The sequence below is a fragment of the Microbacterium sp. 2FI genome (genome assembly GCF_005502885.1).
In the GTDB taxonomy this organism is placed as follows: Bacteria; Actinomycetota; Actinomycetes; order Actinomycetales; family Microbacteriaceae; genus Microbacterium.
Genome location: NZ_SCMR01000009.1, coordinates 56,417 through 114,087 on the forward strand (window position 1 = coordinate 56,417; position 57,671 = coordinate 114,087).

Sequence of the window (57,671 nt, forward strand, 5' to 3'; positions counted from 1 at the left end):
CGCGCAGTTGCCCGACGGCTACGCCCTCGACTACGTCCGCGCGACGATGGGCCAGTCGAAGATCGAGGTGTTCACGCACCTCGCCGGCGGCGACCGGGCGAAGGCGGAGGAGGCCACTGCCGCCTTCGAGGCCGCCTACGAAGCACTGATCGCAGAAGAGGGCGTGGAGGCGATCCCGGGCGCGGCCGAGACACTGCATATCCTCCGTGATCGCGGCATCCGCATCGTCTTCACGACGGGGTTCTCGCCGGTGACGCGCGACGCGATCCTCGATGCGCTGGACTGGCACGGACTGGCCGACACGGCGCTGTCTCCTGCGGATGTCGGTCGCGGCCGACCCGCACCCGACCTCGTGCTCGCCGCGGCGATCCGCGCGCGCGTGTCGTCGATGAGCGCGGTCGTCGTGGTGGGCGACACCGCCAGCGATGTCGCGTCGGGTCTCGCGGCGCGGGCAGGTCTCGTGGTGGGCGTGCTCACCGGCGCGCACGACGAGGCGACACTGTCTGCCGCCGGCGCCCACGCCGTGATCGCCTCCGTCCGCGGGCTGCCTGAGCTGCTCGGCCTCGATGCCTGACGTGCCGACGGTCACGGCGCCCGGTGCTGTCGGCACGCCCGTTCGCATCGACCTCGACCCGCCCGCCGTCGCGATGGTATGGCTCGGCGCCGACCGTCCCCACGAAGTCGTGGCAGTGCCGCGAGTCGCCCTCGCACCCGGCGAAGCGCTGGTGGCGATCGAGCTCGCGACGATCTGCGGATCGGATGTGCACACCACCGCCGGCCGCAGGCGCGCGCCCGTGCCGCTGGTGCTCGGACACGAGTACGTCGGGCGAATCGTCGCGACCGGCGGAGACGTCCGGGCGATCGACGGATCGCTGCTGTTTCACGGCGACCGCGTGGTGTGGTCGATCATGGCCGGGTGCGGCACGTGCGACCGCTGTCGGCGCGGCATACCGCAGAAGTGTCGCGCACTCGTGAAGTACGGTCACGAGCGCCTCGAGCCGCGGTGGGAGCTGACCGGCGGGTTCGCGTCGCATGTGCACCTGAGGCGCGGGACCGCGATGCTCCGGGTGTCGGAGTCGGTGCCGGCCGAGGTCCTCGCGCCCGCGTCGTGTGGCACAGCAACCGCCTGGGCCGCGGTCGAGCGCGCCGACGACACCACCGACATCGATGACGCCGTCGTGCTCGTCCTCGGCGCGGGCCTCATCGGGCTCACCGCAGCCGCGATCGCGGCAGACCGCGGCGCGCGCGTCATCGTCGCCGATCCCGACGCCCGCCGCCGCGACCTCGCGCTGCGGTTCGGCGCGGCCGCAGCGGTCGACCCGCTCGATCCGTCGGCGCGAGAAGCCGCCCTGGCTGACCTCGGCCGAGCAGAGATCGACGTGGTGATCGAGGCGTCGGGTTCAGCCGCGGCGGTCGCCTCCGCGATCGATGCGGTCGGGGTGGGCGGAATCGTGGTGCTGGTCGGAAGCGTCTTCCCCGGCGGTTCTCTGACCGTCGACCCCGAGCGGCTCGTCCGCAACCTCGTGACGATCAGCGGCGTGCACAACTACACCCCGCACGACCTGCACGCCGCGGTCCGGTTCCTGCACGCGCGACACACCCGGTACCCCTTCGACGAGCTCGTCGGTGCACGGATGCCGCTCGCCGACGTCGATGCCGCGCTGGAGCTTGCCCGCAGCGGCGATTCGGTGCGGGTGGGGCTGGTCCCCTAGGCAGCGACGCGCGTCGATCCGCGGTCGCGAGGCGTCAGGAGCCGTCGCGGTAGTCGGTCGGGATCTCGAGGTCGAAGACGATCTCGTCGAACACGACCTCGAACGCTCCGCCCATCGGGGACTGTGCCATGAAGCCGACAGTCACGGGCAGCTCAGGCTCGAAGCGGAAGAGCCGCACGAAGTCCCAGACCTCCCCGTCGGCCGACGAGTGGAACGCCCAGACGTGTCCGTCCCTGACCACGCGCAAGAGCACCGACCCGGCTGCGACGACCGGCCCGTTGCAGTCGTCGGAGAAGCGGTCGGTGACGACGGACACCACCATGTCGGTTCCCTGCGGAGACCGCTCGAAGCACAGCTTCGCCCAGTGGTCGGGCGAAGCCCACAGCGACAGGCTCGGCGCGTCGAAGGTCGTGCGAGGGCCCTCGACCGATGCACGTGCCGACAGCGAGAACCGATCAGGAGCGGTGAACCCGAGCAGGGCGGCGTCGTGCTGGCGGGCCGTACCGAACGCGTCGTTGGACCAGTCACTGCCGGGGGCGGCGACGAGCGTCAGCCGCCCCGACGTGTCTCCCGAGGACTCGCCGGGCAGCGGCATCCAATCGAGTGCGGGGAGGGGGATGCCCATCTCTCCTGCTCCTTCTTTACGTTGCGAGGATGCCGATCACGCCCGACCCGACGAGATAGAGGCCGACGGCCGCGCCGATCCACCACATCATGATGCGCGCGGGCGATGGTGCGGTGCGCTTGCCGACGGGCCCGCCCGCGCCGTCAGTTGCCGGCACGACGCTTGTTGTACACGTCGAAGGCGACCGCGAGGAGCAGCACGAGACCCTTGACAGCCTGCTGCCATTCGATCCCGATGCCCATGATCGACATGCCGTTGTTCAGGACGCCGATGATGAGGCCGCCGATGATCGCGCCGGCGATGGTTCCGACGCCACCCTGAACGGCTGCGCCGCCGATGAACGCTGCCGAGATGGCCTCGAGCTCGAAGCCGTCACCCGCCTTCGGGCCGGCCAGGTTCAGCCGCGCCGTGAAGATGAGTCCGGCGAGCGCCGCGAGGAAGCCCATGTTCACGAACAGCCAGAAGTCGATGCGACGGGTCTTGATGCCCGAGAGCTCCGCCGCGTGACGATTGCCGCCGATCGCGTAGATGTGGCGGCCGAACACCGAACGGTTCATCACGACGCCGTAGACCAGCACCAGCACGGCGAGGATCACGAGCGTCACCGGGATGCCCTTGTAAGACGCGAGTGCCCACGCGAAGAAGCCGATCGCTGCCGAAGCCAGGATGAGCTTCGCGATGAACCAGCCGAACGGCTCGACCTCTTGCCCGTACTGCGCGCGACCGCGGCGGGTGCGCACCTGCTGAATGCAGAGCGCGACGATGGCCGCCGCGCCGAGGAGCAGTGTGAACAGGTCGGGAACGCCCTCGCCGAGAACGCCCGAGAGGAAGCCGTTGCCGAGCGCACGGTACTCCGCCGGGAACGACCCGATGTTGGAGTTGCCGAGCACCGCGAGGGCGAGACCGCGGAAGACGAGCATGCCGGCGAGGGTCACGATGAAGGCGGGGATGCCGACGAACGCGATCCAGAATCCCTGCCATGCGCCGACCAGGGCTCCGATGACGAGCGAGAGGACGACGGCGAGCCACCAGGGCAGCCCGACCTCGACGGTCAGCACCCCCGAGACGGCGCCGATGAAGGCCGCCACCGAGCCGACCGAGAGGTCGATGTGGCCGGCGATGATGACCATCACCATCCCGATGGCGAGCACCAGGATGTAGCCGTTCTGGACGACGAGGTTGGAGATGTTCTGCGGCCGGAGCAGGATCCCGTCGGTCAGCACGGTGAACAGCGCGACGACGGCGACGAGCGCGAGGAAGATCCCGTTGCGTCCGAGGTCGGCGAGGACGTGCGTGAGCCTGCGGGTGAAGGCGTTGTCGGTGGGATTGATGGCGGCGCCGACGGCGTGCGGTTCGCCGCCGGGCGGGATGTCGTTCGACATGGTGGCTTCTTTCGTGCGCAGCCCTCAGCGGGGCTTGTCCATGGTCATGAGCTTGAGAACGGCCTCGGGAGTGGCCTCGGCGATGGGCAGCTCGCCTGTGATGCGCCCTTCGCTGAGCGCATAGATGCGGTCGGAGATCCCCAGCAGCTCGGGCAGTTCGGATGAGATCACGACGATGCCTTTGCCGGATGCCGCGAGCTCGTTGATGATCGTGTAGATCTCGTACTTCGCGCCGACGTCGATCCCGCGGGTGGGTTCGTCGAGGATCAGCACGTCGGGGTCGGAGTAGATCCACTTCGACAGGACGACCTTCTGCTGGTTGCCGCCCGACAGCTTGCCGGTGCGCACGAGCACGCTCGGCGCCTTGATGTTCATGCTGCGGCGGAACGTGTTCGCCGTGGCGAACTCCTCGTTGTCGTCGACCAGACCCCAGCGGGTGAGCTTGCGGAGGGACACCATCGAGATATTCCGCTTGATGTCTTCGATGAGGTTCAGCCCGAACGTCTTGCGGTCCTCGGTGGCATACGCCAGTCCGCTGCGGATCGCCTCGGCCACGGTGCGCGTCTTGATCTCGTCGCCCCGCATGTAGGCGCGACCCGAGATGCGGCTGCCGTAGCTGCGACCGAACAGGCTCATGGCGAACTCGGTTCGCCCCGCTCCCATGAGGCCGGCGATGCCCACGACCTCGCCGGCTCGCACCGAGAGCGAAACGTTGTCGACCATCACGCGGGTGGAATCCTGCGGGTGGTGGGCGGTCCAGTCCTCGACCCGGAGCAGCTCGTCGCCGATGTGCGACTCGCGCGACGGATACCGGTGCTCGAGGTCGCGTCCGACCATGCCTCGGATGATGCGGTCCTCGGTGACGTCGACACGATCGATCGTCTCGATCGTCTTCCCGTCGCGGATGATCGTGACGGTATCGGCGATCTTCTCTATCTCGTTGAGTTTGTGGCTGATGATGATCGCGGTGACACCCTGGTCGCGCAGGCTCGAGATCAGCGTCAGCAGGTGATCGGAATCCTCGTCGTTGAGCGCCGCCGTGGGCTCGTCGAGGATCAGAAGCTCGACGTCTTTCGACAGCGCTTTGGCGATCTCGACCAGCTGCTGCTTGCCGACGCCGATCCGGTTCACGGCGGTCGCGGGGTTCTCGTGGAGTCCGACGCGGTCGAGGAGCCTCCGTGCCTCGAGGTTCGTGCGATTCCAGTCGATGAGGCCCGCGCGATCCCGGCGCTCGTTGTTCAGGAAGATGTTCTCGGCGATCGACAGGTACGGGCTGAGCGCCAGCTCCTGGTGGATGATCACGATGCCCTTGGCCTCGCTGTCGCGAAGGCTGCGGAAGGCGACCTGCTCGCCGTCGAACTCGATGTCGCCCTCGAAGCCGCCGCTCGGATACACACCCGAGAGCACCTTCATCAGCGTCGACTTGCCGGCGCCGTTCTCACCGCAGATGGCGTGGATCTCGCCGCGTGCGACGGAGAAGGTCACGTCCGAGAGTGCGGTGACACCGGGGAACTTCTTCGTGATCCCCCGCATCCGGAGAATGTCGTCGACCATCCTGGCTCCTCTTCATGAGGTGCCCCGGCCGGGCATCGAACCGCCCGGCCGGGACACGCGGTGTGTCAGTCGGCGATCTCGGCGTCGGTCCAGTAGCCACTGTCGACGAGGACTGCCTGGATGTTCTCCTTGACGACGATCTGCGATTCGAGCAGGTACGACGGCACGACCTTCACGCCGTTGTCGTAGTCGGTGGTGTTGTTCACCTCGGGCTCTTCGTCGTTCAGCAGCGCGACAGCCATCGCGACGGCGACCTCGGCGAGGTTGCGCGTGTCCTTGAAGATGGTGGCGTACTGCTCGCCGCGGTTGATGGCCTTCACCGAGTCGAGCTCGGCATCCTGGCCCGAGATGATCGGCCACTCGTCGCCGACCTCGTAGCCGGCGTCGGTGAGAGCCGAGATGATGCCGCGCGAGATGCCGTCGTACGGCGAGAGCACGGCGTCGACCTGCGTGCCGTCGGAGTAGTCGGCGGTGAGGATGTCTTCCATGCGGCTCTGAGCGGCTTCGCCGTCCCAGCGCAGAGTCGCCACCTGCTCGATGTCGGTCTGCCCCGACTGCACGACGAGGACCCCGTCGTCGATGAGCGGCTCGAGCACGCTCATGGCACCGTCGAAGAAGAAGAACGCGTTGTTGTCGTCGAGCGACCCCGCGAACAGCTCCACGTTGAACGGGCCGACAGGCGCGTCGGCCACCGGCTCGCCCTCCAGGTCGACCAGGCCCAGCCCGTTCAGCAGCGAGTTCGCCTGCTGGATGCCGACCTTGAAGTTGTCGAACGACGCGTAGTAGTCGACGTTCTCGGTGTCGCGGATCAGTCGGTCGTACGCGATGACGGGAATGTCGGCGTCGGCCGCGGTCTGCAGCACCTCCGACAGCGTCGTGCCGTCGATCGACGCGATGATGAGCGCTTCCGCCCCCTTGGTGATCATGTTCTCGATCTGCGCGACCTGGGTGGGGATGTCGTCTTCGGCGTACTGCAGGTCGACCGTGAAGCCTTCGCCCTCGAGCTGGGCCTTGACGGCGTCGCCGTCCTGGATCCAGCGCTCGGAGCTCTTCGTCGGCATCGCGACGCCGATGAGTCCGCCCTCGCCGGCGCCTTCTGCGCCGGGCTCCGCGGCCCCGGAGCTGCAGGCCGAGAGCAGCAGTGCTCCGGCGGTGATCGCGGCCAGGAGTGTCTTCTTGCCCTTCACAATGTGTCCTTTCGTCGAGATGAGGTGGTGCAGAGGTGGTGGTGCCGTGCTGGATGTTCAGTTGTGGGAGGGATGCTGCGAGGGGCGCGTGGGCGCGCCGATCACCGCTGCCGCACAGCGCGCGGCAGTGGAGAGGGGAGGTGCGACTACTCCTCTGTGGGACCGAGGATCAGGCCGGAGCGGAAGCGCGCCGCCGCACGCGAGACGGCATCGAGCTCGACGATGACGATCAGGTTCTTGCCGACACGGGTCGCCGGCGCCGGCACATAGAGGGTCCGCTGGGGGCCGTTGGACCAGTACCTGCCGAGGAAGAAGCCGTTGACGAACGCATAGCCCTTGCCCCAGCCGCGGGTGTCGAGGAACAGATCGCGCTGCTCGGCGAGGTCGAAGTCGCCGCGGAGTGCGACCGGCCCGACATGCGGCGCCGAGCCGGCCGGCTCGATCGTGGGCTTCAGCGCGGCGCGAGCGGCCGTGCACGCGATCGACTGCAGATCGACAGGACTCGCCGTCCAAGCCGTCAGGGCCCGGCCCGCGAGGAGAGGCTGACCGATGAGACCCTTGAGCTCGCCGATCCGCGAGTCGTAGTTCACCCGCCCCTGCTCCTCGACGAGGATCCTCACGCTCTCACCGCGCGGGATCACGAGGGATCGCTCATGAAGCGTGCGCGAAAGCGTGCCGATCCGGCGCCCGTCGACGCTCACCCACGCGCGGTCGCGCACCTCGCCCAGCTCCAGGAGCAGGCTGTCTGCGCCGTCGAAAGCCTCGGCCGGCAGCGGCGCCTCGTAGATGATCAGGGCACCGTCGTGGCCGAGCTGCTCGAACGTCGGCGGCGCGTCGTGCACGCGGCCATCCGACCGCGCGCTCCACTGCCAGTCACCGGCCCGCGTGAGCGGCACGTCGAACTCGCGGGCGGGCTCGGCGGCCTCGGGCCGCTCGTCGGGAAGGTCGACGTAGCGGCCGATGACATCGCGCAGCGCCCAGTACTTCTGTGTGGGGTTGCCGGCCTCATCGAGCGGGGCGTCGTAGTCGTACGACGTGACCAGCGGAAGGTAGCGGCCCTTGTCGTTGGCACCGTTGGTGAGACCGAAGTTGGTGCCGCCGTGGAACATGTAGATGTTCACCGACGCGCCGGCCGCGAGGAGGGCGTCGAGCTCCTCGGCCGCGACGTGGGGGTCGGTCGTGTGATGGAATCCGCCCCACCAGTCGAACCAGCCGTCCCAGAACTCCGAGCACATCAGCGGGCCGGTCTGCTGGTGCGCGCGCAGCGTGGCGAGGCGCTCGGTCGAGCGCGAGCCGAACGAGGCGGTCGCGAGGACGTCGGGAAGGCTGCCGTGATCGAGGTGATCGTGCATCGGCTGGTCGACGGTCGATAGCGGCACGGTGACGCCGGCGCCGCGGGTGACCTCGACCAGTTCGCGCAGATACTCCTCGTCGTCGCCGTACGCGCCGTACTCGTTCTCGATCTGGACGAGCACGACGTTGCCGCCGTGGTCGATCTGACGCGGCACGACGATCTCGTACACCCGCTCGAGATAGCGGGTGACCTCCGCCATGTAGACGGGGTCCGCGGTGCGGAGGCGCACACCGGGGATGCTGGTCAGCCAGACGGGGAATCCGCCGTTGTGCCACTCGGCGCAGATGTACGGCCCCGGGCGCACGATCGCGTGCATGCCCTCCGCAGCGATGAGGTCGAGGAACCGCCCGAGGTCGTTCCAACCGGTGGAGTTCCACTCCCCGCGACGCGGTTCGTGGGCGTTCCAGGCGACGTAGGTCTCGATGGTGTTGAGCCCCATGAGTCGCGCCTTGCGGATGCGGTCGGCCCACTGATCGGGGTGCACGCGGAAGTAGTGGATCGCCCCGGCGATGATGCGGTGGGGCTGACCGTCGAGGAGGAAGTCGGTCTCGCCGATCGAGAACGTTGCCACGGGAACTGCTTTCTGACGCGGGTGGAGAGGGGCGATCGGCCGAGCCGACCGCCCCTCTGCCGATTGCTACTTGACGGTGAAGCCCTGCGAGTTGCCGTACTCGACCAACGCGTCCTGCCACGCCACGAGGCCCTCGTTCAGGTCGCTCTTGTTCTCGTACGACTGCCCGACGGTGTCTCCGAAGATGCTGTTGCCGTAGACCTGGAACGGCAGGTACTGCCAGCCCGGCACGACCGAATCGGCTGCCGCGGCGAGCACCTCGTTGATCTTCTGGCCGCCGAAGTACTCCGGCTCGGCACCCAGGAACTCGTCCGAGGTGAGGTGTGCCGTGGTGGACGGGAACCCGCCACCGGCGAGGAACGTGTCGACGCTCTCGTCGCTGTTGTTGAGCCACCAGAGGAACCCGGCCGCCAGCGCGGGGTTCTCGCTCTGCTTCGTCACGGCCTGACCGCCGCCGCCGTTCTCGGCGGACGCAGGCTGTCCGTCGTAGGACGGCATCGGCGCCACACGCCAGTCCCCGGCGCCGTCGGGCGCACCCGACTCGAGGTTGCCCGGCATCCAGGCGCCGATGACGAGGGTCGCGAGGCTTCCGTTGCCGAGGCCCTGGAACCATTCGTCGCTCCAGCTGCCGTACGGGGCGACGAGCTCGCTCTCGACGAGCCGGTTCCACGTGTCGGCCCACTTCTTCGAGCCCTCGTCCTGCAGATCGATCGTGACGTCGGTGCCCGCCGACTGGAACGGCTGACCGCCCGCCTGCCAGATCATGCTGGTGGTGAAGCCGGCATCGCCGATGTCGTTGGTGATGTACTTCGTCGGGTCGGCGGCGTGCAGCTTCTCAGCCGCCGCGATGTAGTCGTCCCACGTGACGGGCACCTCGATGCCGAACTCGTCGAACACCGTCTTGTTGTAGAACAGCGCCATGGGCCCGGAGTCCTGCGGAAGGCCGTAGATGGCGTCGTCGACGGTCACCGAACCCCACGTCGAGGCGGTGTAGTCACCCTCGTAGTCTCCGAAGCCGTACGGCGCCAGGTCGAGGAGCGAATCGGTGAGCGCGAACTGCGGGAACGCGTAGTACTCGATCTGCACGACGTCGGGTGCGCCGGATCCTGCCTTGATCGCGTTCTGCAGCTTGGTGTACTGGTCGTTGCCGGTGCCGGCGTTGACGAGGTTGACCGTGACGTTCGGGTAGGCGTCCTCGAAGGCTGCGACCTGGGCCTCGGCCTGCGGAGTCCACGTCCAGTACGTGATCTCGCCGCCCTCTTCGAGCGCTGCCTCGATCGCCTCGATGCCTTCTTCGGGAGCGGTCGATTCGCCACCGGAGGTGCCGCCTGCGCACCCCGCGAGCGTCAGCGCGGCGATCGCGCCCATGCCCGCGACCGCGGCGAGGCGGCGGCGAGCTCCTGACATGTGCTTCATTGCTGTGTCCTTTCGGGTACTCCGGGTCGCGGGCGCGAGCCGGCCGGGTGGGTCGTCATCGGATGCAGTTCCCGGATCACTGCTTGACGCTTCCCGCGCTCAGCCCCGACTGCCAGAACCGCTGCAGCAGGAGGAACGCGATGACGATGGGGACGATCGTGAGGAGGGATCCCATGATCACGAGGTTGTAGATCGGCTCGGAGCCCGCGCCGATCGACTGCGCACTCCACTGGTTGAGCCCAACGGTGAGGGGGTACCAGGCCGGATCGCTGAGCATGATGAGCGGCAGGAAGTAGTTGTTCCAGGTCGCCACCACCGTGAACAGCAGCACGGTGACGATGCCGGGCACCAGCAGTCGGATCGAGATCGTGAAGAATGTGCGGAACTCGCCCGCGCCGTCCATGCGCGCAGCCTCGAGCAGTTCGGTCGGCACGGCATCCGAGGCGTAGACCCACACGAGATAGAGGCCGAACGGCGTCACGAGTGAGGGGATGATCACCGACCACGGGGTATTGGTGAGACCGAGCTCACTGAAGAGGAGGAAGGTCGGAACGGCCAGCGCCGTGCCGGGCACGGCCACCGCACCCAGGACGATCGCGAAGATCGCGCGCCGGCCGGGGAACGAGTACTTCGCCAGTCCGTACCCGGCGAGGGTGGCCAGCAGGGTCGCGCCCCCCGCGCCGACGACGACGTAGAGGAGGGTGTTGCCGAGCCAGCGGAGGAAGATGCCGTCCTGGTACGTCAGGGTCGCGACCAGGTTGTCGAAGAAGGCGAAGTCGCCGGCGAACCACAGGCCGAAGCTCGAGAAGAGCCCCGCCTGCGACTTCGTGGAGTTGACGACCAGCCAGACCAGCGGCACCAGGGTGTAGATGCCGTAGAGGACCATGACCAGGAGCAGGATCTTCGAGTTGCGCGGCTTCAGCGGCGAGCGGCGCTCGAAGGCGGGAGCAGCCATCAGCGCACCTCCGCCCGCGAGCCGCGCAGCTGCACGACGTAGGCGATGACGGCGGTGATGATGCCCATGATGATCGCGACGGTGGCGGCGTAGTTGAACTGCTGCCCCGCGAACGAGAGGTTGTACGCGTACATGTTGGGGGTGAAGTAGGTGGTGATCACGTTGGGAGCGAGGGGCCTCAGGATGTTGGGCTCGTTGAAGAGCTGGAAGCTGCCGATGATCGAGAAGATCGTCGCGATGACGATGGCACCGCGCAGCGCCGGGATCTTGATGGAGAAGACGGTGCGCCAGGCTCCTGCCCCGTCGATGGCGGAGGCTTCGTAGAGCTCACCCGGAACGGTCTTCAGCGCCGAGTAGAAGATCAGCATGTTGTAGCCGACGAACTCCCACGTGACGATGTTGCCGATCGCGACCAGCATCCATTCCCGCGCGAACGGGGTGATCAGCTCGAACCCGACCCACCCGTTGATGTCGGCAGTGAGGCCGAACTGGTCGCCGTAGATGAAGCCCCACATGAGCACCGCCACCACCGCGGGCACGGCGTACGGGAGAAAAAGGGTGATGCGGAAGAACGACGCCCCGCGGAGCCGCGCGCTGTCGATGGCGAGCGCCGCGCCCAGGGCGAGCGTGAGCATGATCGGGACCTGAACGATCAAGAACACGAAGACGCGGCCGAAGGCGTCCCAGAACTGCGGGTCGGTGAGGGCGCGCAGGTAGTTCTCGAGCCCGACGAAGGTCGTTCCACCGACGAGCTGGTCGCGGAAGAGACTCAGGTACAGGGCGTAGGCCAGCGGTGCGAGGAACACCACCGCGAAGACCACCATGAAGGGAGCGACGAAGCCCCAGCCGCGCCAGTCGCGGCGGTCGCGTCGGGGTGACGCGGTGGGGTGATGGGTGGTCGACATTGACGTGCCTCAGAAGATCGATTCGGAACTGTTTACGCAAACACTATCCACGCTCACCCTAGAATGTCAACGCAAACAATTTCTGGATGGTGACATGTTCGAGGACTCCCCCCCGCCTCAGCCCCGCCGCGAGCCGTCGATGGCCGACGTCGCTCTCGCCGCCGGCGTCTCCGGTCAGACGGTATCCCGCGTCGCGACCGGCAAGGGCGTGGTGAAGGAGTCCACGCGGCGCCGTGTCGTCGCCGCGATGCAGGAACTCGGCTACCGGCCCAACAGCGCAGCCCGCGCGCTGAAGTTCGGCCGCTACCGGAGCATCGGCGTGATCATGTTCTCGCTGTCGAGCTTCGGGAACATGCGCACGCTCGACGCCATCGCCACCGACGCCTCGGCGGCGGGGTACTCGATCAATCTCATCCCGCTGAGAACCGCGACGCAGTCCAGCGTCTCAGGCGCGTTCGCCCGTCTGAACGAGCAGGCCGTCGACGGCATCATCATCGTCATCGAGGCGCACCGGCTCGCCGACAGCGAGATCGAGCTGCCCGCAGAACTCCCGGTCGTCGTCATCGACTCCGACGACCGCTACCACTATCCCGTTGTGGACACCGATCAGGCCCAGGGTGCACGGCTGGCGACGGAGCACCTCCTCGACCTCGGCCACAAGACCGTGTGGCACGTGGCGGGGCCCGAGGAATCGTACTCGGCCCATCGGCGACGGCAGTCCTGGGAGCGCACGCTTCGGGAGCGCGGTGCGACCGTGCCCGAAGTGATCGTCGGGGACTGGAGCGCAGAATCCGGCCACCGCGCCGGCGCGTGGCTCGCGCAGCAGCAGGAAGTGACCGCGGTGTTCGCCGCGAACGATCAGATGGCGCTCGGCATCCTGCGGGCCCTTCACGAAGCGGGCCGACGGGTACCCGACGAGATCAGCGTGGTCGGCTTCGACGACATGGCCGAGTCCGCGGAGTTCTGGCCGCCGCTGACCACGATCCGCCAGCACTTCGATCAGGTCGGCGCACTGGCGCTGCGCAGCCTCGTCGCCACGATCGAACGCCACGACATCGAACCGGCCGAGCTCGTCCAGACCGAGCTCATCGTCCGCGCGAGCACCGCCTCACCGCCGGCAGCGGACGCCTGACCTCGGCGGTCACATCCCTCGCTGCGCCTCCCGGCGACCCTGAGCTCGCGCATCCGCGACGAGTCGCTCGAGCTCGGCGGCACGACGGCGGCGGCCCCACAGGAGACCGAGGGCGACCAGTCCGAGCGCGACGACGCAGACGAGCTGCGGCCACGGGATCGCCCAGATCCAGACCGTCTGCTCGACGGCATCCATCCTGAGCAGTGTGCCGTCGGGCATGACGATGGACTGCTCGACCACGAGCGGAAGCGCGATCAGGCCGAGGGGCCAGACGTCCGGGACCCGCAGCTGCGCGGTTCGGCGGTCGCCGGGCAGGAGCTCGGTCGGTGCCGCGCCCTCGCCGTCATCGGCAATCGCGGCACCGCCCCACTCAGTGCCTGTCGCGACCTCCAGTCTCACGTTGCCGGAGTTCTCGAGGTCATAGGCGAGCACGACATCGCCCGGGGCGAGAGGATTCCAGGCGGTGAGGTAGGCCCCGGAACCCTCGACACCCAGCGACGGCTGCACCTCGCCGTCGACGCGGACCATGACGCGGAATCCCACTCTGCTCTCCACGGCGACCTTCGCGCCCGCGTCCGTCCCCTCGGAGAAGATCGAGGCGGCGATTCCCGCGGCGTGGTCGCCGGGGGTCGCATCCATGGGGACCGTGATGGTGAACGGCACGATCGCCGTCTGCCCGGCGGCGACCGCGATCGTTGGCGCCACGTCGATCCAGGTGCCGGCATCCACCGATTCCCGATCGGACGCCAGCATGGTGAATCGGCCGGCCGGAGTGAAGTACCCGTCAGCGGCGGTGACCGCGAACGTGACATCCGTCTCACCCAGGTTGCGGACGGCGAGGTGCTCCGTCGCCACGCTCCCGGGCTCGGCCTCCTGTTCGACCCACGACCTGCCGTCTGCCGCGGCGGCATCCGCAGGCCGCACCGACCACGTGACCGGCGCTTCGCCCTCGGCCGACACCGACGCCCAAGCGCCCGGCGCCGACAAGATGCCCGCGCCGAGCGCTGCGAGCAGCGCGACGAGGGCAGAGCCGACCCGCACTCGGCGGGGAAGCGTCTCCATGTCGTCCTCGCTCTCCCAAGTCTCCGAAGTGGTACGGGGCCGTGATCGGGAGGCTCATCGATCACGGCCCCGGGTCCTGTCGTCACTCACATGTCGTGGCCGGGTACGGCGCATCCACCGCGAGAGTGACCGGAGCGCCGCCGATCTGCGCCTGCACCTGCACCGTGACCGCGCCGGCCGCGATGGCGACCTTGCGCGTGCTGAAAGCGTGCGTCACACCCGCGCCCGGCGCCACCGAACTGACCGACTTCGAGCCGTACGCCGACGTGAACACGACCGAGATGGGCACCTGCTCATCGTTCCTCGCCTGCACCGTCACCACAGCCTTCTTGGCGACGCACCTCGTGCTGGCGACGATCGTCACATCCAGCGCGGGAGCCGCCGGCTCGTCGAGCACGACCACCAGCCAGCTGAGCTGGACGTCCGGGCCGCGGGTCGGGCTCAGCGTGAGGGAGATCTCGCCGCCGGTGCCGACGGTGACGTCTCCGTAGGTCGCGGTGCTGTCGGCGGCGCCGTACACGTGCTCGGTCTCGACGACGCTGCCGTTGATGCTCACGCTCGCCGAACGGTCGTCCCACTGATCCCACGGATCGGCGTAGCCGGCGTAGACGGTGTAGGTGCCGGCCTCGAGACCGCCGAAGCGATACTGCAGGTCGTTGCCGTCCACGGCGTACCGAAGGGTCGAGAACATGTTCCCGTCCACCGTGCCGTGCGGCCGGCTGCCCTCACTCACGTAGCCCCACGGCTTCGCCGTGCCGGGATCCGCCCCGTACGCCTGGTCCGGTCGACTGTTGAGCACCGGCGCGCTCTGCTCCGCGGCATTCAGGAAGGCCGTCCAGTCGTCGGTGGGGATTCCGCCCGCGTTGACGACGTACTGCACCCCCTCAGGAACGACGGCGACGGTGCGGGTGAACGCGCGGTCGCCGAAGCCGGGCAGGGTTCCCGTGACGTTCACGACACCGGGGGTGTCGAGCGAGCCGTCGATCTCCCACGTGACCGCCTGGGTCGACGACTGCCCGTTCTGCGTGACGGTGACGGTCGGAACATCGAAGTCGTCGCCGAGAGCGATGCTCTCGGGCACGCCGGTGACGTCCCACACCGCCCACTGGTCGAGATCCTCGAGCGTCCATTCGTCCCACACCTCGACCGCGAGCGAGTCGCCGCCCTCGCCCATGTTGAGCGGCAGCCACACCATCTGGGCGTTCTTGAGGTCGCCGCCGCCGTTCCAGCGGTCGCCCATGTAGATGTACTTCCCGTTCTCGCGGTCGAGTGGGATCACCGACGACGGCTGCGAGTTCCAGGAGTTCTGGGTCCACCACGGGAACGGGTCGTCCTTCTCGGTCCACGTGCCCATGAGGTCGACCGATGTGGCCCAACGCGAGGGGTTGGGCGACCAGCCGGTCGTGCCGGAGGTGATCAGGAAGTAGCGCTCGTCGTGCTTGAAGATCGCCGGAGACTCCCGCGACTCTCCCACGAAGATGCGGTTGTAGTCCACGCCCAGCACAGCGTCGTCGGGAGACGTCTCGAGGTAGGTGTATTCCTCATCCAGCTTCGAGATGTACATCGTCGCGTTGCCTTCGCTCGAGTAGATGATGTACCCGGTGCCGTCGTCGTCGACGAAGAGATTCATGTCGCGCGCCATGCCCGGTGTATCCCAGCCGTCCGGTGAGTGGTGGAGGTAGTAGCTGTCGATGTAGCGGAACGGCCCGAAGGGGGAATCCGCGATCGCCACGCCGGCCTTCGCCTTGGCGTACTGGGCGGACGAGGTCTCGCTCGGTCCGTCCATGTGGGCCCACATGACCCACTTGCCGGTGGACTCGTTGTAGATGACCTTGGGTCGCTCGATGATCGGCGGCGTGATGCCGGGAACCGGCACTGTGCCGAGGTCGCGGTACACCGCGTCCTTCTGAGCCTGCGTGTAGTCGCCGTAGAGCGCGTCGAAGTACGGCTCGTCGAACTGCGCCGTCGACGACAGCGCCCGCAGAGCCACCCCGCGATCCGTCCAGTTGTAGAGGTCGTACGAGCTGTACACGTGGACACCCGGCGCCGAGTGGTAGCCGTAGGTGCGGTCTTCGCCGTAGAGGTAGTAGATCGTCTCGCCTTCGTCATCGGTCGACGTCACGACCTGACCGCCGTGGGCCTGGATCACGTTCCCTGTGGTGTCGAGCCACTCCTGACCGGGGTGGAACGACGTGTATCCCGCCGGCACCTCGTCGTCACCGTGCTCGGCCAGCGTCCACAGCTGGTTGGCGCCCCAGTTGGATCCCCAGAGGCCGACGGTCGCGCCTGTGCCGGTGGCCTGTCCCGCCACATCGAGCACGTCCTCGCGCTCGGCGTTGAGCAGATTGAACGTCTGCCCGTCCGTCGAGTTGACGAGCCAGTGGGCCGTGTTGTCGCCGACCGCCTGCTCGTCGGTCAGCGTCTTGAAGGTGGTGCTGCCGCCGTTCGAGGCGAGGGTGCGACCATCTTCGAGGCGCAGGGCGAAGCGATCCCGCGAGGTTCCCGGCTCGTCGATCAGAAGCGTGGCTTCCCACGTCTGCGCCGCGGTCGTGCTGCCGGCCGTCCCGAGGACGGCCGTCGACGACCCGGCGGCAAGCGGCTTTCCACTCTGCACGCCGATGATCGTGTAGGCCTCGCCGTCGCGCAGCGCGGGGGCGGATGCCGCGACGCCCGACACCTCCGAGACCACGAAGGTGGTCACCGACTTCGCGGGCACCGTGAGGGTCGCCGACTTCGCGACCGCGTCCACGGCGACGGCACTGCCCTGCACGAGAGCGTTCGCGGTGCGGTCGTGGTCCGGCGACTCCGTGGTGACGATCGGGGTCACCGTCGCGCCGGGTCCGATCTCAGCGAAGTGCGACAGGTCGATCTCGACGGTGCGGGCACTGCTGCCCGTGTTGGTGTAGACGAGCGTCGCGCCTGAACCGTCGGCGTCGAGTGCTGCGGTGGTGTCGTTGTCGTTCACCGCGACCAGCTGGTCGCCCGGTTCGATGTAGTGGGTGAAGTTGCGCAGTGTGTTGTACTTCGAGTTGACCTGGATGCCGCACGACGGGTCTGCGTCGCCGTCGGCGATCCGGCGCACCGAGTCGCCCTGCGCGTTGCAGTCGAGGTCGATGAAGATCGACCCCCAGTTCTTCTTCTCGACCTTCTCCATGTTGTAGAGGTCTTCGACCGGCTGCCACAGCACCCACGCCTCCGACTCGAGTTCGCGCAGGTCCGCCGTGACGAGCGAGGCGATGCCGAGGCCGTTCTCCATGGAGTTCGGATTCCACCAGTCGCCGCCCCAGTTGCCCTCGACCTCGCTCATCCACAGTGGCTTGCCGCTCGCCTTGGCGATGTCGCGGGCGCGGTTGCGGTCGCCCGTCGCGTACGTGTGGACGTTCAGCTGGTCGACGATGCCCTGTGTCGCCTCGTCCCAGCCGTACCAGTCGTCACGGAAGCGGCTCGGGTGGGTCTCGTCGGGTCCTGAGATCTCGGCCTGCGTGGTCGTCCCGGGCTCGGCGAGCTCGGCGTCGAGCGCCTTGATGACCTCGGACTGCAGCCAGGGCCCGGCGTGCGCACCCTCCTGCCGGCTCGCCGTCGTCGGCCAGCCGTTGCCGCCGAGCGCGGTGCCCCAGTAGTTCGTGTTCGGCTCGTTGAGGGGGTTGATCGTGTCGAACTCGATGCCGTGGGCGGACTCGACGTGCTCGACGACCGTCTTGACGTACGTCGCGAACGTGTCGAGTGAGTCGGTGCGGATCTGGTCATGGTTCGCGTCGAACCCGCCGCTGACGAAGCCGCTCTCGGTCATGAAGTAGGGCGGCGAGTTGCTGAACGCCTCCCACGTGTCGACGTCGTCCTTGATCGCGTCGACCCACGCGAGCTGTGCGGAGTCGGCCGAGAAGTCGTAGTCGCTCGCGTTCTCACCGGTCCACGCGGCGCGGAAGCGGTCGCGGTCGGCGTAGTCCGAGGTGATCGGCCCCTCCGCGTCGCTGAGTGGGGCGTCGGGGTTCCACCATCCGGGGACGGCGCCGCCGGGACGCAGGTACGGCGGAACGTCGGAGGCATTGCCGCCGCCGATGTTGTAACGAGCGATGTTGAGGTTGAGACCGTCGTCACCGAAGACCATCTCGATGAGCTCATCTCGGAGCTCGGCCGGGTAGTTGCCGGTGGCGTTGGCCATCCAGACCAGGCTCGTGCCCCAGCCGGTGAACGGACCGCTCGCGTAGGCAGGATTCGGTGTGAGGGTGCGGTCGGGCTCGGCCGCGGTTGCGGCGGGAGCCACGGCGACGGCACCGGCGCCGACCATGGCTGTGGCGGCGATCGTCGCCGACAGGCGGCGCATCGCGGATGCGGATCTCTCGGACATCTTCGTCTGTTCCGTTCTCGATGTGGCATGCCCTGTTCGGGCGGTTGGGGAGGGTGAGTCGGTGCGCGTCCAGGACCGATGGGGGGCGACGGCCCCGGACGCGCGGGGATCGTCGTCGATCCCCGTCGGGGGAGTTCCTATTCGAAGAGCGAAAGCGTGATGGTCGCGGCGTAGTCCCCGGGCTCGACGGTCGCCGGTGTGCGCAGGAAGAGGTTCGCCGTGGCGGTCCATCGGGACTCACCGGCGACAGCCTGCGAGTCATATGCGAGGGCCAGCAGCTCCTGGTCCACGAGGCCGACGGCGTCGGGCGAGCCTGCGTCCATGACGGTGTCGACGACGTCACCCTCCGCGATCTGTCCGGATTCGCCGCCGTCGATGAGCGACGGAGCCCAGCCGAGGTGCTCGGCGCCGATCGCGGGCTGACCGGCGTCGCCGACGAAGTCGCTCGACGTGCCGAGCACGTACCAGCCGACGCCGGGTTCGATCTCGTCGGGCGTGCGGGTGTCGGTGACGGTGACCGTGGGGAGCGACCCCGTGAATTGTCGGATCGTGGGCGTGGAGCCCGTCTCGGCGAGTGCCGTGCTGGAGCCCGCGACGCTCATCGCGAGCACTCCGGGCTCGTCGATCTCGGAGATCGAGACGTGGACGTCGACATCGTGGTCGCCGTAGCTCTCCTCGGCGACGGCGGCCGCCGCGACGCCGGTCAGCATCAGGGCGCCTGCCGTCACCGCCGACAGTCGCGCGATCATCGGCTTCGTGGTCATGGAAAGTCCTCTGGTTCTCTGGCGACGGCGGCTCTGCCGGCCTCCCGAGCGCGCGGCTCAGGGCTCCGCCGCGTAGCGGATTCGACCTCGTCGTCACAATGGTTTGCGCAAACAATGTTTGCGCAAACCATTGGTACCAGCGTCTTTGTCCGGTTGTCAACCTCGGACTCGGATCCCCCGCTCAGATCCCGTCAGATGCGTCCCGCGGCCCGCAGCTGCTCACGCCAGTCACCCGGCACGCGGGAGGCCGGACCCGGAGACGGCTGCTCGTCGGGCCGACTGGTGGGCGGAGCGAGCGACGGGCCGGATGCCGTGGCCTGCACCTCGTAGTCCCACCACCAGTCCTCACCGGGCTCGTAGCTCTGGATGAAGCGATGGCCCGACTCTCGGGCATGGGCGCTCGCGTGCTGACCGAGCGAGGTGTCGCAGCATCCGATGTTCCCGCAGGCGGCGCACCGTCTCAGGTGCACCCACCAGCCTTCGCGATCGTCGCACGCGTCGCACCCGGTGCCGCTCGGGGCGACCGATACGTCGATGTCGTCGCTCATGCGCACTCCTCCACGAAATCAGACCGCGAGCGCGCGGTGGACGGACGCGACGGCGCTCGAGCCCTCACCGACAGCGGCGGCGACGCGCTTCATCGACCCGCGGCGGACGTCGCCGGCGGCGAACACGCGCGGCGCCGACGTCTCGAACGGAAGCGGCTCGCGGCCGAACGACTGCCACTGGTCGAGGGACTGCACCGAGATGTCGGTGCCCGTGCGGAGGAAGCCGTCACCGTCGCGGTCGAGTGACGACAGCCACGAGGTGGCGGGTTCGGCGCCGATGAAGCAGAAGAGGCCACTCGCGGCGACATCGCCGATCGCGTCGATGCGCACAGTCTCGAGGCGGTCGCCGCCGTCGAGTCCTACGACGTTCGCGCCGGTGTGCACGTGGATGCGCGGGTCTTCGATGAGCCGGTCGACGAGGTATGACGACATCCGGGTGCCGAGGTCGCTCCCCCGCACCACGAGGTGCACGGGGCAGCCGTTCCCGGCGAGGTAGAGGGCCGCCTGGCCGGCGGAGTTCGCGCCGCCGACGACGACGACCGGCGACTCGCGGACGTGACGGAGCTCGAGCTGGGTGGCGGCGTAGTGGATGCCGGCACCCTCGAAGTCCTCCCACCGATCGAGGTTCAATCGGCGATACGCCGCGCCCGAGGTGATGATCGTCGATCGAGCGCGGATGATCCTGCCGTCGGCGAGCGTGACGTCGAGCAGGTCGCCCGCCTTCTCGAGCTTCACGGCCTCGCACGGCGCGTACACGCGCACGCCGAACTTGAGCGCCTGCAGGCTCGCCTGGCCGATCAGGTCACCGCCGCTGACCCCGAACGGGAAACCGAGGAAGTTCTCGATCCGCGAGGTCGAGGCCGCCTGCCCGCCGGGAGCGACGGCGTCCAGGAGCACCGTGTTGAGACCCTCGGATGCGCCGTAGATGGATGCCGCGAGCCCGGCCGGACCGCCGCCGACGACGACCAGATCCGCCACTTCGTCGCCCGTCGCCTGGTAGCTGAGCCCCAGGCGCTCCGCGACGATGCCGGGGGTGGCGTTGCGGATCGGCTCACCGTGGATGAACGCGATCGGCAGGTCTTCGGCGGCGACGCCGAGATCGGCGTGGATGCCGAGCTCGCCCGAAGACAGCTCGACGGCCTTGTGCACGAGATCGAGACGCTCGGCGAACCGGCGGAGCGCCATCAGCTCTCGCGACGAGCTCTCGCCGACGAACTTGAGCGTCAGCGCGGCGGTGCCGCGGCGCAGCGACTCACGACGTGCCCACAGCGCGTGCAGGATCAGGTCGCACAGCTGGTCGTCCTCGGCCATGAGGCGCCGGAGCTCCGTGCGCGTGACGCGACGGACCTTTCCGGCGGCCGACATGCGGGCCGACAGGAACGCGCCCTGGCCGTTGAGCAGTCCCAGTTCGCCGACGAAGGTCCGCGGACCTGTGGTCGTGACGACCTCTTCCTGGATCCAGAAGAGTGAATCGCGGACGACCTCGACCTCGCCCTCCTCGACCAGGATCAGGTCGTAGTCGCGGTCGCCGGATCGGAAGAGGTAGGCCCCCGCCTCGACATCCTCCGGCGTGCCGAAGCCGCGGAGGCGCTCCCATTGGGCGTCAGAGAGCTCAGGGCGCTGAATCGGATCCACGGCCATGGCTCCAGGCTAGCCAGACGCGCTGCGCGACGCCTCGAGTGCGCGGATGAGCGATTGGGCGTCGTACGGACCGGTGTGCCGGCGACCGTTGATGAAGAGCGTCGGCACCGACGTGATGCCCATCGCCTCGGCATCCAGCATGTCGTCGCGCACGCGACCGGTGACGTCGGCGGCGGTGAGGTCCTGCTCGAATCTCTCGACGTCGAGCCCGAGGTCTCGCGCCAGGCGGATGATGTCGGAGGGCCGCTGGTTCTCCTGATCCGCGAAGAGTCCCCGCTCGAACTCGAAGAACTTCCCCTGTCGCGCAGCAGCCTCGGATGCCTCGGCCCCCGCCAGCGCGTTCGGGTGATACGCCGTGAGCGGCGCGTGCCGCCAGACGTAGCGCAGGTCGTCGCCGAGCTGCTCGCGCACCTCCTGGATCGAGCCCGAGGCCTTGAGGCAGAACCCGCACTGGAAGTCGCCGTACTCGACGATCGTGTACGGCGCGTCGTCCGATCCGAACACGTGATCGCGCTTCGAGTCGACGGGCCGGGCGAGCGTCTGACCCGCGTCGAGGTCGGGGCGCGACGCGTCGGAGATGCGGAAGACGATCGTCGCGACGATGAAAGCGATGACGGATGCCGCGAGCACGCCCACCCGCGCCTCGTTCTGCACGGCCTCATCGTCGATGGCGAGATCGACGATGAAGAGCGAGATCGTGAACCCGATGCCGGCGAGCGCTGCTCCTCCGGCGATGCGGTCGAGCGTGAGGCCCGGACCGAACTCGCCGACCCGCATCAGCTTCATCGCGGCGGCGGCGCCGAAGCTACCGAGGAACTTGCCCACGACGAGTCCGATGACGATGCCCCACGTCACCGCGGACTGGAATGCGGCGGCGAGAATCTCGGGACTCACGACCACGCCGGCGTTCGCGAGGGCGAACAGCGGCAGGATGACGTAGGCGACGTACGGCGCGTATGCCGACTGCAGGCGCTCGTTGATCGAGATCGACTCGCGCAGGCTGTTGGCGGCCGCGCGGGCGTACTCGGTGTTGGGCGACTGCCGGAAGGTGCGGGCGAGGTCGAGGGCGTGCTCGACATCCCGCCGATCGGGTCGGTACACGGGCACGAGGAGGGCGATCGCGACGCCCGCGAGGGTGGGGTGCACGCCCGACGCGAGGAACGCGAACCACACGATGATCGCGAGCGTCGCGTACACCGGGCCACGCCCGCCGCGCAGGTAGCGGGTGAAGTAGACGCCGACGAGCCCGGCCGCAGCGATCAGCAGCGGCATCGGCGTGAAGTTCTCGGTGTAGACCAGCGCGATGATGCTCAGCGCCCCGATGTCGTCGACGACGGCGAGTGCGAGCAGGAACACGCGCAGGCGTCCTGGGACGCGCGGGCCGATCAGCGCGAGGGCTCCGACCAGGAAGGCGGTGTCGGTCGAGATGACGATCCCCCACGCCACCTCATAGCCGCTGCCCCGCGCGACGAAGACGTAGAGGAGCGCCGGGATCAGAAGCCCCGCGATCGCCGCGACGACCGGCACCATCGCACGCGACCAGCTCGTGAGCTCGCCGATCGCGAACTCGCGCCGTACCTCCAGGCCCACGGTGAAGAAGAAGATCGCCATCAGCGCATCGTTGACGAGCGCGTGCAGGGTGAAGTCGAGCTGGATGTCGCCGACGCCGACCGTCAGGTGCGTCTCCCAGAAGTCGTGGTACGAGCCGACCGCCACATTCGCCCACACGATCGCGGCGACCGTCGCGAGCAGCAACAGCAGCGCCCCGATCCGGGCCTGACCCATCGCCTGGATCTTCTCGGCGATCGAGCGGTGCCGGCGCGCGACCTGATCAACCTGTTCGGGGTCGGGCGATCGCTGGATCACCGTGAGGTTCGTCACCTCGGCAAGTCTCGTGCATCCTCCCGGTCAGGACAACAACGGCATGAGCCTCAGGGCGCCTCGGTGCTGGTCGGCGACGGCGACGGCTCGGGCGCGGGTGCCGCGAGCGCGGCGAGCGCCGTGTTGAAGGCGGTGAGGGTGGCCGCGTCGATCACTCCGGTGGGCTCGACGCCCAGCAGGGTCTGGGCCGTGATCACGGCATCCGTCAGTTCCGGCGTCCAGATTCCGTCGACCGGGCCGTTCCACAGCCCCACGAGCGACAGCGTCTGCTGCACCGCGGCGGTCGAGGCCACCGACTCTTGGGCTTCGGCACCGCCGAGCGCGATCAGGCGGGCCTGCAAGGCGTCGGCGGTCGCGTTGTCGACCGTTCCGGTGACGGGAAGGCCCGCAGCCTCTTGCAGAGCCTCGACGGCCTGGACGGTCTGCGGACCGTAGATGCCGTCGACGGCGCCTTCGTAGTATCCGGCGTCGGCGAGGTCCTGCTGCAGCGCCGCCGTGTACGCGCGCACGGCCGCGATCGCCTGCTCCTGCTGCTCGGCGGGGACGCACCCGGCATCGGCGAAGAGCCCCAGCCATGCGAACTCGAGAGCGACGGCGGCGCTGTTGAACAGCTCCGACGCATCCGCCAGCGGCGTCTCGTCGGTGACGGCCTCCAAGGCCGCCTCGAACTCCGCCTCGGCCTGGGTCACCCGATCGACCGTCGCGGTCGGGGCGAGCGGCACGGCGGTCGGCTCGACGGCGTCGGGCACAGTGGGCGTGCCTGTCGGGCCTGCCTCGGCCTCGGCCAGAGCGATGCGGGCCTCGGCGAGCTCCTGCTCGGCATCCACCAGCGCCTGCTGGGCCGCGACCGCGGCTTCGGCGCCCGCGAAGGCCTCCTCACGCGGGTCGGCGAGGTCGGCACCCGCGAGGCGCACGTCGCCGACGGTCGGCGCCGTGTCGTTGAGCACGTCGCCGTAGCGATCGAGCGCCGTGATGTACGTCTTGCCCGCCTCGCAGAACTCTGCCGACGCGGCCGCGAGCTCAGCCTCGGCATCCGTCACCGCATTCTCTTTCGCGGTGACCTGCGCCTGCGCGCGCTCGACGTCGCTGACGCTGTCGGAGCAGCCGGCCAGTGAGACGCACACGAGCGCCGCCCCCAATGCCGCGATCACTCGCAGGCCCGTGATGGATGTCATCGCGCCAACCCCTCCGCTGGGAACGTGGGTCGCTCGACCGCACACGCCGAGTCAAGCGACCCGGCACGCGCGCCACATCATCCGCGGTGGATGAGAACTGCGGCATTTCCCAGACGCAGAAGGGCGCCCCCTCCCGGGGACGCCCTCCTGTGCTTCACCTGACCGCTACGGCAGCGGGCCGTACAGCGGCGGCGACACGCGCGCGTCCGTCGCCTGCTCGAACGCGTACGCGAGTCCGAGCAGCGGACCCTCCGCGAAGTCGCGGCCGAGCCACTCGAGGTTGACGTTGCCCGCCCCTGCGACCCAGCCCATGGGCACGGTCACGGCCGGAAGGCCGGTGTTCGGGCTCAGACGCATGTTGGTGCCGATGGTCCCGTAGGGAGTGCCGCTCGGGTAGACGATCGTGTCGAGATCCAGATCGTTCATCAGCTGCGTGACCAGCGTCTTGCCGGCGGCGAGCTGCACCGTGTGCGTGCCCGTCGGGCCCGCCCACGCCTCATACGCCTCGGCGGTGACCGCCGCGCGCTGCCCGTACGGGTTGCTCGCGCGCCCCGGGACGATGTTCGTCGACTGGCTGATCTGGAGCAGGCTCCGGGCGGTCACATCGGCATCGAGGTACGCGTCGATGTAGATCTGCAGGTCGTGGTTGAACTCCGGGCCGCTGCCGCTGCCCTCGTTGAGGATCGCACTCCACCCGGTCGGCGGAGCCACCTCGACCACGGTCGCGCCCTGGGCCTCGAGGAGCGCCCGCGTCTGCTGCCAGAGCGCCAGCGTTGCGGCGTTCGTGCCCAGCATCGCCGGGACGAATCCGATCCGCGCGCCCGCGAGCGCGTCCGCGTCGAGGAACGTCGCGTACGACTCCGGCACGAGACCCGCCTGGTTCTGCGTGATCGGATCGGCCGGGTCGACGCCGACGACGGCGTCGAGTGCCACGGCGGCATCCAGCACCGAACGGGCCATCGGGCCGCCGGTGTCCTGCGAGAGCGCGAGGGGCACGATGCCGTCACGGCTCGCGAGCCCCACGGTCGGGCGCACGCCCACGAGCGCGTTGTACGTCGACGGCACGCGGATCGAGCCGCCGGTGTCGGTGCCGAAGCCGATCGCGGCGAGGTTCGCCGAGATCGAGGCGCCGGTGCCGCCGCTCGACCCGCCGGCCGGCCGCGAGGTCGACAGCGGGCTCGCCACCGGCAGCGCGCTGCCCGGCGTCTGGAACGCCGAGAACGACGACGACAGGTTGATGGCGAACTCGTCCATGCTGGCCTTGGCGAGGATGACGGCACCATCGGCGCGGAGGCCCTCGACCATCGCGGCATCCGTCGTCGTCTGGTTGTCGTTCCAGCACCCGCATCCGGCGGTGGTGGGCATGTCGACGGTGTTGTAGTTGTCCTTCACCGCGATCGGCACGCCGAGCAGCATGCTCGTCATCCCGCTCTCGGCGCGCGCGGCATCGGCCACGGCTGCCGCGGCGAGCGCCGTCTCTTCGCCGACCGTGATGATCGAGTTGAGCGGGCGTCCGCCGGTGGCCGGGTCGACCGTCACGCGGTCGTACGCGGCGATGCGGTCGATGTACTGCTGCGTGATCTCGACCGAGGTCACCACGCCCGCGTTCATCGCCGCCTGCATGTCGACGACGCTCGCCTCGACGATCTCGAAGGGGCCGTCGTCGTAGATGATCCGGCTCGAGAGATCGGCGAGATCGTCGACCTCGATCGCGCCGTCGGCGTCGAAGTCGAGGTGCGAGACGGCCGGCCACGATGCTGCGGACGAGGTCGTGCCGAAGGCATCGGCGAGCACCGCGAGGTCGGCCTGCGTGACCTGCAGGTCGCCGGTCTGGTCGAGCTCGGTGAAGTGCGGGGCGAGGAAGGCCTCTCCGGCGATCTCGCCGGGTACCTGGTTCGCCCATCCACGGTGCCGGTTCTCGGCCGCCTTCGACGCGGCGTGCCGCTTGCCGGGAAGGCCGGTGAGGGCGACGGATGCCGCGGCGGCATCGGTCAGCTCGGTCGACTCCAGCTCGGAGCCGACGAGCGTCGCCGACGAGAGCGTGATCGACGCCTTGCCGCCGTCGATCGCCAGGAACGAGAGCGCACCGAGTTCGACGTCGCCCGCAAGGCCCGGGGAGGAGCCCAGGCGCGTGTCGGTGACGACGACCGTGCCGTCGCCGCCGGACTGCACCGAGAATCCGCCGTCGGGGCTCGTCGACGAGTTCGCGACGAACTTCAGGAGCTTCGGGTCGTACGTGAACTCGAGCGAGTACGCGTAGAGATCGGTGATGCCCGAGGCGGATGCCGTCAACTCGACGGTCTGTCCTTCGGTCGCCGCGGCGGCGACGTCGATCGTGATCGCAGCGGTCGGAGGAGCCGCGAGGGCGGCGGGAGCGACGAGGGCAGAGCCGCCGACGACCGCGAGAGGCGTGAGGAGGAGGGCGGCGACGCGCACAGGTGTGCGCCGCATGCGTCCTCGGGTGGTTTCCGTCATAGTGTGCAGTCCTTACTGGGGTGTGATGGGACTCTGCTGCTCCGCCCGACGGGGACCGCGCGGAATGTCAGCAAGGGCAACAATTGCCGACGCAGGTTTCGAGGAGTCGCGCGTGTGTTTCGCCTCGGTTTCGGATGCCGACGCGCGCCGTCGCCGAGGGGGGTGGACATCCGCCGCCGGCAGGACGATGATCGGGGCCATGGACGAGCAGGGTCTGCTCGCCATGACGACGGTCGGTGTTGGCTGCGGGGACCAGCCGACGGCCATCACGGCGTTCCAGGCCGCACGGAACGGGGGTCGATCGTCGCGCCCGGCGCCATCCGCCTCCGATCCGCACACTGCCGCGCCCGCCGATCAAGGAAGGGAAAGGGACCATGCCCAAGGCATCGAAGAGCAGCGCATCGCAGAATGTGGAACTGGAGGGATACGAGGGTCATCTGGAGAACCTCGAGGGTGGCTACACGGTGGCTTTCGAGACGTACACGGCAGACGCCGACCTGGCCGCATTCTTCACCGGGCTGCCGAACAGCCAGTGCCAGTCCGCCCATTGGGGCTACGTCGTGAGCGGGAAGGTGACGTTCAAGACCGGCTCCGGCGACGAGACGTTCACGACCGGAGACGCCTACTACGTCCCACCGGGTCACACGCCCGTGCTCTATGCGGGCACCGAGGTCGTCGAGTTCAGCCCCACCGAGCAGCTCGAGCGGACGATCGCCGTCGTCAGCAGGAACATGGAGGCTGCAGGCTGAGCCGTACGCGACTCGCGAACCCTGCGCCATGCGAGATGTAGAGAATCGGCATCCTGTTCCGTCTCACACGTGAACGCGGCCAGAATGGGCGCGTCGGAGAGAAGGAGAGACCGATGGCGAAGTACCTGCTGCTCAAGCACTACCGGGGTGGGAAGACTCCCACGAACGACGTGCCGTCCGACGAGTGGACGCCCGAGGAGTGGGAAGCCCACATGGCGTACATGATCGACTTCGAGCGCCGCCTCATCGCGTCGGGCGAGTTCGTCGCGAGCGAGGCGCTGGCGATGGACGGCGTGTGGGTGCGCTACGACGGCGAGGGGCGCCCGCCCGTCACCGACGGCCCGTTCGCCGAGACGAAGGATCTCGTCGCCGGGTGGATGCTGTTCGACGTCGACTCGTACGATCGCGCGCTCGCCGTCGCCGCCGAGCTGTCGGCCGCGCCGGCAGCCGGGGGGAAGCCGCTCGGGGAATGGCTCGAACTGCGCCCGGTCATGGAGCCCACTCCCGCGATCACCGAGTGAGACCTCGAGCACGATGGACACGACCGGCCTGCGCGAGCTGATCCCGCAGGCGGTCGACGTCCTGGTCCGGCGCGGGGCGGATTTCGCGTCAGCCGAGGACGCCGTGCAGTCCGCCCTCCTCACCGCGCTCGAGAAGTGGCCCGAGGATCCGCCCCGCGAGCCGAAGGCCTGGCTCATCACGGTCGCGTGGCGGCGGTTCATCGACCAGACCCGCAGCGACGCCGCACGGTCTTCGCGTGAGGAGCGCGACGCACTCGAGCCCGAGCCGGGCGCCGTCCCGGCGCGCGACGACAGTCTGTGGCTGTACTTCCTGTGCGCGCACCCGTCGCTGTCGACCGCATCCGCGATCGCCCTCACGCTCCGTGTCGTCGCCGGCCTCACCACCCGGCAGATCGCCGACGCGTACCTCGTGCCCGAGGCCACGATGGCGCAGCGGATCACGCGCGCGAAGCAGCGCATCGCGGGGGTGCGGCTCGACGAGCCGGGCGACGGCGCGACCGTGCTGCGGGTGCTCTATCTGCTGTTCAACGAGGGCTACTCGGGCGACATCGATCTGGCGTCCGAGGCGATCCGGGTGACGCGGAAGCTCGCGGCCCTGGGGAACGAACCCGAGGCGCGAGGACTCCTCGCGCTGATGCTGCTGCACCACGGCCGTCGTCGTGCGCGGTTCGACCAAGCGGGTCGCCTGGTGCCGCTCTCGCGACAGGATCGGTCGCTGTGGGACACGGCCGCGATCGCCGAGGGCATCGAGATCCTGCAGGTGGCGCTCGGCGAGGATCGCCTCGGCGAGTACCAGGCGCAGGCCGCGATCGCGGCCCTCCACGCCGATGCGCCGAGCGCGGCCGAGACCGACTGGCCGCAGATCGTGGAGTGGTACGACGAACTCGTCGCCCTGACCCCGTCGCCGATCGTGCGGCTCAATCGCGCGGTCGCGCTGGGCGAGGCGATCGGTCCCGCCGCGGGTCTGGCCGCGCTCGCGGAGCTCGACCCCGACCTCCCTCGGTTCGCAGCGGTCTCCGCCTACCTGCACGAGCGGGCGTGCGACCCGCGGCGAGCGGCCGTCGAGTATGCGGATGCCGCGCGGCGGGCGACGAACGAGGCGGAACGCGCCCACCTCACGCGCGAGGCCGCGCGGCTCGGCGCTGCCGTGGAGAAGGGGTGACGCCACGCCTTCGCCTCTGGGGATGCCGTGCCGAGCGGCATCCCCAGAGGCGCTCCGGCGGGAGTGGGGTCGCCCGCACCGGGCGGTCCCGCCGAGGTCTTGCGAGCGGTGCCGTCAGGCGGCCGCCACCGGGCGTCTGCGTGCTCCGGTCGCCACGAGCACGGCGATGCCGGCAGCGGCGAGCACTATCGGGCCCCAGAGTCCCAGGCCCTCGGGGCCACTCAGGCCGCTGGCCGCGATCCACACGATCGCGCCGACGACCGACACGAGGCCGAGGGCGGCGAGTGCGCGGCCGGCGACGCCGCTTGTCAGACGCACGACCTCGATCGCGGCGCCGATGACAGTGGCGATGCCGACGATCATGACCCACGGCACCCAGATGAGCATGGCAGGAATCGCCGCACCGAACACGATGAGGCATGCGGCGGTGCGCGGCAGGAACTGCCGCAGGACGATGCCCGCGACGAGGGCGGCGACGGTGACCCCGACCTGGCCCCGCTGAAGGTCGCGATCGCCGAAGATCAGCGCGACGACCCCGAGGCCGGCGAGCACTGCGGCGCCGAGCACCCACCACCAGCGTGCCGCGATGTGTCCGAGAGTGTTCATGGTCAGAGCCTTCCTGTCGGCCCGCTGACCCCGCATCGCCAGGCGTTGTGCGCGTACCCACGTGAGGTCGGCAGGGATGCCGGCCATCACTCTGCCCGCGATCGACAGCGCCGCCGTCGCCGGCGCCGCTCCTCGCTCGCGCGCGTCGGCCCGCTGCTCCCACACGTCGGAGGCGATCTCGGCGCGTCGGCGCTCGGCCGCCTCCGCACCCACCCACGCGGTGTAGCCGCGAACCCACCGGCAGGTCAGCGCCTCGGCCAGAGCCGCCGCGTCCTGCCCGCCGCCCTGAGCCGGCGCGTGGCCGCTCATGGCGTCTCCCACGCGGCGCGGCCCACTGGGGCGGCCCGCCGCGAATCCTGTCGATGCTGCGCGAGCGCCAGCTGGGCGCTGCCCGTCACGGTGTACAGCCGCCGACGCGGCCGCCCCTCGGCGGTCGCCGCGTCGGCATCCTCCCAATCGCTCTCGAGCAGCCCTGCCGTCTCGAGTCGGGCGAGCGCCTTGTAGAGCGTGCCGTGCGCGGTGAGGGGTCCGGCGGCCTCGCCGTCGGCCATCACCTTCGCGATCCCGAAGCCGTGGAAGCGGTCTTCGCCCGCCTGCCGCAGCCGCAGTGCGGCGTCGATGATCGCCGCCTCGAGAGGGAGGAGAGTGCCGGGCCGCCGTCGCATGGTCACACTATAGGCAGATATCTTCCTATAAGCAAGAATCCTGCATGCGAGCCTTCAGGCGGCGATCGCCTCGCGTCGGATGAGTTCGCCGATCGCATCCCCGTAGCCGGTGATCATGGTCTCGCGCCCGAGCCGCCTGCGCGCTCCGACGGCCGCCCGCCGTAGACCGCTTCGACCGGCGAGCACCCGCTCCCACGCCTGCGAGACAGCCGTCGCATCGTGGGGCGTGACGAACCCGATGCCGTCGACGATCGCTGCCGCGTCGCCCACATCGGTGGTCACCGGCGTGGCACCGCACGCCGCGCCCTCGATGAGGCACAGCGGCGACGCCTCTCCGAACGCACTGGTGAGCGCGACGATGTCTGCGATGCCGTACACGGCAGGCATGTCGTCACGAACACCGAGCGCGTGCAGGTTCTCCGCCCGGCGGATTCCCGAGGCGTGAACGAGATGCCGGAACCGGTCGTTGTCCATCGTCATTCCCGCCCCGCATGCGACGTAGTGGGTGTCGGGTTGACGGAGCGAGTGCTCGGCGACCGCTCGCAGGAACAACTCGGGATTCTTCATATCGTCGAACCGCGCCGCGTACACCACCACCGGAGCACGCTGCGGAATGCCGAGACTTCGGCGCATCGCGACCTTCTCGGCGCGCGTGCCGGGTCGGAACCGCGCGGTGTCGATGCCGTTCGGGATGACGAGCCGTCGCGTGGATGGTGCAACGGCGCGCGCGTATGCCTCGCTCGTCGACCGCGCACACGAGATCGTGGCCGTGACGAGCCCGGTGTGGGCGGCTTCCGCCAGCCAGTCCAGCGCGGGTCCGGAATGGTCGGGGTCCGAGCGATGAAGGCACGCGGCGACCGGGATGTCGGGCATGAGTCCGTGGTCACGCAGAGCCAGGAGCAGTCCCAACGGCTGCTCCTTCAGGGAGAGGATGACGTCTGCCCTACGGACCGCGTCGGCTGCGAGCAGGAGTTCGAACTCGGTGAAGCTCGATCGCGCCGGAGGGACCCCCGTGGCGGTGCGGCCCAGCGTCGACACGCCGATGCCGGCATCCACGAGCCTCTGGTAGCGGGGATCGTCGCCCATCAGCTGGCGTGTCGACTCCCGGTGCGCCTCGGCCGCGATGGACAGCACGCTGTGGCGCTGCGTCGAGGTCGCGTGCAGCCCGGCGACGACATCCGTGTGGAGGATTCGCGCACCTCCCGCGAAGAAGCCCTCGTAGAGCGAAAGAACCCGGATCGTTTCGGTCAAAGCTTCACCTCTCGGACGCGGTGCCGGATGCCGGCGACGGTGCCGAGTTCAGACAATGCTGAAGCGGACGCGCTCCGATGTCGATGAACCGCGCGTGTGCAGTGTATGAACTGCTGACAGCGGCGCCAGCCGACCGTTACGATTCACCCGTCACCCGAACGATGGAGGATTGCGTGGCAGAAAAGGGAATCGACGAAGACGGCGCGTTCCGCGAGATCGTCGATCGTCTTGTCGCGAAGTACCCCGAGGTGGATGCTGCGCGCATCGCCCAGATCGTCGGAGACGTCCGCGACGAGATGTCCTCAGCCAAAGTGCGCGACTTCGTCGCCGTCCTCGCCGAGCGGGAGGCGAAGAAGCGCATCAAGAAGGAGCGACCCTGACCCGGATTTCCGGTCCGTTCTTGTTGAGCCTGTACCCTTGGCGCCCTGCCCACCGGCCGCGATCGCGGCCCTCTGACGCGGCGAAGTGAAGAGGATCCACCATGGCGAAGACACCCAAGGCCGTGAAGTCGGCGAACGCCGCGGTCAGCGCGGCAGCGGACGCGGCGAAAGACGCCAAGAAGCTGAGCAAATCGCTGCCGAAAAAGGCCGCCAAGAAGCTCCGTGACGTCGCTGCCGACGCGAAGGACGTCGCGAACGTCTCGAAGAAGAAGATCGAGCGCAGCCCGCGCAAGGTCGAGAAGAAGGCGATCGCTGCGATCGGACGCCTCGAGAAGACCTCCGACAAGATCGAGGCGAAGCTCGCCGCAGAGAAGGCCGCCGCGAAGAAGGCTGCGGCGAAGAAGGCGGCCAAGAAGTCGGCCACCCAGAAGGCCGCGAAGCCCGCACCGACCCCCATCACCACGGTCGTCGCCGAGCCGGCACCGGAGGCGCCCGTCGTCGCCGAGCCTGCACCCGCCGCCCCCGCGGTTGTCGCCGAGACGGCGGAGCCCGCCCCGAGCACCGATCTCGCGTCGCTGACGGTCGCCCAGCTGCGCGAGCGCGCGCGCGCCGAGGGGCGCACCGGCTTCTCGCGGCACACCAAAGCTCAGCTCGTCGACCTGCTCTCCTCCTGACTCGCCTCGTGCAGGAGTATCTCGACCGCTCGTCTGCGGCCACCGAGCGGCGGACGCTGATCGACATCCTCCGCGAGTCCGCTCGGCGCTATCCCGAGGCCTCCGCACTCGAGGATGCCGCGGGGGCGTTGAGCTACGCGGAGCTGCTCGCCCGGGTTTGGCGAACCGCGGCGCGGCTCGTGGATCAGGGTGTGCGGCGCGGGGATCGCGTCGGGGTGCGGATGCCGTCGGGCGACCGTGAACTGTATCTCGCGATCCTCGGGATCCTCGCCGCCGGCGCCGCCTACGTCCCGGTCGACGCGGACGACCCGCAGGAGCGCGCCGACCTCGTCTTCGGCGAAGCCGGGGTGCGGGGCGTCGTGACGGCAGGAGGCGTCTATCGAGCCCGCCACGATGCGGACAGCGCCGGCGACACCGACCGCCTGTTCGCGGGTGCGGATCCTCATCCCAGCTCGAGCGCGATCGTCACGGTGCCGCCGCCCGGCGCCGACGATGACGCGTGGATCATCTTCACCTCGGGTTCGACCGGCGTGCCGAAGGGCGTGGCGGTCACCCACCGGTCGGCTGCCGCCTTCGTCGACGCAGAGGCGCGGCTGTTCCTCACGTCGGCTCCGCTCGGACCCGGCGATCGCGTGCTCGCCGGCCTGTCGGTCGCGTTCGACGCCTCGTGCGAGGAGATGTGGCTGGCGTGGGGACACGGAGCATGCCTCGTCCCGGCGCCCAGGGCCCTGGTGCGCTCCGGCGAAGACCTGGGCCCGTGGCTGCTCGGACACGGGATCACGGTCGTCTCGACGGTTCCGACGCTGGCAGCGCTGTGGCCCCAGGACGCGATCGAGAACGTGCGGCTGCTGATCTTCGGCGGTGAGGCGTGCCCTCCCGAGCTCGTGTCCCGCCTCGTCTCCGAGGGTCGTGAGGTGTGGAACACGTACGGCCCGACAGAGGCCACCGTCGTCGCGTGCGCGGCTCTGCTCGACGGCGCCGGGGCCGTGCGCATCGGCCTGCCGCTGGACGGCTGGGCGCTCGCCGTCGTCGACGTCGACGGCAACCGGGTCGCCGACGGCGAGGTCGGCGAGCTCATCATCGGCGGGGTCGGCCTCGCCCGATATCTGGATCCGGCGAAGGATGCCGAGAAGTACGCTCCGATGCCCTCCCTGGGCTGGGACCGCGCCTACCGATCGGGCGATCTCGTGCGCGCGGATTCCGCCGGCCTGCTCTTCCAGGGCCGCGCCGACGATCAGGTCAAAGTAGGCGGTCGCCGCATCGAACTCGGCGAGGTCGAGTCCGCGCTGCAGTCGCTCAGCGCCGTCTCTGCCGCGACGGTCGTCGTTCAGCGATCCGAGGGTGGCGTGGCACTCCTCGTCGGCTATGTGGTCCCCACCGAGGGCTTCGATCGCCAGGCGGCGCGTGCCGAGCTCGCCGAAACGCTCCCCGCTCCGCTCATCCCCCTCCTGGCCGTCATGGACGAGCTGCCGGTGCGAACGTCGGGCAAGGTCGACAAGGCAGCGCTCCCCTGGCCGCTGACCGACACGGGCGCTTCGGATTCGCCCCTCTCGGGCACCGCCGCGTGGCTCGCCGAGCAGTGGGTCGCCGTCCTCGGCATCCGCCCGTCGGACGAAGACGCCGACTTCTTCCAGCTCGGGGGCGGATCGCTCGCGGCCGCCCAACTCGTCTCCCGGATCCGTTCACGGGCGCCGGAGTTCACGATGGCCGACGTCTACGATCTCCCGCGCCTGCGGCAGATGGCCGAAGCTGTTGAGGACGACCTCGCGCCCGAAGGCGAGACGGCGACCTTCAGCACCCCTCGACCGACACCGCGGATCATGCAGTGGGTCCAGAGCATCGCCGGAGTGCCGCTGTTCGTCCTCACCGGCCTCCGCTGGACGTTCTGGCTCCTCACGGCGAGCTGGCTGCTCCAGCTCGTCCCCGGGTTCGAGTTCCTTCCCTCCGCGCCCGGATGGGTCATCCTCGTCGGACTGCTGGTGTTCGCGACGCCCCTCGGCCGGATGGCCGTGTCGGCAGCGCTGGCCCGCCTGCTGCTGCTCAACCTCGCTCCGGGCGACTACCCGCGCGGCGGGGGTGTGCACCTGCGGCTCTGGCTCGCCGAGCAGGTCGCCCATCAGATCGATCCGGTGGGGCTCGCCGGCGCACCGTGGGTGAGCTACTACGCGCGAGCGCTCGGAGCGAAGATCGGCCCGAACGTCGACCTGCACGCGCTCCCGCCCGTCACGGGCATGCTCGACATCGCCGAAGGCGCTGCGATCGAGCCCGAGGTCGACCTCTCCGGTTACTGGATCGACGGCGACACCGTCCGCATCGGCGGCATCCGGATCGGCGCGGGCGCCACGATCGGCGCCCGCAGCACGCTCGCACCCGGCACCAAGATCGGCCGCGGCGCCGAGATCGCCCCAGGATCGGCCGTCTTCGGCAGAGTCCGCGCCGGCCAGCGCTGGGCGGGGTCCCCCGCCGTGCGGGTCGGCGGCACCTCCAGTCCGCTCGCACCCGAGCGCCCTCCGGCGCCGCGACGGTGGCTGTGGGTCTACGGCGCCTCTTCGGCGATCCTCGGGATCCTCCCGTTCATCGCGTTCGCCGTCGGCGGGCTGATCATCGCGCAGGGTGTCCGTGGTTCGGCATCCCTGTCCGACGCGATCCCCGAGACGCTCCTGTGGCTCGTGCCGGCGACCCTCGCGGCCGGCCTCACCTTCGCCGGTTCCGTCCTCGTCCTCACCCGGCTCCTCTCGATCGGGCTGGCCGAGGGCGTACACCCCGTCCGCGGTCGCGTCGCCTGGCAGGCCTGGACCGTCGAGCGGCTGCTGGACTCCGCCCGAACCCTGCTGTTCCCGCTCTATTCGAGCCTGTTCACCCCGGTCTGGCTGCGGATGCTCGGAGCGAAGGTCGGCCACGATGTCGAAGCATCCACCGTCTTGCTGCTGCCGTCGATGACGACGATCGACGACGGCGCCTTCCTCGCGGACGACACGATGGTCGCGACCTACGAACTGAAGGGCGGGTGGATGCGGCTCGCCCACGCCCGCATCGGCAAGCGGGCCTTCCTCGGCAACTCGGGAATGGCCGGGCCCGGGCACCGGGTGCCGCGCGACGGCCTCGTCGCCGTCCTGTCGGTCGCGCCCGAGAAGTCCAAGCCCGGCTCGTCGTGGCTCGGATCCCCGGCGGTGCGTCTGCGACGCGTCGTCAACGACTCCGATCTCGAGCGCACCTATCGGCCACGCTCGGGCCTTCGCGTCGCCCGCGCACTGTGGGAGATGTGCCGCATCCTCCCCGTCTTCATCACGTGCGCGCTCGGCCTCACCGTGTTCTTCGCGCTGAGCGCGATGATCGAGCACCTGGGGCTCGCGCTGTCGATCGTCCTCTCGGGGGTCGTCATCATGCTCGCGGGCGCTGTCGCCGCCGCCATCACCACGATCGCGAAGTGGACGTTCGTCGGCCGCATCCGCGCGGGCGAGCATCCCCTGTGGTCGAGCTTCGTCTGGCGCACCGAGGTGTCCGACACCTTCACCGAGATGCTCGCCGCCCCGTGGTTCGCCAACGCCGCCGCGGGGACGCCCGCACTTGCGATGTGGCTTCGCACCCTTGGGGCGAAGATCGGTCGCGGCGTCTGGACCGACAGCTACTGGCTCCCCGAGCCCGATCTCGTCACGCTCGGCGACGGCTCGACCGTGAACCGCGGATGTGTGGTTCAGACGCATCTGTTCCATGATCGAGTCATGAGCACCGACACCGTGACGCTCGAGGCCGGCGCGACGCTCGGACCCCACAGCGTCATCCTTCCCGCCGCGACCATCGGTGCGAACGCGACGGTGGGTCCGGCATCCCTCGTGATGCGCGGCGAAGCCGTGCCCGTCGGCAGCAGATGGAGCGGCAACCCGATCGGCCCGTGGCGGGCGGTCACCGTGCGCGCCTATCAGTCGGCCGACACGTGAGCGGCGACCCCTACATCGCCCAGAGCGGCGACGCGAGCATGAGCGTCGAGCACTACGACCTCACGCTCGACTACAAGGTCACGACCAACCGGCTGAGCGGCGTCGCCGCGATTCGCGGCCGTGCGATCACCGCCACGCGATCGCTGTCGTTCGACCTCGTCGGTGTGCGAGCGACCAAAGTGCGCGTCGCGGGCGACCGTGCGGCATCGTTCCACCAGAGCGACCGCAAGCTGCGCGTCACTCTGGGAGCACCGCTGTCGGCGGGCGACGCGTTCGAGATCACCGTCGTCTACGCCGGTGCGCCGCGTCCGCGCCGATCTCGGTGGGGAACCATCGGGTGGGAGGAACTCGAAGACGGCGTGCTGGTCGCAGCGCAGCCGACCGGCGCCCCCACCTGGTTCCCCTGCAACGACCTGCCCGCCGACAAGGCGACGTACCGAATCGAGTTCACGACGGATTCGGCGTACACGGTCGTGGCCGGAGGCCGCACCTCGCGCTCGACGCGCGGCGGCAAGACCACGTGGATCTTCGAGCGGGGCGAACCCACACCCACGTACCTCGTCACCCTGCAGGTCGGCCGCTACACGAGCGAGCCGTTGGCGCTCGGTGCGACGCGAGGTCACCTCCACTATCCGCCGCCGCTCGCGGCGCGCGTGCATGCGGACTTCGATGATCTGCCGCGCATGATGGCCGTCTTCGAGGAGGCCTTCGGGCCGTACCCTCTGCCCGACTATTCCGTCGTCGTGACGGCCGATGTTCTCGAGATCCCCCTCGAGGCACAGGGCATGGGCATCTTCGGCGCCAATCACGCCGACGGCGCCGGCGGCTCGGAGCGCCTCATCGCCCACGAACTCGCCCACCAGTGGTTCGGCAACAGCGTCGGCGTGAGGCTGTGGCGCGACATCTGGCTGAACGAGGGCTTCGCCTGCTATGCCGAGTGGATCTGGTCGGAGCGCTCCGGCGGCGCGAGCGCACACGCGAAGGCAATCGCACATCACGCCCGCCTCGCGGCGCTCCCCCAGGACATCGTGATCGGCGACCCCGGACCCGATCTCATGTTCGACGACCGGGTCTACAAGCGCGGCGCGTTGACGCTGCACGCGCTGCGCTTGACCGTCGGCGATGCCGCGTTCTTCGCCGTGCTCCGTGAATGGTCGGCCAGGTTCCGTGCCTCGACGGCGACGACCCCCGATCTCCAGGCGCTCGCTGCTGAGATCACGGGGATGCCGCTGGCGGGGCTCTGGGAGGCGTGGCTCGACCGCCGACCACTTCCCGGGCTTCCCCCGGTGCGCGGCGCGGGGTCAGCCGTCGAGCCGGCGGTCGTCACCGCACCGGTGCCGTGGACGGAATCACCGCCGTACTGAGGACGTACCCCGCGGGGCCTGCTACGAGCGCCGCTTCGACCGCTTCTGCGCGTCCGGGCAGCCACAGGGCGTGCCCGTCGGGCAGAACCGAAGACGACTTCTCGCCCATCCGGATCTCGGCCATCGGCATCCGCACACCGCGGCCGTCCGCCTTCATCGCCGCCTCCATCAGCGTCCACCCGCCGAGATCCGGCGGCGGCGCGGGCGCGAAGAGCGGGGCGAGTACATCGAGGGGACCGGATGCCGCGTCCCCTCGCTCGATGTCGACCCCGACCGCCCCGGCTGCATCGAGGCTGACCGCGGCGGCCACCACGAGATCGCCGGTGTAGCTGACGCTCACCGCGACCGGCACGCCGACGACCCGCGGCCGACCGTGGTCGCCGCCGCACACCTCGCACACGCTCGTGAGGGCGACCCCGTCGATCGGCGCGAACTCGGCGAGCAGACGGACGAGCAGCAGTCGTCCGGCGGCGAACCGAGCCGCGCGGGCGGGATCGAGACCTGCGTGCCGTGCTCGCTGCGATGCGCCGAGCCGGGCGACCGCGGCGATCGCCTCGGGATGAGCGGCAGCTGCATCCGTCCAGGCGATCCGCACGGGCCCGCAGGACGCCTGCTCGACGGTCATCCCCTCAGACTATTCAGCCGATCTCGCCCGACTCCACCGTCTCGGCGAGCGCGTGAACGCGCGGAAGGTGGTGCGCGCCGTAGAAGTCCGCAGCGGTCAGTCGCGCGGCATCCGCCGCGGCGGCCGTCTCGTGAGAGAGCACCGCGACCACGGCGAGCGCGTGCATCCAGCCGCCGGCGAGGGTCCCGAGCAGCATGAGATACGGAACGCTCACGGCATACGCGTCACGCGGTGACCCGTCGAAGCCGAGCACCGCGGCGGTCGCGCGGCGGGCGGCCTCGACGGACCGCTCGAGGCGGTCGGCTGTCCGCGCCGCGACCGCGTCATCGAAGGCGCGGAGCGCCTCGACTGTGCCGCCGATCATTCCGAGCAACTCGGTGACCGTCGCACCGCCGTCGCGGAGCACCTTGCGACCGACGAGGTCGTTGGACTGGATGGCGGTCGTGCCCTCGTAGATCGTGGTGATGCGGACATCGCGGTAGTGCTGCGCGGCGCCGGTCTCTTCGACGAAGCCCATGCCGCCGAAGACCTGCAGTGCGTCGCTCGTGAGCTCGATCGCATCCTCGGTGGTCCAGCCCTTGAGGATGGGGACGAAGAACTCCGCGAGCTTTGCGAGCGAAGGGTCGGCATCCGCCCGATCGAGCAGGTCGCCGACATACACGCCGAGGGCGCGCATCGCGAAGATCTTGCTCGAGGTCGACAGCAGGAGGCGCCGCACGTCGGGGTGCGCGGCGATCGTGGTGCCTGCGGGGCGATCCAGCACGCCGCCCTGCAGGCGGCCCGCAGCGTACGTCGCCGCGTGCTGGTACGCGCGATCGGCGATGCCGGTGGCCTGGAAGCCCATGCCGGCGCGGGCGGAGTTCATCATGACGAACATGCCGGCGAGTCCGCCGCCGACCTCGCCCACGAGGTAGCCGGTGGCGTCTTCATACGCGAGGACGCACGTGGGGCTGCCGTGGATTCCGAGCTTGTGCTCGATCGCGACCGTCGTGATGGCATTCTGTCCACCGAGCGAGCCGTCTGCGTTCACGAGCACCTTCGGGGCGACGAACAGCGAGAGACCCTTCGCACCCTCCGGAGCACCCGGCGTGCGCGCGAGCACGAGGTGCACGATGTTCTCGGCGATGTCGTGGTCACCCCACGTGATGAAGATCTTCTGGCCGCGGATCGCCCAGCTGCCGTCGTCACGCGGTGTCGCCATCGATCGGATCGCACCGAGATCGGTGCCCGCCTCGGGCTCGGTGAGGTTCATCGTGCCGGTCCACTCGCCCGAGACGAGCTTGGTGAGGTACGTCTCGCGGATCTCATCGGATGCCGCGGCATCGAGCGCATGGATCTGGCCGGCCGTCAGCAGCCAGCAGAGGGCGAACGCGGCGTTCGACGCGTTCCAGATCTCGCCGAGCCCCGCACGCACCGCGCCCGGCAGGCCGTCGCCGCCGGCCGAGACGGGCGCCTCGGCGGTGACCCAGCCGGCATCCACGAACGCGCGGTATGCCTCGGCGAACCCCGCCGGCAGGCGCACCTGACCGTCTTCGAGGCGCGCACCCACGCGGTCGCCCAGCGCCTCGAGGGGGGCGATGACGGATGCCGCGAACTCACCCGCCCCGGCGATGATGTCGGTCGCGTCCTCGGCGGTCAGCTCTCCGCTGGTCGCCCGGGCGACCAGGTCGACGCCGAACGCGTCCGCGAAGAGGAACGCGTAGTCGTCGACGGGCGGCGTGTACGAGGATGCGTCGGCCATGACGGACTCCTTGGTGCTCAGCGATTGGAACTGAGGATCAGTATACGCGGTACTGAGTCTCAAGCCCGGTGTCTCTACACGTCTGCTGTCTCGCGGGCGCGGAGATCCTTGCGCAGGATCTTGCCGGCCGCCGACTTGGGGATGACGTCGATGAACTCGACGCGACGCACCTTCTTGTGCGGGGCGACGCTCGCTGCGACGAACGCGATGACCTCCTCGGCCGTGAGGCCGGAGCCCGGGGAAGCCACGACGAACGCCTTCGGAATCTCCTGGCGATCCTCATCGAGCACGCCGATGACCGCGGCATCCATCACCTTCGGGTGGCCGAGCAGGAGCGCCTCGAGCTCTGCGGGCGCGATCTGGTATCCCTTGTACTTGATGAGCTCCTTCACCCGATCGACGATCGTGAAGTAGCCGCCCGCGTGATACACCCCGACGTCGCCGGTGTGGAGGAACCCGTCTTCGTCGAGGGTCTCGGCGGTGGCGTCGGGCTTGTCGAGATACCCGAGCATGACGTTGGGGCCCGAGACCCAGATCTCGCCCGGACGCGTGCGGCCCTCGGCATCCAGCTCGGTGATCTCCTCTCCCGTCTCGGTGTCGACGAGCTTGCAGAGCTGGTTCGGCAGCATCGCTCCCACCGAGCTCGCGGGCATGTCGTCGCGGTCATGGGGCACCGCGTGAGAGACGGGGCTCAGCTCGGTCATGCCGTAGCCCTGCAGCATGCGGGCGTTGATCCGGCGCCCCGCGAGCTCGGCCGTCTCGCCGTCGAGTGGCGCCGCCCCGGAGAAGACCGTGTGGACGCTCGAGATGTCGAAGTCGTCGACGATCGGATGCTTCGCCAGCGCAACCGCTATCGGCGGCGCGATGTACAGGTACGTGCACTGATGGGTCTGGATGTTCGTCAGGAAGTCGACCAGATCGAACCGGGGCATCGTCACGAGGCTCGCCCGCTGGCGCAGCGCGAGGTTGAGCAGCACCGTCATGCCGTAGATGTGGAAGAACGGCAGCACGGCCAGCACGCGATCGGTGCTGCGCAGATCGATGTTGGCGCGGCACTGCTGGACGTTCGCGACGAGGTTGCGGTGCGAGAGCATGACGCCCTTGGGGATTCCGGTGGTTCCCGACGAATAGGGCAGCACGGCGACGTGCACGGCCGGATCGAAGGAGACGTCGGGGGCAGGCGCCCGCTCGGCGAGCAGCTCGCCGAGGCTCGGGTGGCCGGGGGCGCCGTCGAGCACGATCACACGCCCATGCGGGATGCCGAGGGCCTCGGCCGCGGCCGAGGCCTGAGGCAGCAGCAGACTCACCGTAGCGAGCCACGTGGCTCCGGCGTCTCGAAGCTGCTTCTCGATCTCACCCGCTGTGTAGAGCGAGTTGAGGGTTGTGACCGTCGCCCCTGCCCGAAGCGCACCGTGGAACACGGTCGCGAACGCGGGGATGTTGGGACACAGCAGTCCGATCACGGTGGGCCGTGCGTCCGCACCGCCCGGTCCGACGCCACGGGCGGCGAGCGCCCCCGCGAACGCATCGATCTGCGCCCGCAGGGCTCCGTAGGTCGTTTCGGTGCCGGATGCCGGGTCGATGAGCGCGATGCGCTGCAGGTCGTCGTCAGACAGGCTGCCGAACAGGTAGTCGTAGACGCTCAGCGCCGGGATGTCGACGTCGGGGAAGGGGCTTCGGAACACGGCGATCTCCTTTGATCTGATGGTCGAGAAGATTACGTGACGCTCTTGATCGGCAGCACCGACAGTGCGCCGAGAACACCGAAGACGATGGCCGCGATGAACAGCGCGGAGTAGTTCTCCCCGCTTCCGCCGATCGCGAGCAGCGGGATCGCGATCACTGGCACCAGCACCTGCGGCAGCTGGTACGACAGCGAGACGATGCCGAGGTCCTTTCCGGCCTCGTCGAACGTCGGCAGCACCTCGGTCATCATCGCGATGTCGACCGAGACGAACGCCCCCTGAGCGGCACCGACGAGAGCCATCGCGATCAGGAAGACCGTGAGGTCCGGTGCGACCGCTGCGATCGTGAGTCCACCGGCCGACAGCAGCGCCGAGATCCACACGATCGCCTTGCGGCGCCCGGTGCGGTCGGAGATCCAGCCGAAGACGATGGTGGTCACGATGCTCATGAGCGTGAACGCGATGAGGACTGCGGCGTAGACACCCGACGCGTCCTCCTTCGGCACGCCGAGACGGTCGATGATGAAGAAGAGCAGATAGATCGAGACGGTGACGATCGACATGGTCACGAGCAGCCGGCACGCCCACGCCCAGAAGAAGTCGCGGTACTTCACCGGGTTCAGCCAGTAGGTCGACAGCACGTCCGCCCACCGCCACGGTGCGGGGCGGTCGGTGCGGACGATGTCGTGCAGGCGGAAGTAGAGAAGGGCGCTGAACAGCGTCCCGATGACGCCCGGAACGATGAACCACGTCCATTGGGCATCGTTGGGCAGCGCCGCGACGATCAGCGACCCGGCGATGAGCGCCACAGCGCTCGCAGCGCTCGCCGCTGCGGAGACCCGCGCCCGGATGCCCTTGCGGACCTGGTCGGCGAGCAGGGCATGCACGGCCGCGTTCGTCGCGCCGTACCCGGTCTGCACGATCGCCCAGCCGACGATGACCAGCCAGAGTTCCGTCGAGAACGCGAGCACCACGACGCCCGCCATGCCGGCCAGCGCTCCGCCGAGGATCCACGGGCGGCGCTTGCCGAGTCTCGACATGGTGCGATCGCTGAGGCGCCCGAACAGGGGCGTGATGACCATCACGACGACTCCGCCGACGGCCGCGACGATCGAGAAGTTCATCGCCTTCGAGTCGTCGTCGACGAAGGCGAACACCTTGGGAATCGAGGCGCCGGCGAGGGTGCTGACCACGAGGCTCAGCCCGAACCACGCGGCGACGAAGGCGAAGAGGAACCCGCGCGGCTGCGGCGAGCCGGGGATGACATCGGGGCCGACGGCCCCGATCGGGTCAAGGGTGGTCTGGGACATCATCGTCTCCTGGGGTCGGGGTTCAGCCGGCGAGCCGGGCGGTTCGGGTGTCGTATGCGCGGGCGAGATGGCCCGCATGCAGCTCCTGCCATTCGCGCGCGCCGTCGAAGCTCGCGGTGAGCCCGGGCGTGCCGTGGAGGTGCCCGGCGCCGATGTAAAGCTCGACCGGCACGCCCGCGTGCCGCAGGCGCTCGGCGTACTGCACGCCCGAGTCGCGCAGCGGATCATGCTCGGCCGCCATGATGAGCGTCGACGGCAGCCCCCCGAGATCGACCACGTCGAGCGGCGAGATGTTCGCATCGGCGGGGCCAGCGGGGCCGGTGTAAAGCGCCACGATCTGCTCGAGCTGATCGAGCCCGAATCCGATCGCGTAGTCCACGGCGGACTCCCCCACCCGCCGCATGGCGAGCGGTGGCACCTCGAGGTCGACATGGCAGAGGCTCGGGCCTTCGGCATCCCGCAGGCGAAGCGCCGTGCTGGCTGCGATCGCGGCTCCGGCAGAGTTGCCGCCGATCCCGAGGCGCTCGGGGTCAACGCCGAACCGCTCGGCCTCGTCGATCAAGGCCTCGAGGGCGGCCACCGCATCGAGCACCGGAGCCGGATACGGATGCTCGGGGGCCAGGCGATACTCGAGCGAGAACACCTGCACACCGCTGTCGAGCGCACGCCGTGCGCACAGCCTGTCGTTGAGGACCTCGTCGATCGTCCCCGCGTAGAAACCGCCGCCGTGCAGCCAGAGCTGCGAGGGCACGAGTCCGTCGGCGGCCCTCGGCCGGTAGCGCCGCATCCGCAGCGAACCACCCGGACCGGCGATCTCCATGTCGTCGATCTCGATGCCGTCGGGGATCGGCAGCGTGAAGTCGACGGCGAGCCGGTCGGAGAGCTCGCGCGCCGCGATCCGCTGCACGGCCGGGTCTGGGTCGGCGATGCCGGGGATGGCGGGCGCGAGCTGCTCGAGGCGGGCGATCCAGCTGTGGATCCCCGGGTCGAGATCGAGGTCTGTGAGAACGGTCATCGAGCTGCGACCTCCGGGTAGGCGACGGGTTCGTCGTGGAGTGTGCGGAGCGTCGCCACGAGGTCGCGGTGGAGGTGGTCCGCCGCAGGCACATGGCCGCGGTAGCTGCCGGAGCCGTGGTTCTGTCCGATCAGGCGGAGGCAGGTGACGGGCACGCCCGCCTCGCTCAGCGCGCGAGCGTAGGCCTCGCCGTCACCGCGCAGGGCATCGAGTTCGGCGGTGTAGATGACCGCGGGCGGCATTCCGCGCAGCGACGGTGCGAGCAGCGGCGAGGCGTACGGTTCGCGCCTGACCGCCTTGCCGGGCCCGAGGTACTGGCCGACGATCATCTGCGCGAGGCGCCGGAACAGGGCCTTCGGAACCAGGGAGGCCTGGGCGTCGAGGTCGAGGTGTCCGGCGGTCATGTCGAGCAGTGGCATCTCGAGCACTTGCAGTCGCACCGGCCGGTTGGACCGATCGAGGTTCATCAGCGCGGTCGCCGCGGCGAGGTTTCCACCCGCGGAGCCGCCGCCGACGGCCAGACGCTCCGGGTCGCCGCCGATTTCGCGGGCGTGGGTCGCCGCCCACTCGAACACCGCCCAGCACTGCTCAGGCTGCGCCGGGTAGGTCACCTCAGGAGCGTGCGAGTACTCACCCGCGACGAGGATGATCCCCGCGTCGCGAGCCCGCTCCCGGAACGTCGCATCCCACCAGACCCAGTCGATGCCGGCGATCTCGAAGCCGCCGCCGAAGAAGTAGACGAGGATCGGAAGGCCGGCCGCCGTCACCGGATCGGGTCGCTCCTCGGTCGGCCAGTAGACGCGCAGACGCGCATCGGGGTGCCCCGGCACCGGAATCGTGTGCTCTTCGGTCGCGGCGGGGATCGGCGTGATGCCGAGCTCCGTCGTCATCACGACGTCGAAGGCCTCGGCCTTGCGGCGTCGCTCCTGCGCGGTCTTGCCCTGCGGCTCCTGGAGCGGAGCGAGCCGCTTCTCAACGGCGGTGACGAATGCGTCGACCCGCGCCTTCTTGAAACTCATGCTTGACGACCTCCTTTGGTCTCGGGATCATTGTGAGGGCATCGAAGCACTTCGATGAAGAACTTTTTTCAAGGAGCGGCCGTGGGCATCGCGCGGAAGGTGACGATCTACACCGTCGCCGAGCGCGCGGGCGTCAGCATCTCCACCGTCTCCCTCGCGATCAACGCGCCGCACCGCGTCAGCGCGCAGACGCGAGCCAAGGTGGTCGCCGCCGCCGGAGCGCTGGGCTACCGCATCGGAACGGCGCCCGGGCGCGCCGCCGTCGGCACTCGCGTTGCCGTGGCTGCGCCCTTCAGTACTTACGCGACCTACTTCCGGCGCTTCGCGGGCATGCTCGTGCGGGCGCGCGAGACCGCGATCGAGCTCACCGCCCACGACCTGGACTCCGCCGCCAGCGCCGCCGCACCGCTTCTCGACGCGCTCCCCGCGCGCCGGGGTATCGAAGGACTGATCGTCATGGGCGTTCCGCTCGGCAGCGCCGCGATGCGAGCGAGTCGCGAGGCGGCGCTCCCCCTGGTCCTCATCGATGTCCGCCGCGCGCGCACCGTCGGCGATGACGCCCCGGTCGTACTGGTCGACGACGAGGCCGGCGGGCGGCTCGCCGGCGAGCACCTGAGCGCACGCGGCCACCGGCGTGTGATCTACCTCGGCGAACCGCAGCTCTCGCAGGACTACATCTCGGCGGGAATGCTGCGCATGAGGGGTCTGTCGGAGTTCGTCGAGATCGAGCGGGTCACGTGCCCCCTGGATGCCGATCCCACGGACGCGCTGCTGTCGGCGCTATCCGGCTCCGAAGCCCCGACCGCGGTCATGGCGAACCATGACGACCTCGCCTCGCGCGCGTGGCGAGGCCTCGCCGCAAGCGGGCTGTCGGTGCCGGACGACGTCGCGATCGTGGGCTTCGACGATGGACCCCTCGCGGATGGACTCGGGCTCACCACGGTTCGCCAGCCGTTCGAGGAGTCGGGCCGGGTCGCGCTCGACCTGCTGATCGCGATCGCCGCCGGCGACAACGGTCCGGTGCGCCGCGTCGACCTGATGCCGTCGCTGGTGGTGCGATCGAGCACGTAGCGCCCGATATCGCCGGACGGGGCGACATCCCCTATGACAAAGGTGCCGAGGTGTTCCCCGACGCCGGCTGACCCGCTCACGCATCGCGCGCGCAGCGGAAACCGATGTGCGACATCCCGGTGTCCTCCGCCTGCGGCGAGCGTGCCGCCGGCCGGAACCGAAGACAGTACTCCGGAGAGCAGAGGAACGATCCGCCCTTCAGCACGCGACGCGCTGTCGCCGGGAAGATTTCGTCCGCGCTCGCACGGGCCAGCAGGTTCTGCCGCGCCTCGGGATCGACCGGGCGATCCGAGAGCCGGATGTGCCGCGGCGTGTAGTAGTCGCTCGTCCACTCCCAGACGTTCCCTGTCATGTCGTGAAGTCCGTAGCCGTTGGGCGGGTATGAGCCGACGGGCGCCGTTCCGCCTACGCCGCGGTTGTCGTAGGGGAACCGGCCCAGCCACGAGTTGGCCTGCGCGATCCCCTCGGGATGAGCCTCCGCCCCCCAGGCGAAGCGGGCGCCGTCGAGTCCGCCGCGCGCGGCGTACTCGTGCTCCGCTTCGGTCGGCAGGCGAAGGCCGGCCCACGCGGCATACGTCGACGCATCCTCGAACGCGACATGGACGACCGGATGCTGCAGTCGATCGTCGATCGACGATGACCGACCGAACGGGTGCCGCCAGTTCGCACCCGGCGTCCAACGCCACCACGCTCGCCAGTCGCCGAGGTCGACCGGGCCGCGCGTCGGGGTGAAGACCATCGACCCGGGAACCAGATCGGCCGGATCCGCGCCGGGGAAGGCCGCGGCATCCAACTCGCGCTCCGCGACCGTCACATACCCCGTCGCACCGACGAAATCGGCGAACATCTCGTTCGTCACCTCATGGCGCGCGATCCGGAATGCCTCGACGCGCCGCTCGTGGACCGGACGCTCGTCGGGATAGAACTCGTCGGATCCCATGCGGAACGAGCCACCCTCGATCAGGACCATTTCCTCGGCGTCGACAGTCACACCCACACCCTAGCCAGGCGCGGTACCGCGACTCGTCTCCGCTCAGCGCGCTCAGCGCCAGCTCTGGAAGTCGTTCAGCGGAACGCTCATGGCCGGGCCGCGGGCGGGACCCTCCCACACGAGGGTGGGAGCCGTGCCATCGACGGGCACGGTGAGCAGTGCCGAGCTGGCCGCGCCACCGCCTGCCAGCAGCTCCCAGCCGAAGACGCGCAGGGCGGCACTGTCGGGCGCCCAGCTGACCGTGGCCGGGAGCCAGTTCCGGGGGTCTCCGCCCTCGCCGGTCTGGATGGGAGCGAGCACCGTCTGCGTTCCGAGCGGTCCGAGCGGGTCGTCGTCGCCGACGACCACGATGACGACTTCGTCCTTCTCACCGTCGGTGAACGTCTCGCCCCCGCGCATCACGAGTGGGGCTCCTTCGCCGCCCTGGAATACGATCCGGTTCCCGTCCGGTGACCACACCGGACCGATCCCGAGATTGTGTGCGTAGTCGTCGACGAGGACGCGGGGGTCGGCGCCGTCGGGACGCATCAGCAGCAGTTCGAAGTGATCGGTGAGGCCCACGGGGCCATCTCGCCGCAGCTCAACGGCGAGCGTGGCGCCGTCCGGCGACGCGCTCAGGGCAACCGCGCCCCGGGTCTCGTCGAGGAGGCGAGACGCGTCGTCGGCGATCGAGTAGATCTCGAGGCCGTCCGCGGCGGCGATGTACAGCTGCGAGCTGTCGGCCGCCCATTCGAGGTCGGTCGCCGTCAGCCCCTCGAGACGACGAACCGCGCCCGTCTCGATGCCGTAGAGCCAGACCTCCGGAGCCGCCCCATACGCCCAGGTGTGCGGGCTGTTGGTGTACCCGACTCCGAACGCCAACCACTGGCCGTCTGGTGACCAGATCGGGCACGGCTGCTGACGCAGCCCGTCGAGAGGGATCACCTCGGAAGCTGCGATGTCACCCTCGGCCGTGAGATCGCTGATCACCAGAGCGCCGTCCTTCGGCAATTGCTGGCCATATCCACCCTGACCCGAGGCGAGTCGTGTGCCGTCGGGGGAGAACGCGGGGCACACCTGTCCGCGGGTCACGTCATCGGACTCGAGGACGATGCGCGGATCGGATCCTGCCGAGAAGAAGTAGATCTCCTCCTCCAGCCCGTACGTGGCATACGCGATCGTGCCCTGGCCCGTCATCGGCGCCGGGTTCGACTCGATGGTCGGGACCGGGTCGGGTGTGGAAACCGGGCCGACCTGGCGTTCGCCCAGGAGGGTCGTGCTGACGAGGCCGCCGGCGACGGCTCCGACCACGACGAGCACCACGCCGACGGCGACGAACTGGGCACGGTAGGAGCCGGCCGGACGAATGCGCTGAGATCCGGAGATGAGAATGTCACGCATCTCGTCATGCTCACGGGCCGAGAGCCCGCCGTCGTCGATGCTCATGATGCCTCCAACGTCGTCATCTCGTCACGGAGCTTGGCTCGCGCGCGAGAAAGGCGGGACTTCACCGTTCCCACCGGGATGCCGAGGGTCTGTGCCGTCTCGTGAAGGGGGTAGCCCTCGAGAATCGTGAGCACGACCACGCTCTGCTCGCGTGCCGGCAGCCGTTTCAACGCTGCGAGCACACCGCTCTCATCGCGCCCCAACAGCTCGCCGGCCGGTTCCGGTCGCGGAGCGCGCGCGATCAGCGTGCGATAGCGACGGCTCGAGCGCTCGAGATTGCGTGCCGCATAGGACACGGTGTTCACGAGCCATGGCAGGGGCGATCCGTCCACAAGTCGAACGGTGGCGCGCTTGCGCCACAGTTCGAAGAAGGCGATGGCGACGGCATCCTTCGCATCCTCACGCGCGGTGAGCAGCCGGCATGCATGCCGGAAGAGCCGCGCCTCGTGCCGATCGAACAGCGCGCCCAAGCCGGCCGGGTCGCCGGCGCACAGCCGCTCCCAGTCCGCTTCGTCACCATCGTCCATACCTTGAAGTGTCCGCGAACCCGAAGAAGGTTCGCGGTGGGTGCGAGCAATCAGGCCCGGGCGATGACGAGCCGCTCGATGGCGGCCTGGATCGCCACGGCCGCCGCACCGCGCGCCCACGCCGAGAATCCGGCGTGGTCGACGTGGATGTCGAGAGGATCCGCGAGCGGGTCGCGATCCGCCTCCGCGGCGGCGAGGATCCGGTCCTCGGCGACGTCGTACAGCTCGATCCCGTCGCCGGCGAGCACCACCGAGGGCTGAAGGGTGAGGTTGGCCGCGAGCGCGACGAAGCGCCCGAGCGCGTCGGCCGCGGCATCCGTCACCGCCAGCGCAGCGGGATCGCCCGCCCGAGCCAGCGCGAGCGCATCCCCGTAGTCCACGGGTCGCTGCAGCGCCGCCGAGATCTGCGCCGCGATCGAACCCGACGTGAGCATGGCCTCGGCGCACCCGCGATGGCCGGCGTGGCACACCGGCCCGTTGGCGGCGAGGGGGATGTGCCCGCCGAGGCCGAGGCCGGCCTCACGCGAGCGCACGACTTCGCCGTGGACGACGAGCGCATAGCCGACGCCGGCACCGATCGTGATGACCGAGAAGCCCGGAAGTCCACGACCGACGCCGAACCATCGCTCCGCCTCGGCGAGCGCGACGAGGTCGTTCTCGACCGTGACGACGGCATCGAGTCGCCGAGAGACTTCCGCAGCGAGGTCGACGTCGCGCCACCCGAGGAAGGCCGCCCGTTCCACGATGCCGCCGCGCACACTGCCGCCGATGCCGATCCCGATGCCGGACAGGTCGACGACGCCGAGATCCTTCACCGCGGCGGCGACCGCGTCAGTCACCGATGACACGTCACGGTCGGTGAGCTCCCGCTCGGAGGTCGCCGAGACGGCGGCGCGGATGTCGGTGGCGACGGCGTAGAGCCGGTCGCCGGTGAGCTTGATCCCGACGAAGCGGCCGGAATCGGGGGCGACGTCGAGGGGTCGGGTGGGCCTTCCCACCGAGCCGTCGACGAGGTCGTCGAGTTCTACGAGGAAGCCTCGATCGAGGAACGGCTTCGCGAGCCGGGTGAGGCTCGCCGGCGAGAGTCCCAGCCGACGGGTGAGCGCGCTCCGAGAGATCGGCCCGTGGATGAGCACGGCACGCGCCAGCGCGGCCTCGCTGTCGGTCAACACCGTCGTCCTCCGCTCCCCGATTGATTTCATCATGGCATGAAGGAGGGCCCACAGCTGCAAGATTGACTTCCCAGAAACTCCTTGCCGTCCTAATTAGTTCCGTGGTAGAACTAAGACATGACATCCCGCGAAGGTGCGCTCGAGGTGGAAGCGCAGCCAGGCATCGATTCCTCCGCAGCACCGGTCCGCGTGCTGCACCTCCGTCGCGGAGGCACGAGCGTGGTCGTCGACCTCGACTCCGAGCGCACTCCCGCGATCGTGCATTGGGGCGAAGCACTCGACGGCGCCTCGGCCGAGTCGCTCGCCTCGCTCGCCATCGCCGCCCGCCCGCAGCGGGTCTCGGGCGGCCTCGACGGCACCCCGCGGCTCACGCTCGTCTCGACGCCGGCGGCCGGGTGGCTGAACACTCCGGGCCTGGAAGGCCACCGCGCCGGCAGCGGATTCAGCGCACAGTTCGAGGTCGCCGGCATCCAGGCGAACGACCACCGCGCCCTGCTCTCGCTCGTCGACGCCGAGGCGCGCCTCGCGGCACAGCTCGAAGTGCGGATCGGGCCGACCGGCCTCTTCCACCAGCGCATGACGGTGCGCAACACCGCCGACACCGCGTACACGGTGCAGTCGATGCTCCTCGCCTTCCCCGTTCCGTGGGACGCGACCGAGCTGCTCGACACCACCGGCCGGCACCTGCGCGAGCGGAGCCCGCAGCGCCACGAATTCACCTATGGCACGCACCTGCGCGAGAGCCGCCGCGGCCGACCGGGCGCGGATGCCACGCTCCTTCTGGCGGCCGGCCGGCGCGGCTTCGGCTTCGAGGCGGGCCGGGTGCACGGCATCCACGTCGCCTGGAGCGGCAACCACCGTGTGCTCGCCGAACGCGTGACCACGGGCGAGGCGTTCCTCGCAGGCGGCGAACTCCTCGGCCCCGGTGAAGTGATCCTAGATCCGGGTGAGTCGGCGCAGACGCCGTGGGTCATCGGGTCGTGGGGCGACGGACTCTCCGAACTCTCGCACCGCTTCCACGACGAACTGCGACGGCGCCCGCAGCACCCGAATCGCGCACGGCCGGTCACTCTCAATACGTGGGAGGCGGTCTATTTCGACCACATCCTCGAAAAGCTGACGGCCTTGGCGGATGCTGCTGCGGAAGTCGGCGTCGAGCGCTTCGTGCTCGACGACGGATGGTTCACCGGCCGCCGTGACGACACCGCGGGCCTCGGCGACTGGTTCGTGGACGAGACCGTGTGGCCCGACGGCCTGCACCCCCTGATCGATCACGTGACCGCGCGCGGGATGGAGTTCGGGCTGTGGGTCGAGCCCGAGATGGTGAACCCCGACAGCGAACTCGCCCGCGCGCATCCGGACTGGATCCTCCGCGGCCGCATGTCGCTGCCGCCGGCGGCCCGCCAGCAGCAGGTGCTCGATCTCGCGCACCCCGAGGCCTATGCGTATGTCGCCGCGCGACTGCGCGCGCTGCTGGACGAGTACCCGATCGCGTACCTCAAGTGGGATCACAACCGCGACCTCGTGGATGCCGGCACCGGCCCGGGGGGCCAGGCCCGGGTTCGCGAGCAGACGCTCGCGGTGTACCGGCTTCTCGACGAGCTCAAGTCCGCTCGACCGGGGCTCGAGATCGAGAGCTGCGCCTCGGGCGGTGCCCGTGTCGACCTCGGCATCCTCGATCGCACCGACCGCATCTGGACGAGCGACTGCCTCGACCCGATCGAGAGGCTCACCAACCAGCGCTACACGGCCCTCGTCGTTCCCCCCGAGCTCATGGGCATGCACCTGACGAGCCCTGTCGTGCACTCGACGGATCGCACCGTCGCGCTCGGATTCAGCGGGGCGGTCGCGCTGTTCGGCCACTTCGGCGTCGAGTGGGACCTCACGACCGTCGACGATGCCACCCGCGAGCAGATCGCGGCGTGGATCACCCTCGCCAAGCGGCTGCGCCCGCTCGTCGCCACCGGGCGCACGGTCGACGTCGACGGCGTCGACCCCGGCATCGATGTGCGCGGCATGGTCGCCCACGACAGCAGCTCCGCGGTCTTCACGATCACGCAGGTCGAGACCACCGTCGCCTACCCGGCGGGACGCGTCCGCCTGCCGGGCCTCGATCCCGCCCGCAGCTACCGCCTGCGCATCCTCTCGCCGAGCGCTGAGGCAGGGAGCCCCGGCCAGTCGCCGCTCGAGTGGGCGCAGCATCCGATCGTCCTCACCGGCCGGCAGCTCGCCGCCACCGGCATCCGTCCCCCCGTCCAACACCCGCAGCAGTCCACCGTCGTAGAACTCACAGCCGAGGACTGACCCCCCGGCTGAGCGCAAGGAGGCGCCGATGTCATACCGAAACAGGACACGCACGCGAGGCCTGGCCGCGCTGGCGGCAGCCGTGATGATCGGAGCGCTCGGCGGCTGCGCCTCGGGCGCACAGTCCGGCGTCACGACCCTGAACTTCTTCCAGTTCAAGGGCGAAGCGCTCGAGGACTTCAACGAGATCATCGCCGACTTCGAGGCCGACAATCCCGATATCGACGTCGTGCAGAACCAGGTCGCCGATGCCGACACGATCATCCGAACGCTCCTGGTCAAAGACAAGGCGCCCGACGTCATCACCCTGAACGCGAACGGCGGGTTCGGCAAGCTCGCCCAGTCGGGAGTGTTCTACGACTTCTCCGACGAGCCCGTGCTGCAGACGATCAATCCCGCGGTTCAGGAGATCCTCGCGCAGCTCGGCAACAAGGAGGGCGAGGTCAACGGCCTCGGCTACGTCAACAACGCCAACGGCGTGATCTACAACCAGGAGATCTTCGAGGAGCAAGGGCTCGAGGTCCCCGCGACGTGGGACGAGTTCATCGCTGTGTGCGATGCGCTGCAGGATGCCGGGATCACCCCGTTCTACGGCACGCTCGCCGACTCGTGGACGGGCCTGCCGTCGTTCAACGCGCTCGGCGCGTATCCCGCGCAGGGCGACTTCTTCGACCGGATGAGGGAGGAGGGCGAGAACGTCGGCCCCGACTCGGAGGTGTCGTTCCAGAAGGACTTCGCCGAGGCGATGGACCAGCAGTACGAGCTCTTCTCATACATGCAGGAGGGGTATCGGGGGCGCACCTACGACGACGGCAACGCAGCCTTCGCGAACGGCGAGGTCGCGATGCTCCTCCAGGGCATCTGGGCCATCAACCCCGTCAAGGCCACCAACCCCGACATCCAGGCCGCGATCTTCCCGTACCCCGCGGTCGACGACCCCGACGATCGGCTGCTCGTGTCGGGCGTGGACGTCGTCGTGACGATGGGCAAGAACACGCCGCACCGGGAAGAGGCGCTGCGCTTCATCGACTACCTGTTCGAGGTCGGCGTCATCGAAGACTTCGCGGCCTCGCAGAACATGGTGCCCTCGGTCGAGGGAGCCGAGATCAGCGACGACCCGTCACTGCAGTCGGTGAAGCCGTACTTCGACTCCGGAATGATCACCGGCTTCATCGACCACCAGATCCCGCCGAGCATCCCGCTCGCAGCGATCGATCAGCAGTTCCTCTTCAGCGGCGACGCGCAGGCGGCGCTCGCCACCCTCGACAGCGAGTGGGCCAAGGTGGCCGCCCGCACGATCCCCGTGACAGGAGACTGACATGACGACCATGACCGAGGCCGTGCGCGCCTCGTCGACGGGCGGCGCCGCGAGGAAGCGCGCCGCCCGGACGCGGAGCGACACGAAGCGGGCGGCACCCGCGTTCTACTGGATGGTGTGGCCGGCGGTCATCGCGTTCGCCGCGTTCCACACCCTGCCGGTGCTGATCGGCATCTTCTTCAGCTTCACCAACTACGCCGGCTACGGCGACTGGAACTTCATCGGGCTGTCGAACTACTTCAATCTGTTCAAAGACAGCAGGGTGCTGCAGGCGTACGGCTTCTCGTTCCTGTTCGCGATCGTCGCGACGATTCTGACGAACGCCATCTCGCTCGCGATCGCCCTCGGACTCAACGCGAAGATCAAGGCGCGGAACTTCTGGCGCGGGGTCTACTTCGTCCCGTACATCCTGGCGATCCTCGTCATCGGCTACGTGTTCCAGTTCTTCTTCTCGAACTCGCTGCCGAAGATCCTGTCGGGCATCCCGCTCTTCGCAGACAACATCCTCACCAACGAGACCTGGGCCTGGACGGCGATCGTCGCCCTGGCGGTGTGGCAGGCATGCGCCTTCGCGATCATCATCTACCTGTCGGGGCTGCAGACCATCCCCGCAGAGCTCTATGAAGCCGCGTCGATCGACGGCGCGAGCCCATGGCGGCAGTTCCGCTCCATCACCTTCCCGCTCATCGGCGCGTTCTTCACGATCAACGTGGTGCTGAGCCTCAAGGGCTTCCTGCAGGTGTTCGACCCCATCGTCGCCCTCACCAACGGGGGCCCGGGCACGTCGACCGAATCGGTCACGCTGCTCATCTTCCGCGGCGGATTCTCCGGCGGAGAGTTCGCCTACCAGACCGCCAACGCCGTGATCTTCTTCATCGTGATCACGATCGTCTCGCTCTTCCAATTCCGGGTCCTTCAGCGCAGAGAGGCCGATTTCTGATGACCACCGCAACCAACATCGCCCCGCAGGCCGAGAACGAGCTTGACGCAGCGTACGGACCGGTCGCGGTCAAACCGCGACGCCGACGCGGGGAGCCGGACGACGACACCCGCAAGACCAACTGGTGGGCGACCGCCCTCATCGCGGTCTGCTCGCTGACCGTCCTCATCCCGCTCTACCTCGCGGTGGTCGTCGCCCTGAAGACGCCGGAACAGCTCACGCAGGGCACGGGCTTCGAACTGCCGAACCCGATTCGCTGGGAGAACTTCGCCGAGGCGTGGGAGCGCACGAGCTTCCCGCAGGCGCTGGCGAACACCGCGATCATCACGGTCGGATCGGTGGTGTTCACACTGCTGACCAGCTCGGTGGTCGCCTACGCACTCGCGCGCAATATCCACCGCCCGTTCTTCAAGGGGGTGTTCTTCTATCTGCTGGCAGCCCTGTTCATCCCGTTCCCGATCATCATGCTCCCGCTCGTGAAGCAGACCGCGATCCTCGGGCTCGACAACCAGGCCGGCATGATCATCCTGTACACGATCTACGGGCTGTCGCTGAACATCTTCATCTACACCGCGTACATCCGCTCGATCCCGATCGAGCTCGAGGAAGCGGCGCGGATGGACGGCGCATCGACGTGGCGCGTGTTCTGGTCGGTGATCTTCCCGCTCCTCATGCCGATGAACGCCACCGTCGGCATCCTCACGTGCGTGTGGGCGTGGAACGACTTCATCATGCCGCTCGTGGTTCTGACCGACCCGAGCTCGCGCACGCTGCCGCTCGCGCAGTACGTGTTCCAGGGCCAGTTCAACACCGACTACACCGTCGCCTTCGCGTCGTACCTCATGGCGATGGCGCCGCTGCTGATCGTCTACATCTTCTCGCAGCGGTGGGTCATCTCCGGGGTTACGCGGGGGTCGATCAAGTAGCGGCTAGACCGCATCCGTCGCGAGCCAGGTGACCAGCAACGAGCTCAGCGTGCAGTCGTCTGACACCTCGACGCGGATGTTGAACTCCTCGGCTTGAACGTTCTGCGGCGTCAGGAAGACACGGACTTTGCCTCCCGTGGCCTCGATGCCGGCCAGTGACAGCACGACGTTCGGCGGGCTGCTGAACGGCGCGCCGCCCCACGTGGCGAGAGGGATATCGGGCGACACATAGGAGCGCAGCCCGGTGCCCGCGCCGAGGTCCCACGTCCCCATCACCCCCGTCATCGGGTCGTAGTACGGCAGACTGACGGTTCCAGACCTGATCACGAGACTCTCCCTCCTCGGCGCGACAACGTCACATGACGTATCTGTGACGGATCTTGGCACCGCCTTGCCCGGATATCTACCACCATGCTGAGTCTGCGCAGCACGACGAGAGCAACGACCGCCGTTGCGGCGGGTGCCGGAACCGACTCAGTCGAGCCGCGGCGCGCGACTCAGTCGTCGGAAAGCATCTTCGGGAGATAGCCGAGTCGGTCGAGCCGTCGGACGAGGCGCGGAGCGAGTGGACCGTGAGCGAGTGAGAGCCGATAGAAGCGCGGCCCCTCGGACGCCTGGCGCAGGAGTCCGCGCTCGAGCAGGCCGCGGATGACACGCGACCGTCGGTCAGCCGCGCCCGGGACGACATCCCCGAGGTCGCCGGCCTTCACCACGCCTCGCTCGAGTGTCGCGCGCAGGATCGCTTCGTCATCGGACGAGATGATGCCGTCTCGCGCGAGGGTAGCCAATGCGGGCCCGACGAGTTCCTCGATGACATAGTCGTGATTCTGCAGCTTGATGAGCCGAGCGAGGTCGTCGCGGATCCCGGTGGTGAAGAACTCGATCCATCGCACCGTTCCGGCTTCCGAGAGATCATCGGCGGCTTCGAGCGCCGCCATGTAGCCGTCGCGGTCGTTGCCGAAGACCGCCGTCGGATTCAGTGCGCTGTGGCCGCGGCGCGCGAAAATCGTCCTCCGCAGCATCGCGTACGTGAGCAGCCGGGATACGCGCCCGTTCCCGTTGCCGAACGGGTGGATCCATACGAATCGGTGATGGGCGATGGCGATCTGGAGCATCTGCTCATGCATGGGCCGCTCGGTGTTCGAGAAGTCCAGCAGCGCGGTCATCTCGGCGTGCACGGTCACGCACGACGGCGGCACGTGCGACGAGTCCGTGATCGCGACCTCCCGCTCCCGGTAGGCGCCCGGCGTCGGATCGCCCTCCCGAGTGAGGCCGCGCACAGTCCGGTCGTGCAGCTCACGGATGAGCGCATGGGAGAGCGGCTGACGCGGGTCGAGCGTGTCGAGGAAACGCACGGCCTCGACGATGTTCGTGATCTCCTTGAGATGCTCATCAGGCCGCCCGGTCGACGCAGGGACATCGATACGACTGATCGCGTCATACACCGTCGTGCGATTGCCCTCGATGCGTGCGGACACGACGCTCATCACCATGTCGAACAGTTTGTGGAGCTCGACGAAGGTGTCCCTCGGAGTCGTCCCGGTGCCGATGTCCGCCCGCAGGCGTTCGATCGCGAAGAGCGTCGCCACGAGATCAGACTCGAAG

The 57,671-nt window shown here is 69.1% G+C and carries 47 protein-coding genes (2 of these 47 running past the window's edge); 15 read left to right on the forward strand and 32 right to left on the reverse strand.

The window, feature by feature from the left end; all coding sequences use genetic code 11:
• Together FFS15_RS09365 and FFS15_RS09370 are read left to right on the forward strand one after the other, a co-directional pair.
• Positions 1-574 carry the 3' portion of a phosphonatase-like hydrolase gene (locus tag FFS15_RS09365; protein WP_137844758.1) on the forward strand. It extends 164 nt beyond the left edge of the window, so 574 of the gene's 738 nt are visible here — the last part of the coding sequence; the start codon falls outside the window, past its left edge; its stop codon occupies positions 572-574.
• Positions 567-1,712: a zinc-binding dehydrogenase gene (locus FFS15_RS09370; RefSeq protein ID WP_137844759.1), complete on the forward strand. Its 1,146-nt coding sequence runs from the start codon at positions 567-569 to the stop codon at positions 1,710-1,712. The genes FFS15_RS09365 and FFS15_RS09370 overlap by 8 nt, the downstream gene beginning before the upstream one ends.
• A 34-nt stretch (positions 1,713-1,746) precedes the next feature.
• On the opposite strand, the gene FFS15_RS09375 is transcribed toward FFS15_RS09370, so the two are convergent.
• The 9 genes from FFS15_RS09375 to FFS15_RS09410 form a co-directional block, all read right to left on the reverse strand.
• Complete coding sequence (locus FFS15_RS09375; protein WP_137844760.1) at positions 1,747-2,337, reverse strand: DUF1349 domain-containing protein; 591 nt, start codon at positions 2,335-2,337, stop codon at positions 1,747-1,749.
• Between the two features lie 16 nt (positions 2,338-2,353).
• Positions 2,354-2,494 carry a hypothetical protein gene (locus FFS15_RS18625; RefSeq protein WP_171013143.1) on the reverse strand — a complete coding sequence of 47 codons (141 nt, stop codon included), beginning with the start codon at positions 2,492-2,494 and terminating at the stop codon, positions 2,354-2,356.
• Positions 2,481-3,719, reverse strand: coding sequence for a multiple monosaccharide ABC transporter permease (mmsB, locus tag FFS15_RS09380; RefSeq protein WP_137844761.1), 1,239 nt, complete (start codon positions 3,717-3,719; stop codon positions 2,481-2,483). Before mmsB ends, FFS15_RS18625 begins: the two co-directional genes overlap by 14 nt.
• 24 nt (positions 3,720-3,743) lie before the next feature.
• A complete protein-coding gene (gene mmsA, locus FFS15_RS09385) occupies positions 3,744-5,273 on the reverse strand; it encodes a multiple monosaccharide ABC transporter ATP-binding protein (RefSeq protein ID WP_137844762.1) in 1,530 nt (509 codons plus the stop codon).
• 65 nt (positions 5,274-5,338) lie between these two features.
• Positions 5,339-6,460: a multiple monosaccharide ABC transporter substrate-binding protein gene (gene chvE / locus FFS15_RS09390; protein ID WP_137844763.1), complete on the reverse strand. Its 1,122-nt coding sequence runs from the start codon at positions 6,458-6,460 to the stop codon at positions 5,339-5,341.
• Positions 6,461-6,606: 146 nt separating this feature from the next.
• A complete protein-coding gene (locus FFS15_RS09395) occupies positions 6,607-8,385 on the reverse strand; it encodes a beta-galactosidase family protein (RefSeq protein WP_137844764.1) in 1,779 nt (592 codons plus the stop codon).
• A gap of 66 nt (positions 8,386-8,451) precedes the next feature.
• Complete coding sequence (locus FFS15_RS09400) at positions 8,452-9,801, reverse strand: sugar ABC transporter substrate-binding protein (RefSeq protein ID WP_137844765.1); 1,350 nt, start codon at positions 9,799-9,801, stop codon at positions 8,452-8,454.
• A gap of 76 nt (positions 9,802-9,877) precedes the next feature.
• Positions 9,878-10,756, reverse strand: a complete 879-nt coding sequence (locus FFS15_RS09405; RefSeq protein WP_137844766.1) for a carbohydrate ABC transporter permease — start codon at positions 10,754-10,756, stop codon at positions 9,878-9,880.
• On the reverse strand, positions 10,756-11,661 hold the full coding sequence (locus FFS15_RS09410) for a sugar ABC transporter permease (RefSeq protein ID WP_137844767.1): 906 nt from the start codon (positions 11,659-11,661) through the stop codon (positions 10,756-10,758). The genes FFS15_RS09405 and FFS15_RS09410 overlap by 1 nt, the downstream gene beginning before the upstream one ends.
• 94 nt (positions 11,662-11,755) lie before the next feature.
• Between FFS15_RS09410 and FFS15_RS09415 the strand changes: the two genes are divergently transcribed.
• Positions 11,756-12,793, forward strand: coding sequence for a LacI family DNA-binding transcriptional regulator (locus FFS15_RS09415; RefSeq protein WP_249353898.1), 1,038 nt, complete (start codon positions 11,756-11,758; stop codon positions 12,791-12,793).
• Between the two features lie 9 nt (positions 12,794-12,802).
• Here the strand turns inward: FFS15_RS09415 and FFS15_RS09420 are convergent, their stop codons facing one another.
• From FFS15_RS09420 to FFS15_RS09455, 8 genes are all read right to left on the reverse strand, one after another.
• Entirely contained in the window at positions 12,803-13,855 is a 1,053-nt protein-coding gene (locus tag FFS15_RS09420; protein ID WP_137844768.1) for a hypothetical protein, read from the reverse strand.
• A gap of 82 nt (positions 13,856-13,937) precedes the next feature.
• Complete coding sequence (locus FFS15_RS09425; RefSeq protein WP_137844769.1) at positions 13,938-18,203, reverse strand: family 43 glycosylhydrolase; 4,266 nt, start codon at positions 18,201-18,203, stop codon at positions 13,938-13,940.
• 137 nt (positions 18,204-18,340) lie between these two features.
• Positions 18,341-18,967 carry a hypothetical protein gene (locus FFS15_RS09430; RefSeq protein WP_137844770.1) on the reverse strand — a complete coding sequence of 209 codons (627 nt, stop codon included), beginning with the start codon at positions 18,965-18,967 and terminating at the stop codon, positions 18,341-18,343.
• Between the two features lie 191 nt (positions 18,968-19,158).
• Complete coding sequence (locus FFS15_RS09435; RefSeq protein ID WP_137844771.1) at positions 19,159-19,515, reverse strand: UBP-type zinc finger domain-containing protein; 357 nt, start codon at positions 19,513-19,515, stop codon at positions 19,159-19,161.
• 18 nt (positions 19,516-19,533) lie between these two features.
• A complete protein-coding gene (locus FFS15_RS09440) occupies positions 19,534-21,156 on the reverse strand; it encodes an FAD-dependent oxidoreductase (RefSeq protein ID WP_137844772.1) in 1,623 nt (540 codons plus the stop codon).
• A gap of 9 nt (positions 21,157-21,165) precedes the next feature.
• Entirely contained in the window at positions 21,166-23,037 is a 1,872-nt protein-coding gene (gene nhaA / locus FFS15_RS09445) for a Na+/H+ antiporter NhaA (protein WP_137844773.1), read from the reverse strand.
• A 50-nt stretch (positions 23,038-23,087) separates the two neighbouring features.
• A complete protein-coding gene (locus FFS15_RS09450; RefSeq protein ID WP_137844774.1) occupies positions 23,088-24,212 on the reverse strand; it encodes a peptidoglycan-binding domain-containing protein in 1,125 nt (374 codons plus the stop codon).
• A gap of 165 nt (positions 24,213-24,377) precedes the next feature.
• Positions 24,378-26,687 (reverse strand): amidase family protein, encoded by a 2,310-nt coding sequence (locus FFS15_RS09455; protein WP_171013144.1) that lies wholly within the window; start codon positions 26,685-26,687, stop codon positions 24,378-24,380.
• Positions 26,688-27,061: 374 nt separating this feature from the next.
• Here FFS15_RS09455 and FFS15_RS09460 point away from each other — a divergent pair, with 374 nt between their 5' ends.
• The 3 genes from FFS15_RS09460 to FFS15_RS09470 all read left to right on the forward strand — a co-directional run bounded on the left by FFS15_RS09460 (position 27,062) and on the right by FFS15_RS09470 (position 29,119).
• Positions 27,062-27,436, forward strand: coding sequence for a cupin domain-containing protein (locus FFS15_RS09460; RefSeq protein WP_137844775.1), 375 nt, complete (start codon positions 27,062-27,064; stop codon positions 27,434-27,436).
• Positions 27,437-27,549: 113 nt separating this feature from the next.
• Positions 27,550-27,957 carry a YciI family protein gene (locus FFS15_RS09465; protein WP_137844776.1) on the forward strand — a complete coding sequence of 136 codons (408 nt, stop codon included), beginning with the start codon at positions 27,550-27,552 and terminating at the stop codon, positions 27,955-27,957.
• 13 nt (positions 27,958-27,970) lie between these two features.
• Positions 27,971-29,119 (forward strand): DUF6596 domain-containing protein, encoded by a 1,149-nt coding sequence (locus FFS15_RS09470; protein WP_137844777.1) that lies wholly within the window; start codon positions 27,971-27,973, stop codon positions 29,117-29,119.
• A gap of 114 nt (positions 29,120-29,233) precedes the next feature.
• Here the strand turns inward: FFS15_RS09470 and FFS15_RS09475 are convergent, their stop codons facing one another.
• Genes FFS15_RS09475 through FFS15_RS09485 form a run of 3 tightly spaced genes read right to left on the reverse strand, consistent with a single transcriptional unit; the run spans position 29,234 to position 31,641 of the window.
• Positions 29,234-30,034: a hypothetical protein gene (locus tag FFS15_RS09475; protein ID WP_137844778.1), complete on the reverse strand. Its 801-nt coding sequence runs from the start codon at positions 30,032-30,034 to the stop codon at positions 29,234-29,236.
• On the reverse strand, positions 30,031-30,390 hold the full coding sequence (locus FFS15_RS09480) for a helix-turn-helix transcriptional regulator (RefSeq protein WP_137844779.1): 360 nt from the start codon (positions 30,388-30,390) through the stop codon (positions 30,031-30,033). The genes FFS15_RS09475 and FFS15_RS09480 overlap by 4 nt, the downstream gene beginning before the upstream one ends.
• 54 nt (positions 30,391-30,444) lie before the next feature.
• A complete protein-coding gene (locus FFS15_RS09485) occupies positions 30,445-31,641 on the reverse strand; it encodes a glycosyltransferase (protein WP_137844780.1) in 1,197 nt (398 codons plus the stop codon).
• Positions 31,642-31,814: 173 nt separating this feature from the next.
• On the opposite strand from FFS15_RS09485, the gene FFS15_RS09490 reads away from it, so the two are divergent.
• The 4 genes from FFS15_RS09490 to FFS15_RS09505 all read left to right on the forward strand — a co-directional run bounded on the left by FFS15_RS09490 (position 31,815) and on the right by FFS15_RS09505 (position 37,997).
• Positions 31,815-32,021, forward strand: coding sequence for a hypothetical protein (locus FFS15_RS09490; protein ID WP_137844781.1), 207 nt, complete (start codon positions 31,815-31,817; stop codon positions 32,019-32,021).
• 101 nt (positions 32,022-32,122) lie between these two features.
• Positions 32,123-32,695, forward strand: a complete 573-nt coding sequence (locus tag FFS15_RS09495) for a hypothetical protein (protein WP_137844782.1) — start codon at positions 32,123-32,125, stop codon at positions 32,693-32,695.
• A gap of 8 nt (positions 32,696-32,703) precedes the next feature.
• Positions 32,704-36,633, forward strand: a complete 3,930-nt coding sequence (locus FFS15_RS09500) for a Pls/PosA family non-ribosomal peptide synthetase (RefSeq protein WP_249353900.1) — start codon at positions 32,704-32,706, stop codon at positions 36,631-36,633.
• Positions 36,630-37,997, forward strand: a complete 1,368-nt coding sequence (locus tag FFS15_RS09505) for a M1 family metallopeptidase (protein WP_249353902.1) — start codon at positions 36,630-36,632, stop codon at positions 37,995-37,997. Before FFS15_RS09500 ends, FFS15_RS09505 begins: the two co-directional genes overlap by 4 nt.
• Here FFS15_RS09505 and FFS15_RS09510 read toward each other — a convergent pair.
• The 6 genes from FFS15_RS09510 to FFS15_RS09535 form a co-directional block, all read right to left on the reverse strand.
• On the reverse strand, positions 37,957-38,622 hold the full coding sequence (locus FFS15_RS09510) for a hypothetical protein (protein ID WP_137844785.1): 666 nt from the start codon (positions 38,620-38,622) through the stop codon (positions 37,957-37,959). The two genes, FFS15_RS09505 and FFS15_RS09510, sit on opposite strands and share 41 nt — an antisense overlap.
• Before the next feature lie 13 nt (positions 38,623-38,635).
• On the reverse strand, positions 38,636-40,363 hold the full coding sequence (locus FFS15_RS09515; protein ID WP_137844786.1) for an acyl-CoA dehydrogenase: 1,728 nt from the start codon (positions 40,361-40,363) through the stop codon (positions 38,636-38,638).
• 74 nt (positions 40,364-40,437) lie between these two features.
• Positions 40,438-42,048 (reverse strand): AMP-binding protein, encoded by a 1,611-nt coding sequence (locus FFS15_RS09520; RefSeq protein WP_137844787.1) that lies wholly within the window; start codon positions 42,046-42,048, stop codon positions 40,438-40,440.
• Between the two features lie 32 nt (positions 42,049-42,080).
• A complete protein-coding gene (locus tag FFS15_RS09525) occupies positions 42,081-43,358 on the reverse strand; it encodes an MFS transporter (protein WP_171013145.1) in 1,278 nt (425 codons plus the stop codon).
• A 22-nt stretch (positions 43,359-43,380) separates the two neighbouring features.
• The gene (locus FFS15_RS09530) at positions 43,381-44,373 is read right to left on the reverse strand and encodes an alpha/beta hydrolase fold domain-containing protein (protein WP_137844789.1); all 993 of its coding nucleotides are present in this window, start codon (positions 44,371-44,373) and stop codon (positions 43,381-43,383) included.
• On the reverse strand, positions 44,370-45,392 hold the full coding sequence (locus tag FFS15_RS09535; protein ID WP_249353904.1) for an alpha/beta hydrolase: 1,023 nt from the start codon (positions 45,390-45,392) through the stop codon (positions 44,370-44,372). The genes FFS15_RS09530 and FFS15_RS09535 overlap by 4 nt, the downstream gene beginning before the upstream one ends.
• 81 nt (positions 45,393-45,473) lie before the next feature.
• Here FFS15_RS09535 and FFS15_RS09540 point away from each other — a divergent pair, with 81 nt between their 5' ends.
• Positions 45,474-46,463, forward strand: coding sequence for a LacI family DNA-binding transcriptional regulator (locus FFS15_RS09540; protein WP_249353906.1), 990 nt, complete (start codon positions 45,474-45,476; stop codon positions 46,461-46,463).
• Positions 46,464-46,539: 76 nt separating this feature from the next.
• On the opposite strand, the gene FFS15_RS09545 is transcribed toward FFS15_RS09540, so the two are convergent.
• The 4 genes from FFS15_RS09545 to FFS15_RS09560 form a co-directional block, all read right to left on the reverse strand.
• A complete protein-coding gene (locus FFS15_RS09545; RefSeq protein ID WP_137844825.1) occupies positions 46,540-47,433 on the reverse strand; it encodes a formylglycine-generating enzyme family protein in 894 nt (297 codons plus the stop codon).
• Between the two features lie 72 nt (positions 47,434-47,505).
• Complete coding sequence (locus FFS15_RS09550) at positions 47,506-48,879, reverse strand: PD40 domain-containing protein (RefSeq protein WP_137844791.1); 1,374 nt, start codon at positions 48,877-48,879, stop codon at positions 47,506-47,508.
• Positions 48,876-49,406, reverse strand: coding sequence for a sigma-70 family RNA polymerase sigma factor (locus FFS15_RS09555; protein ID WP_137844792.1), 531 nt, complete (start codon positions 49,404-49,406; stop codon positions 48,876-48,878). The genes FFS15_RS09550 and FFS15_RS09555 overlap by 4 nt, the downstream gene beginning before the upstream one ends.
• A 50-nt stretch (positions 49,407-49,456) precedes the next feature.
• The gene (locus FFS15_RS09560) at positions 49,457-50,578 is read right to left on the reverse strand and encodes an ROK family transcriptional regulator (protein WP_137844793.1); all 1,122 of its coding nucleotides are present in this window, start codon (positions 50,576-50,578) and stop codon (positions 49,457-49,459) included.
• A gap of 117 nt (positions 50,579-50,695) precedes the next feature.
• Between FFS15_RS09560 and FFS15_RS09565 the strand changes: the two genes are divergently transcribed.
• Genes FFS15_RS09565 through FFS15_RS09580 form a run of 4 tightly spaced genes read left to right on the forward strand, consistent with a single transcriptional unit; the run spans position 50,696 to position 56,066 of the window.
• On the forward strand, positions 50,696-52,882 hold the full coding sequence (locus FFS15_RS09565) for an alpha-galactosidase (RefSeq protein WP_137844794.1): 2,187 nt from the start codon (positions 50,696-50,698) through the stop codon (positions 52,880-52,882).
• 28 nt (positions 52,883-52,910) lie between these two features.
• Complete coding sequence (locus FFS15_RS09570) at positions 52,911-54,200, forward strand: ABC transporter substrate-binding protein (protein WP_137844795.1); 1,290 nt, start codon at positions 52,911-52,913, stop codon at positions 54,198-54,200.
• A gap of 1 nt (position 54,201) precedes the next feature.
• The gene (locus FFS15_RS09575; RefSeq protein WP_137844796.1) at positions 54,202-55,140 is read left to right on the forward strand and encodes a sugar ABC transporter permease; all 939 of its coding nucleotides are present in this window, start codon (positions 54,202-54,204) and stop codon (positions 55,138-55,140) included.
• Positions 55,140-56,066: a carbohydrate ABC transporter permease gene (locus FFS15_RS09580; RefSeq protein ID WP_137844797.1), complete on the forward strand. Its 927-nt coding sequence runs from the start codon at positions 55,140-55,142 to the stop codon at positions 56,064-56,066. Before FFS15_RS09575 ends, FFS15_RS09580 begins: the two co-directional genes overlap by 1 nt.
• Positions 56,067-56,069: 3 nt before the next feature.
• Here FFS15_RS09580 and FFS15_RS09585 read toward each other — a convergent pair whose 3' ends face one another.
• Both FFS15_RS09585 and FFS15_RS09590 read right to left on the reverse strand, forming a co-directional pair.
• Positions 56,070-56,393, reverse strand: a complete 324-nt coding sequence (locus FFS15_RS09585) for an H-type lectin domain-containing protein (protein ID WP_137844798.1) — start codon at positions 56,391-56,393, stop codon at positions 56,070-56,072.
• 170 nt (positions 56,394-56,563) lie between these two features.
• On the reverse strand, positions 56,564-57,671 hold the 3' portion of the coding sequence (locus tag FFS15_RS09590; protein WP_137844799.1) for a Fic family protein. The gene runs 32 nt beyond the window's last position; only the last 1,108 of its 1,140 coding nucleotides appear in the window; its start codon lies beyond the right edge, outside the window; the stop codon is at positions 56,564-56,566.

Bases quoted from the DNA above. Each gene is read 5' to 3' on its own strand.
- FFS15_RS09370 (WP_137844759.1), top strand. From the start codon at position 567: ATGCCTGACGTGCCGACGGTCACGGCGCCCGGTGCTGTCGGCACGCCC.
- FFS15_RS09375 (WP_137844760.1), bottom strand. From the start codon at position 2,337: ATGGGCATCCCCCTCCCCGCACTCGATTGGATGCCGCTGCCCGGCGAG.
- mmsB (WP_137844761.1), bottom strand. From the start codon at position 3,719: ATGTCGAACGACATCCCGCCCGGCGGCGAACCGCACGCCGTCGGCGCC.
- mmsA (WP_137844762.1), bottom strand. From the start codon at position 5,273: ATGGTCGACGACATTCTCCGGATGCGGGGGATCACGAAGAAGTTCCCC.
- FFS15_RS09400 (WP_137844765.1), bottom strand. From the start codon at position 9,801: ATGAAGCACATGTCAGGAGCTCGCCGCCGCCTCGCCGCGGTCGCGGGC.
- FFS15_RS09405 (WP_137844766.1), bottom strand. From the start codon at position 10,756: ATGGCTGCTCCCGCCTTCGAGCGCCGCTCGCCGCTGAAGCCGCGCAAC.
- FFS15_RS09410 (WP_137844767.1), bottom strand. From the start codon at position 11,661: ATGTCGACCACCCATCACCCCACCGCGTCACCCCGACGCGACCGCCGC.
- FFS15_RS09415 (WP_249353898.1), top strand. From the start codon at position 11,756: ATGTTCGAGGACTCCCCCCCGCCTCAGCCCCGCCGCGAGCCGTCGATG.
- FFS15_RS09420 (WP_137844768.1), bottom strand. From the start codon at position 13,855: ATGGAGACGCTTCCCCGCCGAGTGCGGGTCGGCTCTGCCCTCGTCGCG.
- FFS15_RS09425 (WP_137844769.1), bottom strand. From the start codon at position 18,203: ATGTCCGAGAGATCCGCATCCGCGATGCGCCGCCTGTCGGCGACGATC.
- FFS15_RS09430 (WP_137844770.1), bottom strand. From the start codon at position 18,967: ATGACCACGAAGCCGATGATCGCGCGACTGTCGGCGGTGACGGCAGGC.
- FFS15_RS09435 (WP_137844771.1), bottom strand. From the start codon at position 19,515: ATGAGCGACGACATCGACGTATCGGTCGCCCCGAGCGGCACCGGGTGC.
- FFS15_RS09440 (WP_137844772.1), bottom strand. From the start codon at position 21,156: ATGGCCGTGGATCCGATTCAGCGCCCTGAGCTCTCTGACGCCCAATGG.
- FFS15_RS09450 (WP_137844774.1), bottom strand. From the start codon at position 24,212: ATGACATCCATCACGGGCCTGCGAGTGATCGCGGCATTGGGGGCGGCG.
- FFS15_RS09455 (WP_171013144.1), bottom strand. From the start codon at position 26,687: ATGACGGAAACCACCCGAGGACGCATGCGGCGCACACCTGTGCGCGTC.
- FFS15_RS09460 (WP_137844775.1), top strand. From the start codon at position 27,062: ATGCCCAAGGCATCGAAGAGCAGCGCATCGCAGAATGTGGAACTGGAG.
- FFS15_RS09465 (WP_137844776.1), top strand. From the start codon at position 27,550: ATGGCGAAGTACCTGCTGCTCAAGCACTACCGGGGTGGGAAGACTCCC.
- FFS15_RS09470 (WP_137844777.1), top strand. From the start codon at position 27,971: ATGGACACGACCGGCCTGCGCGAGCTGATCCCGCAGGCGGTCGACGTC.
- FFS15_RS09475 (WP_137844778.1), bottom strand. From the start codon at position 30,034: ATGAGCGGCCACGCGCCGGCTCAGGGCGGCGGGCAGGACGCGGCGGCT.
- FFS15_RS09480 (WP_137844779.1), bottom strand. From the start codon at position 30,390: ATGCGACGGCGGCCCGGCACTCTCCTCCCTCTCGAGGCGGCGATCATC.
- FFS15_RS09495 (WP_137844782.1), top strand. From the start codon at position 32,123: ATGGCGAAGACACCCAAGGCCGTGAAGTCGGCGAACGCCGCGGTCAGC.
- FFS15_RS09510 (WP_137844785.1), bottom strand. From the start codon at position 38,622: ATGACCGTCGAGCAGGCGTCCTGCGGGCCCGTGCGGATCGCCTGGACG.
- FFS15_RS09515 (WP_137844786.1), bottom strand. From the start codon at position 40,363: ATGGCCGACGCATCCTCGTACACGCCGCCCGTCGACGACTACGCGTTC.
- FFS15_RS09525 (WP_171013145.1), bottom strand. From the start codon at position 43,358: ATGTCCCAGACCACCCTTGACCCGATCGGGGCCGTCGGCCCCGATGTC.
- FFS15_RS09530 (WP_137844789.1), bottom strand. From the start codon at position 44,373: ATGACCGTTCTCACAGACCTCGATCTCGACCCGGGGATCCACAGCTGG.
- FFS15_RS09535 (WP_249353904.1), bottom strand. From the start codon at position 45,392: ATGAGTTTCAAGAAGGCGCGGGTCGACGCATTCGTCACCGCCGTTGAG.
- FFS15_RS09545 (WP_137844825.1), bottom strand. From the start codon at position 47,433: ATGGTCCTGATCGAGGGTGGCTCGTTCCGCATGGGATCCGACGAGTTC.
- FFS15_RS09550 (WP_137844791.1), bottom strand. From the start codon at position 48,879: ATGAGCATCGACGACGGCGGGCTCTCGGCCCGTGAGCATGACGAGATG.
- FFS15_RS09555 (WP_137844792.1), bottom strand. From the start codon at position 49,406: ATGGACGATGGTGACGAAGCGGACTGGGAGCGGCTGTGCGCCGGCGAC.
- FFS15_RS09565 (WP_137844794.1), top strand. From the start codon at position 50,696: ATGACATCCCGCGAAGGTGCGCTCGAGGTGGAAGCGCAGCCAGGCATC.
- FFS15_RS09570 (WP_137844795.1), top strand. From the start codon at position 52,911: ATGTCATACCGAAACAGGACACGCACGCGAGGCCTGGCCGCGCTGGCG.
- FFS15_RS09575 (WP_137844796.1), top strand. From the start codon at position 54,202: ATGACGACCATGACCGAGGCCGTGCGCGCCTCGTCGACGGGCGGCGCC.
- FFS15_RS09580 (WP_137844797.1), top strand. From the start codon at position 55,140: ATGACCACCGCAACCAACATCGCCCCGCAGGCCGAGAACGAGCTTGAC.